This is a genomic window from Syntrophomonas curvata (genome assembly GCF_052976825.1).
This window is the reverse complement of record NZ_CM129641.1, coordinates 2,652,886-2,709,676: the sequence shown is the minus strand read 5'-3', so window position 1 is coordinate 2,709,676 and position 56,791 is coordinate 2,652,886. Positions and strand designations below refer to the sequence as shown.

Here is a 56,791-nt window from a genome sequence, read left to right as displayed (position 1 = left end):
GCTTTTATTTTTAAGAACTGACCGTGGATTTTACCTGCTGAATATCCTTGGCATCGGCCTGGGTCGCAGGTTTGTAAAATCCTTTGGACTCTGCCAATTGATATAACTGATATTGGAACTGTTCGTCGGAGTTTCTGATCTGCTGCAAAGTCTGACGCAATTGTTGATTCGAGGTTTCACTTATACTGCTGGTATAGGTGGTGAGACTACTCTTTACCTGGGAAAGAATGTCGTTTACCATTTCCTTATCGTTCATATGCTGCATTTTTTCATCTCCTTATCCCAAAAAAGTTAATAGTTTTTGACGGGTCTGAGAAGCTGATTGAGCGGACTGCTGAAACATTTGTTTCACCTGTGGGTCCTGAGCTTGAGAAGCATAAAAATTTAATTTCTTTTCCGAAGTTTCATGCGAGCCGATTAAGTGTCTTAGACTTTGCAGTTCCATCTGATTGATGTTCATGCTTGGTTTGCTCCTTTCGTTAATATTTTTGTGTTGAGCACATTAATAGCTTGCCTCGCTTTCACCTATCTATACTTCCAAAAGTATTGAAATAAACTGGCACAATTTACATAAAGGGATAACTTAAAGGGGAAAGAACCATTATATATAGGCTTTAACACTAGATGGGCTATATGGAAAAACATTACAAACAGGATTTGCGAGGAGGTATATCATGAAAAAGAAAGCTCTAACTGTAATTGCCGTTTTGGTCTTTACCCTGGGATTGATGGCTACGCCAGCCAGAACCATAGTGGCGCAACCATTTATTAAGATCATTTCCAGCCCCGCTGATTGCCGGTATGGATTAAGGCCGATTGTATCAGGGAGTGAGTTGAAATCCAACCGTAATTCCACTATAAAGGTTACAGAAAACAGTCTCCCCCGGGTGACCTTCCCCAGTGGCGAAAGCGTTTATATCCCCCGTTATGTTGATAGCTCCAGGTCCTCTGCTGCGGTCAGCGATGCAAGGCCGAAGCCGGTGGCAGCGGTTAAGCCTGCTCCCAGGGAGGAGCCCGGGAATCAAGGCGGAAAGGCCAATAACACAGCAAAGCCGACTTTACCCGATCAGAAGAGTACCATATCCAAGCAGGCTGATAAGCCGCCAGTCACTGCTCAAACCAGCCAAACAGCACAGAAACAGGATAAGCCCAAAGTAGCTGCCCAAGAAGAAAAGAATTTGACCCTGGCGGCATCTGCCGATACCAAATCTGATTTAGCTGCGGTCAAATCCTTTCGGGCAGTCTATGACGACAGCCCGGCCCATGCTCTGGTAGGACGGGCGGTTTGGTACATGAAATATGGCTATATGGTCTACGGACATAAAAAATACTGGGACACCGGTTACATCGATTGCTCCAACTTTGTTTCCCTGGTCTATAAGGACTTTGGTTACAGCATAACCTCGGCTGCCCGTAAGTATAACAGCGTAGGTCAGGCAGTAAGCGGAGTCTACGTAAAGCACCAGCCTGGCAGTAATACCAAACATGTGCTGATGGGCACCGATAAACTTAAGCCGGGAGATATATTTACCTTTTGGAAAGAAGACAGTCAGGGTAATCGCTATATTGGGCATGTGGCCTTATATATGGGCAAGTTCAATGGCAAACCGACTATTATACATACAGTCAAGGGCTACCCGACTGCTATCGGTCTCACCGACAGTTTTACCTACTGGTATGGCGAGCACTTCAATGGGGTACGCCGGGTACTTAACGGTTCGGCTTATGTTCCGGATGCCCCTTATACCGATAAAGGGCCGGTTATACCTGCCAAATATCAGATGAAACCGGGGCGGGTAACAATGCCCGGTTCACTTCCGGAAGGCTTCTAAAGGGGCGGTACATACATAAACGGACAGCGGTGGGCTCAGTATAATAATTAGTCATTATGGCATTTATTAAGTATAATTTAGTTATCAGGACATTAGTGGAGGTGACATCAGTTGTCCATATTTCGGCCGCTGTCAGAACCTGAGGAGCCCAGTCGCTACCAAATGGCTGGTATTAGCATCAGTTGTCCGCACTGCAAAAACCAGACATTTTACGAAAGCAGGGTTCAGTGTAATGCCTGTGAACCAGCTTACGATGAGGCTGAACCGGTAATTAAAACTGCTACCGCAATTTGCTGCAGCCGATGCAGCCTTATACTGTACTTTACCAACAAGCCCAATAAAATAATGTAAAGCAGGATAAACTGTATGAAAATGAGGCCATAGCTATGGCCTCATTTATATTATTTTCCGGTTGTGGTATCCCGGATGAAAAAACCGCAGTACTTGGCCGCCCCCTTTTTATCCACGAAAGAAAGGCAGCCCGTTTCTGCCGCTAACGGGAAAAAGGCCTAAAGGACGAATATATATGAGCCGGCTAAGGAATACTACCAGAAACAAGAGAGGATGGTAGATATGGCTTTACTGGGCGACCCCTTTGTGGCCAATGTGCCCAAGAAATTATCTCCGGCTGAGCTGATCCAGGCCTTGCGGGTAGACATAGCCGGTGAACTGGAGGCAATAATCGGCTACGAAGCTCATATTATGGCTACAGACGATGAAAGGGTCAAAAAGATACTGACCCACATAGCTGACGAAGAAAGGCACCATGTAGGCGAATTACAGCAACTCCTTTTTGTCCTTAACCCTGCTGAACAGCAGCATTTCGATAAAGGCCTGCAGGCTGTGCAACAGCAGCAGTCCCAAAATTTCCAGGCACCGATGCAATAATGTTAAATTATAGAGCCAAGCAAGGATCTGCGAAGGCCCCGAGGAGAGGGGCCTTGATTTTTGTCCCTGAACCGGCCGTCAGGGCTGTCGGAAACAAGGGTTTTAAGACCGCGTCTTGTGTTGCGGCAGGCACTGAATGTGGCTAGCCAAGTTCGTTTGCTGGGGTTTTTGGTCCCTAATGCCCCTTACGCTTCACTCCATAACAGTTTAAGAGTGTTGCAGACTCTTATAGAATAGAAAGAAAAGCTTTTATCAAAGCAAAAAAGAGCATTATCTTTTGCTCAATGATGCCTACGAGATTGGTTGATTATGGCCGAGAAGAATGGTTGGAAAGAAAAAAAGAGAATTTGATCAATAATACCGCCAATGAGATATATGAACTTCATAAACGTACAAATAATAACCAGCTATTATCTAAGGCTGAAAAGATGAAAGCCTTATCAGGCTTTTCGATCACATCACTACCACAACGGATAATACAAGTAGAAACGAATTATAACGTACCATTCTGGAAAGCATAATTATGGTACAAAATGGAGACGATATTAGAATAAAAATTTCAAATAAGCTATTTGCTCGGACGTATTTGCAATCGTAGGTACGTCCATTGTTATGAAAGGAGGTGGTCATGTGGACAGTCAAAAGAAAATACCCAATAGGTTAATCAATGAGAAATCTCCCTATCTGCTGCAACATGCTTATAATCCGGTGAACTGGTATCCGTGGGGAGAGGAAGCATTGGAGAAAGCACGGCTTGAAGATAAGCCTGTTTTCCTATCTATTGGGTATAGCTGAATTGTCTACTATGATGAACCTGCCATTGGTGCCATGTCATGGAGAGGGAGTCGTTTGAGGATAATGAAGTTGCGGATTTGCTTAATCGCGACTTTGTAGCAATCAAGGTGGACCGGGAAGAGCGCCCCGATATCGATCATATCTATATGCAGGCCTGCCAGGTATTGACCGGGCAGGGGGGATGGCCGCTGACCGTATTTATGACCCCGGATAAAAGACCTTTTTTTGCTGCTACCTATATACCCAAAAAAAGCCGGCATCGGATGCTGGGGTTAACTGAACTTTTACCCCGTATGGCAGAGTTGTGGAAAAATGAGCGCCATCGAATTGAGGATTCGGGACAGAGATTGAGCGAACTGTTGAACCGCAATGACGAGGCTTCTGGCCAGGATTTAAAGGAAGGAATTTTTAAGACCGCCCGCCAGCATCTGGAGAGGGCTTTCGACCAGGATTGGGGTGGTTTTAGCACCGCTCCCAAGTTTCCTTCACCCCATAATTTATATTTTTTATTGCGTTATTACTATTATTTTGGGGACGATGGTGCCCTGCAAATGGTCGAAAAAACCCTGGAGGCCATGTATCGGGGGGGGATTTACGACCATATCGGAGGTGGTTTTGCGCGCTATTCTACCGACCGGTGCTGGCTGGTTCCGCATTTTGAAAAAATGCTCTATGATAATGCCTTATTGTCCCTGGCTTACCTGGAAGCCTATCAGATTACCGGCAAAGAGATCTATGCCCGGGTGGCGAGGGAAGTCTTTAATTATGTCCTGCGGGATATGACCTCACCGGAAGGTTCTTTCTACTCCGCTCAGGATGCTGATTCCGAGGGGGCGGAGGGTAAATTCTATGTCTGGACTCCGGCGGAGGTAAAAGCGGTGTTAGGTGAAGATAACGGGACCTATTTCTGTCGCTGTTATGGCATCGATGAAGCGGGGAATTTCGAAGGGAAGAATATACCCAATCTGATAGGCGCTTTGCCCGACCCGGAAGAATGGTCCCGGATTGATAATTTAAGGGAGAAGATGTTTCGAAGCCGCGAGCAGCGCATCCATCCCCACCGGGATGATAAAATTCTAAGTTCCTGGAACGGATTGATGATAGCTTCTCTGGCGGTGGGGGCAAGAATTTTGGATGAACCGCGCTACCTGCAAGCTGCCGCAAGAGCGGCTGATTTTATTCTGGATAAACTACGCCGTGATGACGGCCGACTCCTGGCCCGCTACCGTGACGGCGAAGCGCTGTACCCAGCCTATGCCCTGGATTATGCGGCTATGATACGGGGGCTGTTGGAGCTCTATCAGGCTGGCTTTGACGCTAAATATCTGAAAACGGCCCAGGAGCTAAACAAAGATCTATTCAAGCATTTTTGGGATGATGACGGCGGTGGCCTGTTTCTTTACGGCAGTGATGCTGAACGATTGGTCGCCCGGCCCAAAGAAGCATATGATGGCCCCATCCCTTCAGACAATTCCCTTGCTGCCTTGAATTTCCTGCGTTTGGGCCGGCTCATCGGCGACAACTTGCTGGAGGTGAAAACCGAAGAAGCATTGCGCACTTTTGCCGGGGCAATTAACCAGTATCCGACCGGCTATACTTTTTTTCTTACCGCGGCCCTTTACTGCAAGCAAACGGGCAAAGAGATCGTTATCGTGGGAAAAATCGAGAAGGAAGATACCCGGGATTTGCTGGACATTATCAATCACCGCTTCCTCCCCGACAGTGTGGTCCTGCTTAAAAACCCGGCTGACCAGGAACTGGATGAAATCGCCCCCTTTGTTAGAAATATGACTCTTATAAATGGGAAAGCCGCTGCCTATTTATGTGAGGGCTCTAGCTGCCGGCAGCCTGTAACCGACGGGCAGGAACTGATACGGATGCTTTAAAAGCATAGCTTAAAAGTCGTTTTTATACATCCCGGCCATACTCTGACCGGGATTTTTTTGCATAATTTACTTATTGCTGGCGCAGACTAAATGCAATATAATTGCAATTAAGAATAATTACTATTTGGGAGGAATTATCATGGCCGGGCTAATGGATGAATTATCTGCCCGGGGATATAAAATTACCCCTCAGAGGCGCATTATACTGCAGGTGCTGGCTGACAGCTCCAGACACTTAAGTGCTGAAGAAATCGCGGAACAGGTCAAAAAGATAGAGGCAGGGATATCGGTGGCTACGGTCTATCGCAATATCAACCTGATGGTTGAATTAGGGATAGTGAGCAAATTGGATTTGCATGATGGCCCCGCCCGCTATGAATTGAACCAGGGGCACAATCATCATTTGGTATGCCTGGGTTGCGGTAATGCAGTAAAGCTTGATATTTGCCCCATGCAGGGGGAAATAAAAAAATTAATTGAAGAGAACGGCTTTGAGGTGGACAGCCACCATTTTGAAATAACCGGCTACTGCCGTGAATGTCAGGCCCGGCGCAAGCAGTGAGCCGGGGTAAATGGTTTAAGGCCCTTCCGGTTATTCCCGAAGGCGCAGCTGTTTATAAATAAATTCTGAAAACTCCTCGCCGGAGTTTGAAGAATATAGATTTTAAAGTTAAAAGAGTAGGTGAAGGTTTAATGTGGAGTATGAAGAGAGCGGGAATTTTTATCGGGCTGGTATGTATGCTGGCCCTGCTGCTGGCGGGATGCCGGGCGGATAAAGAAACTTCCCGGCAGAATTCCTCTGGGGGGCAAACGGATAAGCTTATAGTGTTTGTAAGCGTCCTGCCCCAGGCTGATTTCGTTAAACAACTGGGGGGGGATAAGGTGGAGGTCAATGTGATGATGCCTCCCGGGGCCAACGAGCATAACTATGAACCGGACAGTGGTCAGCTCAAGGCATTGAGTAAGGCTGACCTTTATGTCAAAGTAGGTCGTTTGCCCTTTGAAGATGCCTGGATGGAACGCCTGACAGCAGCCAATAAGGACATGCTGGTGGTGGATTCCTCCAACTCGATTGAGTTAGTTGATGACAACCCCCACATCTGGCTGTCGCCCCGTCTGGTCAAACTGCAGGCTAAAGGCATTACTGCGGCCATGGTCAAGCTTGACCCCCAAAACCGGGATTATTATCAGCAAAGAAATGAATCATTCCTGAAGCAGTTGGACAGCTTGGATCAGGAGATGGCTAAACTTCTGCAAAACGTCAGGGGTAAAAGTTTTCTGGTTTACCATCCTGCCTGGGGGTATTTTGCCCGGGATTACGGCCTCAAGGAGATAGGTATCGAGGAGCACGGCAAAGAACCAGGGGCAGGAGAGATGTCGCGGATAATCGACTATGCCAAACAGAACCATATTAAAACCGTTTTTGCCTCCACCCAGCACAGCACCCGCAGTGCGGAAGCAGTGGCGGCGGAACTGGGGGGCAAGGTGGTAGTGCTTGATCCCCTGCCTGCCGACTATGTAGATAATATGCGCCAGGTGGCAACTATTATGGCCCGGGAACTGGCTGACCAATAACGGAGATAACCAATGAAAGATACTAAAGTAATAGAACTGGAACAGGTTTTTGTAGAGATGGATGGGGTTACGGTACTGGAAAATGTTAATCTCACCGTCAACGAGTATGATTTTCTAGGAATCATCGGTCCCAACGGCGGGGGGAAGACCACTATGCTGCGGGTTCTGCTGGGTCTGGTCAAGCCCTATCGGGGCAAGGTGAAAATAATGGGGGCGGCGGCGGATAAAAACCGCCATTTGTTGGGATACGTCCCCCAGTATGCCCTTTTTGACCGCAGCTTTCCCATAAGCGTCGAGGAAGTAGTAATAAGTGCCCGCTTGGCGCGCAAAAAAGGAAGAAGGTTTTCCGACCTGGACAAAAGCATCGCGGCCGAGGCCCTGGCCCGGGTAGAAATGCTGCCCTTGCGCAAGCGGCGGATGGGTGAGCTCTCCGGCGGAGAAAGGCAGCGGGTGCTGGTGGCTCGAGCTCTGGCCTTGAAGCCCCGCATACTGCTTCTGGACGAGCCCACGGCCAGTGTGGACAGCCGTTTTGCGGCCGGTTTTTATGAGCTTTTACAGGAACTTAATCAGGAAATGACTCTGATTCTGGTATCCCATGATATCAGTGCCGTATCTTCCTATGTGAAAACTCTGGCCTGTATGAACCGCACCCTCTATTATGAGCATTCGCATCAGCTAAGCCCGCAAATGATTGAGGATAGCTACCACTGCCCGGTTGATTTAATCGCCCATGGTGTCCCGCACCGGGTGTTGCAGCCGCATGATGGGGTGGGGGGACACTGATGGGAATTCTGCATTTCGAGTTTATGCGCAATGCCCTGCTGGTGGGGCTGCTGGTCAGCATCGCCTGCGGCGTGATTGGAACTTATGTGGTAGTAAAAAGGATAGTCTTTATCAGCGGAGGTATTTCCCATACGGCTTACGGCGGGATTGGCCTGGGCTATTACCTGGGCTTTAATCCCATGGTGGGGGCGACCATCTTTACCGTAGCGTCTGCCCTGGGCATGGGATTGGTGCAGCAGCGCAGCCGCCAGCGGGAAGATACGGTTATCGGGGTTATGTGGGCGGTAGGCATGGCTCTGGGTATTATATTTGTCAAGCTTTCTCCCGGTTACGCCGCTGACCTCATGAGCTATCTGTTCGGCAGCATATTGACCGTACCCGTGCGCGACATCGGCTATATATTCATGCTGGATCTTCTCATTGCAGGCATAGTCTACCGGTATTTTGATGAGTTCAAGGCGGTGGCCTTTGATGAGGAATTTGCCCGGGTAAGCGGACTGAAAACCGATTTTTTAAATCTGCTGCTGCTTTTCCTGGTAGCCTTGACCGTAGTGGTTATGATTCGTGCGGTGGGTATTATACTGGTTATTGCGTTACTGACCATTCCTCCGGCCATAGCCGGGGAATTCAGTCATGGGCTTAAGGGTATGATGATGCTTGCAGTGCTGCTGGGGATCATTTTCACCAGCGCCGGCCTCGGCCTGTCTTACCTCTTTGACCTGCCTTCCGGCGCTACCATAATCCTGGTTGCCGCTGTCGGCTACATCCTGGCCCTGCTTTGCAAAAGATAGAAGATTGCTATCATTGCTAGATCGATGTCAATCTGTGGTTATTTTCTTGATGACCCGTGGTCATAATATAAGAAGCAGTAAAAGTTGTGGGGTGATTGATACGCCTATTAGTGTTTTTCAGATCATTGGGCCGGTAATGGTGGGGCCATCCAGCTCACATACCGCCGGGGCCGCCAGGTTGGGCAACATAGCCCGGCGCATATGCGGTGCAGAGCCGGTCAAGGTGGATTTTTTCCTGCATGGGTCATTTGCCCGAACCTGGCAGGGGCATGGTACGGGTAAGGCGCTCCTGGCCGGTATACTGGGTATGGACCCTGCCGATGAACGCATCAGGGATTCGTTTCACTATGCGGTGCAAGCCGGCATGGAGTATAATTTCCATACTGCTGATTTGGGGCAGATACATCCCAACAGTGTCAAAATTGTCATGCAAACTGCCGATGGCCGGTTATGGGAGATGCTGGGATCTTCGGTAGGAGGAGGAAAGGTGCTGGTCTCCTCTATCAATGGTATGGATATGGAATTCAGCGGGGAGTACCCTACTATTATAACCCGGCACCTGGATCAGCCCGGGGTAGTGGCTCAGGTCAGTGAAATTGTTTCCCGCCGAGGTATTAACATAGCCTTTTTAAAAGTTTTCCGTCCTTCCCGGGGAGGTGATGCTTCCATGGTAATCGAGTGTGACCAGGAAGCCGGAGCGGATCTGCTGGATGAAATAAGAGCGCTCAAAGCCATCAAGGAAGTTGTATTCATCGACGCCCGCTAGTCAAAAGCCGGGCCAAAGGAGGATAACCGTGTACCAGTTTCGCAATGGGGTTGAATTAATAAGCCTATGCATGCAATATGAAATTGATATCTGGGAGCTGATGGTGCGCTGTGAAATGGAGGAAAGCGGATGGCCTAGGCAGCAAATCTGGGACGCGATGCAGGATAATCTGCAGGTGATGCAGGAGGCTATAATAAATGGCCTGAACCCCAACCTCAAATCGATAGGGGGGCTGGTAGGGGGGAATGCGAACAGGCTGCAGCTTCGCCGGGAGCGGGATAATCTTTGCGGTAATACTATGCTGAAGGCAATTGCCTATGCGCTGGCAGTCAGTGAATTTAATGCAGCCATGGGGAAAATTGTGGCTGCCCCTACGGCTGGCGCCAGTGGCATCCTGCCCGGCATTATCGTAGCCCTGATGGAAGATAGGAATTATACCCGGGAGGATGGGGTGAAAGCACTTTTTGCAGGGGGAGCAATAGGAAAGATCATTGCCGCCAATGCTACCCTTTCCGGTGCGGAAGGGGGCTGTCAGGCTGAATGCGGTTCGGCTGCCGCGATGGCTGCTGCTGCTGCCGTTTATCTGGAGGGGGGGAATGCTGAAATCAGTCTGGAAGCGGCAGCAATTGCCTTAAAAGGTCTGCTGGGACTGGTCTGCGACCCGGTCGCCGGGCTGGTGGAAGTGCCCTGCTCCAAACGTAATGGAACTGCTGCCGCCAATGCCCTGGCGAGTGCTGATATGGCTCTGGCGGGGATAAAGAGTTATATACCGTTCGATGAAGTTGTGGATGCCATGTACCGTATTGGAAGGCTTATGCCGGCCGATTTGCGGGAAACGGCTGCGGGCGGATGTGCCATAACTCCCACCGCTCTGCGCTATGCTGAGCAGGCCCTGATGCCAAACAATCCAAAGTAACTGAAGAAAAGAGTTATTCAAATTACCTTTCCGGGGCAAACTAGGTGAAAATGCAAATCCGGGAGGTAGTTAGATTGCGTAAAGCAGCTATTCTAGGTATAGTTTTTATTCTGGTTTTATTCACCAGTGTTTCTGCTTACGGTCTTAACCCAACCAAAAACGTAAAAGATAAAGCGCCGTCAGCACCTCGCATAGACCAACTCAATTTTCCTGTGCTCTATTTGTGTCAACCTAACCTGGAAGGTGAAGCTGTCTGGATAGTACAGGCACGTCTGCGGGAATTGGGCTTTGAGATAGAACCTGATGGCAAGTATAGTTTGCATACCAGTTATTATGTAAGGATGTTCCAACTGGCCCACGGTATGAAAGATGATGGCATTGTAACACCGCAGGTATGGAAAGCGTTAATGGAGCTCGATACTGCCCGGCCCTGCTTGAGCTCGGAAAAGGAAAATGAGGAAAGACTGTTGATAGTTATCGATGTCAATACCCGTGATCTGGCGGTTTACCAGAATAACAAGGAGGTTCGGCGTTATCCGGTGGCAGTAGGCAAATCCGAGACCCCGACTCCGCTGGGTGAATGGGCCGTAGTGCAGAAGGGTGTTGGCTGGGGGAATGGTTTTGGCACCCGCTGGCTGGGTCTCAATGTACCCTGGGGGATATTTGGCATCCATGGTACTGATAAACCTTATTCCATAGGTACTTACGCCTCTCATGGCTGTATCCGCATGTTCAACCGGGATGTGGAGAAATTGTATCCCCTGATCCCGTTAGGAACAACCGTGAGAATCGTCGATAAAGGCAGGATGTTTCCTGAAAATATTAAGCCGGTGGCCTTAAAAAAGGGCTCTTCGGGACAAAGGGTAGTATATGTCCAAAGCCGTCTGAAGGAACTGGGCATCGATTTGGATAAGGCCGACGGGCGCTACGGAAACATGACCGAATTAGCCGTAAAATATTTTCAGGTGTGGCATAATCTCAACCCGAGCGGGGAAATGGATGAGGATACCTACCGGGCTATGGGCATGATAAAATAATCGGCCGGGACAGTTCCTTTCCCTGGTTATAGAAAATTTAAAACTAACGCCCTGTTTCCAGCCCGGTTTCTATGCAATTTATATGTTCAATCATCTTACCGCGAGCCAGTTCGGGTTCTCTATCCCGTATAGCCGTCAGAATAGCTTCGTGTTCCTCTATAACCTGGGCAGCTCTGGTAGGCTCAGCGTAGTATTGCTCCCGGTCATCCCGGAAGTTATGGTGCATGAGGTCAGCAACGGTGTTCATCAGGCGTAAAAGAACGCTGTTACGGGCAGCTTCGGCTATGGAAAAGTGAAAACGCAAATCATATTTAACCGCTTCCCGGATCGAAGCTGCGCTTTTCATCTGATCCAGGTTTTGTGCTATTTTATCTGTATCTTCCGGGGTGGAACGCATAGCTGCCAATGCGGCCGCTTCGCTTTCCAACACCCGCCTTACTTCCATAAGCTGCCGGGCCGGATTTTTCTCCACGGCCAGCACCAGAGCCAGAGGCTGGAAAACCTCGGCCAGATTAGTCTGTCTGACAAAAGTCCCTTCCCCCGGACGTATATCCAGTATGCCGATCGCTTCCAGGGCGGTCAGGGCTTCCCGCACCGAGGCCCGGCTAACCTGCAGGGAGTCGGCCATTTCTCTCTCTGAGGGCAGTTTGTCGCCTGGTATAAGCTCCCCCCCGGTAATCATAGCAGTTAACTGCTCAACTATTTCCTCGTATATTTTACGGGTCTTGATTGCTTGAAATCCCAACAACGACACCTGCCTTCCAGTTGCAATCCTATTTAAATTCTACCTGAAAAGGCCTGAATCAGTAAGAGGTAAGGCGAATAATTTATCAGGATTTCCAGAGTTGTGGGGCCGGTTTTCCCGGCAATGGGCAAAATCGTTCCGGGCAGGGGCCTATTTAATCTCAAACCCCAGATCCTCGATTTCTTGAATGATTTGTTCCAGTTTTACCTGGCTGTCGTCAAAATCAACATTTACATAGCCTTCGTTATAGTAAGCTGTTACCTCCTTGACGCCATCCAATTGCTTAACCGAAGTTTCGATGTTATGTTTGCAGTGCTGACAGCTCATACCTTGCACCGGCAGCTTTTTAAACATCCTCACTACTATCATTCCTCCTAGCTTTTTATTTAGTTTAACATTTGCATGTTTTTCTATGCTCAATATGTTAAAGTCCTATCTAATAATGTGCCGGCAATTGAATTATAGAAATTATTTGCTACCATAAAGGAAATTGTAACCGTATAATGAATATATATCTTGAGGATAAATTAAGTAGGATAGTTAAGTGGAAAAGGAGGGAATGCAATGGCCGACGAAATTCAACTGGTGGTATTCATGCTAAAGCAGGGTGACGTGGTTTGCGAATATGGCGTACCTATCACCCAGGTCCAAGAAATTATAACTATGACCAGACCCACTCAACTACCGCAGGCGCCCGATTTCGTAGAAGGGATTATTAATCTACGGGGAAAAATTATTCCTATTATTGATTTGAAAAAGAGATTCCAGATGGGAGCTTCAGATATTACCAGCGAAACCCGTAGTGTAGTGGTAGAGGTCGAGGGACATACGGTAGGGATTATAGTTGATGAAGTCAGCGAGGTATTACGGCTGGCAAACAGCGATATTGAACCGCCACCGGCGGTAGTAGGCGGTATTACGGCAGAATATCTGACCGGTGTTGGCAAGATAGAAGGTCGCCTTTTGATTTTGCTGGATATGAATAAAATCTTAAGCGAGAGTGAAAAGGCCGATTTGGTCGGTGTAGCCAGCTCGGATTAACATTGCTCGAAACGCCCTGAAATCTAACCGGTTTCAGGGCTTAATTTTTATTGCCGCCTGAACGCGGGTATAATAATTATTAATAATTGTTTGGGGAGGAATCCGGTGCTTATTGGTGTTGATATAATTGAAATCGAAAGGGTTAAAAAGGCCGTGGAGAGAACCCCTCGCTTTCTGAAGCGGGTTTTTACCAGTCGGGAAGCGGCATATTGCTTGCAGAAGTCTGATCCGTACCCATCCCTGGCCGCCCGCTTTGCCGCTAAAGAAGCGTTACGCAAGCTGCATCCGGCCCTGGCCAGGGGAGTGCGTTTTTGTGACCTGGAAGTGCTCCGGGATGAAGATGGCAGACCAGTGGTAGTCCTTCATGGCGAAGCTCAGCGTCGTTGTCAGTCGGAGGGGATCGGGGGCATAGCGATCAGCCTCTCCCATTCGCGGGAGCAGGCCATTGCGACTGTTGTTGCTGAAAAGGGGTGAGGGTGTGAAGTTGCTAAAAGCGGATGAAATGAAAGCAATCGACCAAGAGGCGAGTAGTGAATATGGCATACCGAGCATAATCCTGATGGAGAATGCGGGGCTTAGAACCCTGGAAGTCATTGAAGAAATATTGGGCGAGAGTAAAAACAAAAGCATAATAATACTGGCCGGAAGGGGCAATAATGGAGGAGACGGGCTGGTAATAGCCCGGCATCTGTTAAACTCCGGGGCGGCAGTAAAAGTATTCCTGACCGGGAAAGCTGATGAACTCACTAATGATTCCCGCTTAAATTATGAAATACTGGTGCGAATGGGAGCGCCTATTCTCCCCCTTATGAGTGACGAGGATCTGGATAGCTTGATGCTTTCCCTGGTGAATGGCGACCTGATTGTGGATGCCCTTTACGGCATAGGCTTTAAAGGCAGCCTGGGTCGGTTTGAATCCCGCGTGGTCAAGATGGTAAACTGGTGCCGGGCCCCGGTGGTAGCGGTGGATATACCTTCCGGGGTAGAAGCCGATACCGGCAGAGTATATGGATTGGCAATAAAGGCCAGCCATACCGTAACCTTTGCCCTGCCCAAAATCGGGCTGGTCCTGGAACCGGGCAAAGAATATGTGGGGACCCTTAGTGTGGCCGACATATCGATACCCACGGTTTTACTTGAAAACAGCAGCATCAAGACCAATTTAATAAATGAGCAGATGGTCAGAATGCTGCTTAAACCCCGGGCTGCCGATACCCACAAAGGCACCTATGGTCATGTCCTGATTATAGGTGGTTCACCCGGTATGGTGGGGGCGGTAACGATGGCTTCGCTGGCAGCTCTGCGTACCGGAGCCGGTCTGGTTACAGCCGCAGTACCTGAATCGCTGGCTGCAGCGGTGGATTCCAGCCTTATGGAGGTAATGACCGCCCCTCTGGCGGAGAACGGGCAATCGGCTATCGCCCCGGAGGCTCTTCCGGTTATCGAAAACCTTCTGGGGACAGTATCCGTCTGCGCTATTGGGCCAGGCATGTCCCGTTATCCCGAAGCCGGAGCTATCGTGCGTTTTGTTCTGGAAAAGGCGGGGGTACCGGTAGTGATTGATGCTGATGGTTTAAATGCCCTGCAGGATGATATTGCTATATTAAAAGACCGCCAGGTTCCTATTGTTCTCACCCCGCATCCGGGTGAGATGGCCCGCCTGACTGGTAAAAGCATAGAGGAAATCCAAACCAACCGGGTAGAATTTGCCCGCAGCTTTGCCCGGGAATGGGGAGTGAGTCTGGTATTAAAGGGAAACAAAACAGTTATCGCCCATCCCTCTGGAGAGGTTTATATTAATATAAGCGGCAATCCGGGGATGGCCACTGCCGGCAGCGGTGATGTACTGTGCGGAGTAATAGCGGGGCTTGTGGCCCAGGGTTTGAAACCGCAGGAAGCAGCCTTTGCCGGGGTTTACCTGCATGGGCAGGCCGGCGATCTGGCTGCCCGGATAAAAGGGGAACGGGGCCTCATAGCCGGAGATCTGATTTCATGTTTACCCGGAGCAATAAAGCAGTATGAATTATAGAATGATAAGGAGGTCAGCCTTATGTTAGCCAGAGAGATCATGACCAGGGATGTTATTACGGTCAGGCCGGATGATAAGGTGGATGAAGCGGCTCATATCCTGCTGGAGAATAAGATTAGCGGAATACCTGTAGTTGATGCCGATGATCGCGTGGTGGGAATTATTACGGAAAAAGATCTGATGGTCAAGGCCAGTGAGTTAAAAGTGCCTTTTTATGTAACCCTGTTTGATAGTATTATTTTTTTGGAAAACCCCATACGTTTTAATAACGAGATAAAAAAATATACCGCCTCCCGGGTAAAAGATGCCATGAGCTCCAAAGTGTTTACGGTGGAAGAAGACACCCCCGTCAGTGAAATTGTGGCGATTATGCAAAAGCGGGCTGTTAATCGTTTACCGGTGGTAAGACACGGTAAACTGGTGGGAATAATTACCCGTAACGATATTTTAAAGAGTCTGGTTAAAAGTAATGGATAATCACAGGCCAACATGGGCAGAAATAGATTTAGCAGCACTCAGGCATAACCTGACCTCAGTCAAGAAATCTGCTGGAGATGCCAGGGTCATGGCAATGGTAAAGGCCAACGCCTATGGTCATGGTATGCTGGAAGTAAGCAAGATTTGCCGGGAAGAAGAGGTTGACTTTTTTGGGGTGGCCAGCCTGGATGAAGCGTTGTCGTTGGCACTGGATATAGATGATATCCCCATCCTGGTTATGGGTAACATCCCCGCAAGGGATGCGGCGGCGGCAGTGGCTGAAGATATAAGAACCACCATTTTTACGCTGGAAGCGGCCCGGAGCCTGTCCCAGGCGGCGCAAAGGCTTAACCGTAAGGCCCGTCTGCACATAAAGCTGGATACGGGCATGGGGCGAATCGGTTTTCTCCCGGACGAGGAGAGCCTTGATCAGGTGCAGGAAATAGCTGCTCTGCCCGGGGTGCAGATTGAAGGCATCTTTACCCATTTTGCCGAAGCGGATGTGGAAAACAGTGATTTTACCCGGCAACAATTAGGAGTTTTTACCGAATTTATCCGCGAACTGGAGGACAGAGGGATACATATCCCGCTTAAGCATTGTTCCAATAGCGCCGCCCTGATGAACTTCCCCGAAGCCCATTTTAACATGATCAGGGCCGGGATAGTGCTGTATGGCTTATATCCCTCGCCGCAAAGCCGGCGGGATAAACTGGATATTATAACGGTGATGACTCTAAAAAGCAGGGTTAGTTGTGTTAAAACCCTGCCAGCCGGGTATGGTATAAGTTATGGCAGAACTTATTGCTGCCAGCAGGATACCCGGGTGGCGACCGTACCCATTGGTTATGCTGACGGCTACAGCCGTTTACTCTCCAACCGGGTGTGGGCAGTAATCAAGGGCAAACGGGTGCCGCTGGTAGGAAATGTCTGTATGGATATGTGCATGTTCGATGTCAGTGGGGTAGGAGAAGTAGAAGAAGGAGATCAGATAATTCTTTTCGGCCGGCCTGAAGACGGGGTAACCGCTGATGATTTGGCTTTAGCGATGGGAACCATAAACTATGAGGTGGTATCAGCGCTGGGGTCGCGGGTACCCAGAGTTTTCAAGAACGACAGGCTCTAATACAAATTATTGCAATTATTGGATTTGCGAGCCCTCTTGCTGACTAATATAATAAGTGTATCAGTGGGATTTTTTATTAGCGTGGAGGTGCTCGAATTTGCCATCCTCGAAAAGAATTATAATAACGATTCCTGAAAGTCTCCTCGGCGAAGTTGATGATATAAAATATATTGAGTGTAAAAACCGGAGTGAGATATTTAGAGAGGCAATCAGATTTTATCTTGGGGAGCGGAAAAAGAAATTACTTATTGAGCAGATGAAAAAAGGCTATCTGGAAATGGCTGAAATCAATTTAAATATGGCCTGTGAGAATTCGGGCCTGGAGGAAGAAGCCCTGTCTAACTGTATAGAAAATCTGTTGGAGTGATAACGTGCATGATCAAACGAGGTGAAATTTATTTTGCCCAGCTAAATCCGGTAGTGGGCTCGGAACAGGGAGGTATCCGCCCGGTACTGGTGGTTCAGAACGACATCGGCAACCAGTACAGCCCGACCACGATTATACTGGCCATAACCTCCCAGATTAACAAGGCCAAGTTGCCTACCCATGTGGAAATCGACGCTATTACTTACGGACTGGAAAGGGATTCCGTAATACTGGCAGAACAGATCAGAACCATTGACAAGACTCGTTTGAAACAGCGTATAGCAGTTTTGAAAGATGAGACCATGTTAAAGGTTGACAAGGCGCTGCTTATCAGTTTGGGGCTGGAGGAAATATAGTTACATAAAACATTAAAGTGTTGGCGGAGCCAGGGATTGGGACAACCCAATCCCTTATTTTTTTGCCTGTCTGTTTAGCTTTTGCGAGGGTGTCAAGGATACGAGGGGATATTTGCCACCCCGCTTGCCGGAAATTATAACTTTCCGCAGGCATACATTTTATAAAGGTTAGCTTAAGGAGGGGATATTTTGCGACCGCTGATAGGAATCTGCAGCAACTACAATATGGAGAGCGGGGAGTACTGCCTGCGTGATTATTACGTGGATAGTCTTTACCGGGCCGGAGCAAGCGCTGTTTTGCTGCCGCCGGTCGAAGACCTGAACCTGTTGGAACAATACCTGCAGGTCTGTAAAGGTTATGTTTTCCCGGGCGGAGGGGATGTGGACCCTTTCCACTGGGGGGAATTACCAGGCTGGGGGCTGGGTGAAATCAACCCCCGCCGCGATTATTTTGAATTGAAGCTGGCAGAACTGATAATGGACCGAAAATTACCGGCTTTGGGGATTTGCCGTGGATGCCAGGTTTTAAACGTAGCCGCCCGGGGAAGTCTCGTGCAGGATATCAGTTCCCCCCTGAGGCATCAGCAAAAGGCCCCCCGGGACTACCCTTTTCATGATATAGTAATTAAACCGGGAACCCTCTTGGACAAGATTTTGGACGAGGCTGAAATCAGGGTCAACAGCTTTCATCATCAGGCGGTTGAGCGGCCAGGCCGGGGCATGCGCATAAGTGCCTTTGCTCCGGATGGTATAATAGAAGCAATTGAGAGTGTTGAAGCCCCGTTTATCCTTGGAGTACAATGGCATCCCGAATGTATGCGGGATAAGGCTTCTGAGCAGCTTTTCAAGGCTCTGGTGCGGGCGGCCAAAACAGCGGGTAATTAACAGGCAGATAATACCGGGCTTTAGGTAGAACCGCAGCCTGGTGGAATTCATAGAATAATGTTGTGGGGGAGAGAGAAGCATGATAGCAATCAAAGGCGGCAGGATACTCACTATGGGGGAAGCCGGAAGCCTGGATGACGGGGTCATACTGGTAGAAGGCGGGATTATTCAAGCAGTGGGGAAAGACGTGGTAATTCCTGCAAGCTGCCAGACTATAGACGCCGGCGGCAAGTATATATGTCCGGGATTTATCGACGGGCATACCCATATTGGCCTGGAGGAAGAAATTTACCGGGTAGAAGGCGATGATGTCAACGAGACCAGTGACCCCCTGACTCCACAACTGAGGGCGCTTGACGGGATAAACTTTTCTGATCTGGCTTTTGCCGACGCTCTGCGGGGTGGTGTTACCCGTTCCATGTGCATGCCCGGCAGTGCCAATATAATTGGGGGGCAGGCGGTATTTCTGAAGCACCTGGCCCCCTCCTTGCCGGAGATGATTTATCGGCATCCCTGGGGTTTAAAAGCCGCCCTGGGGGAAAACCCCAAAAGGGTCTACGGGGCGCAGAAGAAGACGCCCCGTACCCGTATGGCCAGTGCCAGTCTGATGCGGGAGGCTCTTTACCATGCTCGCCAGGTTATGGCCAAGGAAGAAGCGGAGATAAAAGACTTTCCCAAACAGGAGGTGCTGATAAAGGTTCTAAAAAAGGAACTGCCGTTATTGCTTCATGTACACCGCGCCGATGATATGCTTACCGCCTTACGCATTAAGGACGAATTTGATATAAATTTAATCATCCAGCATGGTACCGAGGCTTTTCTCATTGCTGACGAGCTGGTGAAAAGAGACGTGCCTGTCTTTCTGGGACCTTTGCTGGTAAACCGGGCCAAGGTGGAAATGAAGGAAGTATCATTTAAAAATGCCGGCCTGCTGGCTGGGCAAGGAGTAAAGTTTGCTCTGATAACCGACCATCCCGTAGTGCCCATAGAACACCTGCGGGTTTGTGCTGCCCTGGCAGTGCGAGAGGGATTGGATGAAGAGCTGGCTTTGCGGGCAATTACCCTGTGGCCGGCAGAAATACTGGGCGTTGACAGCGAGTTGGGAAGTATAGCGGCGGGGAAGCGGGCTGACCTGGCTATCTTCGACGCTCATCCCTTTGATTTCAGATCCCGGCTCAGTCTGGTTATGGTGGATGGCAAGATTTGGGGGGCTTAACTTGAACAAGGGCGATTTTTTTACCGTATATCTTAACGGCGTAATGATGACTATATGTGTTCTCGGTTTTTATAATGAGGAATACAGCGGGGAGGAAATGGCCGTAATCGCGGTGGTGAACCAGGAGAATATGGTTCATGTCCCTCTGGAGGATCTGGAGATACTCTTCCCCCGCAGCCGGTTTGTAAACTAGCAGATGGTGCAATGGATGGTATCGCCTCCCCGTCAGCCTCTTGCCTGCCTGGGTTTTCCCAAGATGAAATTTTTACAAGGCTTTTCAGTGAAAGTAATGCAAGAATTAACCCTATTATTATATAGATTGCCTTTCCCCATAAATTACTTCAAGGAATAGCGCCTGCCAGCCGGAAATACTTGAAGAAAAACTAAAAGAGGTGATGTTATTGCGACTGAGACATATCTTAATAATGCTGGCGGTTTTGCTTCTTACCCTCGGGCTTGCGGGCAGCGCCGTGGCTGATACCGGCCCCGGGATAAGAATTGACGGTAAGCTGCATCAGGTGGAGCCACCTCCCCAGATTACAGGAAGCAGAACCATGGTACCCATCCGCTTTGTTATTGAAGACGAAGCCCTGAACGGTCAGGTCTACTGGGATGCCGACCTCAAGAAAGTGGCAATGGATGTCCGGGGCCAATACATAGAATTTTTTATCGGCGATAATAAAGCCGAGGTGGACGGGCAGATAAAGTATTTTGATACTGCCCCCTACATATACGAGGATCGTACCTATATTCCCCTCCGGTTTCTGGCGGAAAATCTGGGCGCTGTGGTAGGCTGGAAGGCGGCCGAGCAGGAAGTAATAATAGACTTTCAGCATCGCCCCGAGGTATTTGCTTATTATTACTATACCCGGGGGACCGAACTGCAGGATAATCTGCACTTGTTTACCGATATTGCTTTCCGCTGGTTTCAAACTAACCCTAAAGGCGAGTTGTCTTACGAATACCAGGATGACTATGAAAAGATTTTGCAAATGGTGCGCCAAAAGGGTATCAGAACTCATGCCAGCGTAGTTCTGATGGGCAAAGACCCACTGCACCGTTTGCTTTCCAGCCAGCAAAGCCGGGCTTTACTGATAGGCAATCTCCTGGATGAAGTGCAAAAGAACAATTACGATGGGATCAATATCGACTTTGAGCTTATGGATTACCGGGACGCGGGCCTGTTTACCTCGTTCCTGCAAGAACTGAAGACGGCCATGGGAGAGGACAAGATGCTGTCGGTAGCTGTTTACGCCCGTACGGGCAAGGAGTCCTGGCCCACTCCCTATCAGTATAAAAAGATTGGCCGGATAGTGGACCGGGTAGTGGTGATGGCCTATGACTATAGTTACACTACCTCCAAACCGGGACCGGTAGCTCCCCTGTGGTGGGTAAAAGATGCGACCGATTATATGATTGACAGCATGCCCCGGGAAAAAATCCTGCTGGGGTTGCCCACTTACGGCTACAACTGGTCTCCCGGCAGTAATGCAGTCACGGTTACGGCTAAAAAACTGGCGGAGATTGAGAGCCGCTACGAAGTTCAGAAGTGTTTTGACCAGGACAGTATGAGTCCTTATTATCTCTATTATGATGAAAATGGAGGCCGCCATGAGATCTGGATGGAGAATGAACAGAGCCTGAATGAAAAATGGACGGTGGCTCTGGAAAATCGCTTGGCAGGTATATCCTTCTGGCGTATCGGCAACGGCTTCGATGACCTCTACCGGGTTCTTAACAAAAACCTTAGTCAGTAGGCTGAAATCATTTTTAAGCGGGTTGACTTGACCAATCCGCTTTATTTTTATGCCAAAAACGTTGTTAATCTGTGTTAATCTGTGGTTAATAAAACCCATTCAGGCTTATCCAGCAGGCAAAATAAATGGAAGTTTATCCGGAGAACGGTTAGAATTGAGCGGGAGGGGAGAAAATGTCTATTGAACAACCCGATTTATTTGGTCAGCCGGAACTGCCGGAACAGTATAAGGAGAAGAGCGGGGAAGAAGAAAGACCGCTTTATCTTCCCTTCATTCCTGGAGTAAAAGCGGAGGATGCTTATTTGGAGCTAAAAACCCTGGAAGAACTGGAACAACAGGCCAGGAACTGTCAACGATGCCGATTAAGAGAGGGTTGCCAGCAGGTGGTATTTGGCGAGGGAAAGGGCAATACTCGCTTGATGCTGGTGGGCGAGGGACCGGGCATGGAAGAAGACCGTCAAGGCAGGCCTTTTGTGGGAAGAGCCGGGCAACTGCTGGACAAGATCCTACAGGCGGCAGAACTGCCCCGACCGGAGGTTTTTATAGCCAATGTGGTCAAATGCCGTCCGCCCGGGAACCGTTTGCCCAACCCGGATGAAGTCAAGGAATGCCGCAATTATTTGGAGGCCCAGATCCGCTTTATTAAACCGGAGATTTTAGTATGTCTCGGCTCGCTGGCCAGCCAGGCAGTAATAGACCCCAGAGCCCGAATTACTGCAATAAGAGGTAAATGGTTTGGCCGGCAGGGTATTAAAATAATGGCAACCTTTCACCCTGCGGCACTGCTGCGCAATGAGTCTTATAAGAGGCCGACCTGGGAAGACTTTAAGCAGATCCGGGACGAGTACTATAAGCGAGATTAATGGAGATGTATAGAGGTGAAGACTGTTTGCTGATAACGGTACATAGCGAGGAAGAAATGATATCCCTGGGAGGATTGCTGGCTCGGGTGCTGGAGAAGAACGATATAGTGTACCTGACAGGTGAGCTGGGGGCCGGCAAAACCACCCTGGTAAGGGGTGTTGCGCGCGGTCTGGGTTATGCCGGCAGAGTAACCAGCCCCACCTTTACCCTTATGAATGTCTACCCGGCAGATATAAACCTATTTCATTTTGATTTTTATCGCCTGGAGGGGGGCGATTTAGGTGACCTGGGATTGGAGGATTATCTGGAAAAGGAAGGCTTGAGCCTGATTGAGTGGCCCCAGGCTGGCGCTGCCAAGCTGCCTTCCGAAGCCCTGCTGGTAAACATTGAACTGGTGGAGGGAGACTATGAACGCGAGCGGCTGGTCAGGTTAAGCGGTAAAGGGGACCGCTATCAGGCTAAAGTGGAGGAAGTTAAGCGATTATGCTGATACTGGCGATAGACAGTGCCACGCCGGTGGCCGGGGTGGCTTTGATGAATGACGGTAGACTCATTAAAGAGGAGTTTTCCAATTATAAAAAGACTCATTCGGAAACCCTGATGCTGATGGTAGACCGGGTTTTAAGCGAGTGTGAATGTACGGTCAACCAGGTTGATGTTTTCGCCGTAACTACAGGCCCCGGGTCTTTTACCGGCTTAAGAATTGGCTTGGCGGCAGTCAAGGGATTGAGTATGGCTGTGGGCAGACCGGTAGTAGGGGTGTCTACCCTGGATACACTGGCCCACAATATCTGTGCCGGCGAAGCTCTGGTCTGTCCCCTGCTGGATGCACGCAAGCAGGAAGTTTATTGCGGCTTTTATGATGTTGCCGGTAAACTGCCCTTGCCATTGCTGGAACCCATGGCCTGTTCACCGGAAGAATTCCTGGAATATGCACTCAAGGCGGCCGCGAAACATGCCAAAAATCGTATTGTTCTCCTGGGGGATGGCTATTATCCTTATACTGAATTCTTTGTGGAAAAGCTGGGGAAACGATTAGTAGTACCTCCCCCGCATTTAATGCTTCCCCGGGCATCGGCACTGGCCGGCCTGGGGGCAGATAAATTTGCCAAGGGGCTTGTGGAAGATATCATACAATTGCGGCCTTCATATATACGCTTATCTGAAGCTGAGTCTCGTTTGGGAAGAGGAGAGTTATAATGCTTAATCGCAGCTTTATCTTAAGGAAAATGACCTTACAGGATATAGATGAAGTCATGCAGATCGAAAAACAATCTTTTACCCTGCCTTGGTCGCGGGAGTCCTATCTGGGAGAATTAAAAAACAACTTTGCCACCTATCTGGTATGCGATTGCGAAGGGGAAGTCGCGGGATACGGCGGAATTTGGGTAGTCTTTGAAGAGGCCCATATAACCAATGTTGCGGTGGCTTTAGACTTCCGCCAGGCCGGTATCGGAACTGCCGTAATGGAAGAATTGGAAAAAACCGCCCGGGAAAAAAAGGCCCGGCGCATACTCCTGGAAGTTCGCCCTTCCAACCGGGCCGCCCTGAAGATGTATCAAAACCTGGACTATCTTCCTACCGGAGTGCGGAAACATTACTACTCTGATAACAATGAAGACGCCATTATAATGACAAAATTCCTTTTTGATAACGGGAAAGGTGAGATAGATTGCAAGACGTATTAATTCTGGGTATAGAGACTTCCTGCGATGAGACTGCTGCTGCCGTGGTTAAAAACGGGCGGGATATACTGTCCGATGTGGTTAATTCCCAAATCGATATTCATTCCCAATTCGGCGGAGTAGTACCGGAAATAGCATCCCGCAAGCACATAGAGAATATAGGCCTGGTGGTAGACACCGCTTTTAAAAACGCGGGTCTGTCCTATGCTGATATTGACGCTGTAGCCGTTACCAACCGGCCCGGTTTGATTGGAGCTTTGCTGGTGGGCTTGTCGTTTGCCAAGGCCTTTGCCTATGCGCTTAATCGCCCTCTGCTGGCGGTCAACCACCTGGAGGGTCATATCTATGCCAACTTCCTGGAGCATTCCGCGATTGAACTTCCTGCCCTATGCCTGGTGGTCTCAGGAGGCCATACCAGCCTGCTCTATATGCCCTCCATAGGCGAATATGAGCTCGTTGGCGAAACCCGCGACGATGCTGCCGGAGAAGCCTTTGACAAGGTGGCTCGTTTTTTAGGCCTGGGTTACCCGGGAGGCCCGGCCATTCAGAGGGCAGCCGAAAAAGGCGAGGCCGGCAAGGTAAGCCTGCCCCGGGTCTTCCTCGATAGAAACGATTTTGAGTTCAGCTTCAGCGGTTTGAAAACCGCCGCCATGAACGAATGGAATAAGCTTAAGCGCAGGGGACTGGCTAATGTAAATGATTTAGCGGCAGAGTTTCAGGCGGCGCTGGTGGAAGTACTGGTGGAAAAAACCATACATGCTGCGGGCAGATTTAATGCCCGGTCAATACTCTTGGCGGGAGGAGTGGCAGCCAATCAAGAGCTGCGAAATCTGATGAAAAATAGAGGACGGGAGGAGGGATTGCCCGTATATTATCCTTCTTTGCATTTATGCACCGACAATGCGGCTATGATAGCCGGTAATGCCCATATTAACTATATTAGAAAGATTTATGCCCCCCTTAATGTCAATGCCTATCCTGGTCTATTGTCCCTGTGAAAAGTGCTTGTGGATAATGTGTATAAGTCTGTTGATAAGTGATTTACCGCATCTGGCAAATGTGAGACTTAGCTGTGAGGTCCTAGCGTAAAATGTCGTTGCCTTAATATAGAACAAAGCTTCCTGTGGATAACTGGGAAGTAAGGAGTGATAAGAGTGCAGCCGGTTTTATTTACTATTGGAAAAATAAGTATATTCTCCTGGGGCTTGATGCTGGCTATAGCTGTAGTTGTAGCCATTATCGGTATCAGCCGACTATTTGACCGGGAAGGTTATGAACGGGATATGGTGCTTGATCTGGTCATGCTCTGTGTCATATTTGGCATTATAGGAGCTCGCATAGCTTATGTTTTTACCTACGATTGGGCTGCCTTCCTGTCCGAACCCCTGATGCTTTTCAGACTGCAGGACGGGGGCATCAGAGGGATGGCCTGGTACGGCGGGCTGGTTGGAGGGCTGATCCCCTTTATCATCTATCTGCGTAAAAAAAATTTATCCTTCTGGAAGGTAGCCGATATGTTTGCTCCTTACCTGGCTTTGGGTTATGCCCTGGTACGAATCGGGTGTTTCTTAAACGGGTGCTGCTACGGAAATATAACGGAATCAGCCTGCGGTGTGGTTTTCCCGGCTGTGGATGCCTATCATCGGCATCCTACCCAGCTTTATAGTTCAGCCCTGAATATCCTTCTGTTTATAATACTCATAAGTTTTTACCCGCGGCGTAAATTTCCCGGCCAGATATTTTTACTCTATGTTATCGGGTATTCGGTTTATCGTTTCATCGTTGAATTTTTCCGCTCCAACGAAATTTTCATTGGACTGTTGTCGATTGGTCAGGTTTATACCCTGGCTTTATTGGTTCTGGCTCTGCTGGCCTATTACTGGATAAAATCACGTCATCAGGAGGGGGTTTGAGCGTGGCGGACAGAGCGAATCGGGAGATTAACGGGGGGAAAATGCCAATAGAATCGATACAGGCCAGAAGGGATTCCCTGCGCAAGAAGATGGCGGCCAGAAGGAAAGATATGTCCAGCCTGGAGGTGGATGAGCTGAGCGCGCAGATTTTTAAACGGCTGGAGCAGCTGCAGCCGCTGGCCGGGGCACAGGTGATAATGGGGTATAGCAGTATTAAAAATGAGGTTAACCTTATTCCCTGGTTGGTGCAGCTCAAGGAACAGGGAAGGACTATACTGCTTCCGCGGGTAGAGGGCAACTGCCTGGAGGCAATAGAGCTTAAGGATTGGGATGACATGGGACGCGGGTCTTTTGGTATTCGTGAACCCCGAGGGGAAGCCTTTGCGGTTGAAAAAATCGATGTGGTTCTAGTCCCTGGTCTGGTTTTTGATGCCAATGGATACCGGCTGGGATATGGCAAGGGCTACTATGACCGTTTCCTGCCCCGTCTGAGCAAGCAGTGTTTCAACTGTGGGGTCTGTTATGAATATCAAGTAGCGGATAATGTTTTCCCTAATCCCGCAGATGTACCGGTACACTGGATAGTTACTGACCGTTCTGAAATAGCAGTGGACATGAGTTTTTTCTAAATAGACAAATAAGGGGGGCGTTTCTCCGGTTCACCTTTTAAAAGTAAACCGGAGAAACGCCCCCTTTTGTTTTTGGTCTGTTAGTTAAGGATTTACTTGCCCACTTCCAGCGGGGTTATCCTGAGCAGCTTCCTTAAGGGCGGCAAATACCCCACCCAGTCCGGCAAGGTCAGACGGGATGATGAGCTTGGTCGCTTGCCCATCGCCTATTACTTTCAGGGCCTCAAGGGATTTAAGAGCCAGAACCTTTTCATCCGGGTAAGATTCTCTCAGCATAACCAGGCTATCAGCCAGGGCTTTTTGCACCAGCAATACTGCCTGCGATTCACCTTCAGCTTCCAGTATTTTAGCTTGTCGGGCTCCCTCGGCCTCGCGTATGTTAGCCTCTTTAACCGCTTCGGCATTCAATATAGCAGATTGTTTGCGCCCTTCGGCTTCCAGAATGGCAGCCGTTTTCTGTCCCTCTGCCCGAAGAATAGCCTCTCTTTTCTCTCTTTCCGCCCGCATCTGTTTTTCCATGGCGTTCTGAATATCCTGGGGTGGTAAAATATTTTTTAATTCCACCCGGTTTACTTTAATGCCCCATTTATCAGTAGCTTCATCCAGTATAACCCTCAGGCGGGTATTGACTATATCTCGGGAAGTCAGTGTCTCATCGAGTTCCAAATCACCTACGATGTTTCTCAGGGTAGTAGCGGTAAGGTTTTCAATAGCCAGAATGGGATTGGCAATTTCGTAAGTGTATCCGAAGGCATCAGTAACCTGGTAGTAAATTACAGTGTCAATCATCATGGTAACATTGTCCTTGGTTATTACCGGCTGAGGAGGAAAATCCACTACCTGCTCACGCAGATCCACCACCGTTCGGAAGGAGTCGATAAAGGGAATGATAACGTTAATCCCTTGTTCCGCCATCTTGTGAAACTTACCTAATCTCTCAACAACGCCCACCGTAGCCTGCCTGATAATCTTAATGGATGAAAAAGCGATTATTATAACGAAGAGAACGATAACGAGGTCGACAAAAATCCTTATTATCTGCATATATAAATTTCCCCTTTCAATTATTTTTGAGTTTTAATTCTCAATCGATAGATTTGACCACCTGCAGTTTTACCCCATCGATACCGGTAACCATAATTCTGCTGCCTTCTTCAATTTTTTCACCGGATATAGCGGTCCAGATTTCACCGTTTACTTTAACCTGCCCAAAGTGGAGAGGCTCAATACTGCTGGTAGCGATACCGTGCTGGCCAATCAGCGCATTGACATTGCTCAGGGTATCATTGGTTTTAAAGAGCTTCATGGCCAGGGGACGGGTAAAAATGATAAATAATAGGGTCAAAAAAGCAAAGACGAGCAACTGGGCTTCAAGCGAGGGCAGCCATCCTACACTTACAGCCCCAGCCACAATCAGGGCTGCCAGGGCCAGCCAGAGAAACCATAGCCCCACGGTAACGATCTCAATGGCTCCGCACACAACGGCTGCCAGTATCCATTGTACAGCTGTCATTTTTAAACAACCTCCTGCCGGATGGCTTTGAATTTATAATTATTATTTATTAATTAAGATGATACCATAGTTATGCCTCTTTTCTACAGTATAACCGCTATGAGGATTTGCAATAGACGAAGATTTTGTAAATAATTGTAGTAGCAATAAAAATGATGAATGTTGTATAATTAAGCAACATGGAGACTCCGATTTAGTTGGCCTAAGACCTATGGGTTATGGCGGCTGAACGAGAGGGTATACCGGGAAACCTGTATGCCTCCTGTTTGGAAAGGAGTATACCAGTTATGCTTGAGGTTGTATACTCCCTTTTTGAGGGAGTTATTTTTTTAGGGGAGGTTTTAAATAATGGCGGAAGAGAAGGAAATAATGGTAAAGCTGCAGGAGATGTTTCCCAATGGTAAAATGAGCTGCTCCGAGGCTCGTGAATTAGCGGAAAAATTGGATGTTGCATTAGGAGATATGGGGAAATTGTGTGACCAGGCGGGAATTAAGATTTTTGCCTGCGAATTGGGTTGCTTCTAATTTAAAGATGCTGGATGCGATAGTCCCGGGGAGAGTGAGGATATGCTGGACAATTATCAAAGAGATATCAACTATTTGCGGGTATCGGTAACCGACCGCTGCAATTTGCGCTGTCGTTACTGTATGCCCGAAGAAGGTGTGGGCGACCTGGGACATTATAGGATTTTAAGTTTGGAAGACCTGGCCCGTTTAATCAAGATATCGACCGCAGTAGGGATTCGCAAGGTAAGATTTACCGGCGGAGAGCCGCTGGTACGCAGGAACATTGGACAACTTATGCGCTATGCCTCTCAGGCAGCAGGAATCGATGATATTGCAATTACCACCAACGGTATTCTCTACGCTGCCATGGCCGAAGAATTAAAAGCAGCCGGTTTAAAGCGGGTGAACATTAGCCTGGATACCCTGTCGGAGACTAAGTACCGTTTCATAACCCGCCGGGGCGATTTAAAAGATGTCCGGGCAGCCATATTTAAAGCCCTGGAGATGGAAATGCATCCGGTAAAAATAAATACCGTAATAATAAGGGGCTTTAATGATAATGAAATTATGGATTTTGCCAGCCTGGCTTATGAATACCCATTGCACCTCAGGTTTATAGAATTAATGCCCATAGGAGACCTGCATTACTGGAAGAAGGAACGGATGATCAGCATTGATGAAGTTAAAAGCCAGATTGAAAAACAATATGAATTAAAGGCGGACAAGACTATAAGAGGCAATGGGCCGGCCAAGTCTTACCGCATAACAGGCGGGCAGGGCTCGCTCGGTTTTATTGCTCCTATGAGCAATCATTTCTGTGGCGAGTGCAACCGCATCCGCATGACTGCCGATGGTAAGCTCAGGGGTTGTCTGTATGATAAAAGGGAGATAGATCTTAAAACCGCAATGCAATCCGGAGCCAGTGACGAGGAACTGCAAAGGCTGTTCCGGGAGGCGATTGCCATGAAGCCGGCGCGCCACTTTATGAACGCTGGCTGGGGAAATGAAAATCAGCGCAAGATGTTTCAGATAGGAGGCTAAAATGGAATTTACCCATGTCAATGAACAGGGAAGGGCACGAATGGTTGATGTCGGCGGCAAAGAAGACAGTGAAAGGGTTGCCGTGGCCCGTGCCGTTATCTCCATGCAACCTGAAACCCTGGCCTTGATAAAGAGCGGGGGAGTTAAGAAAGGTGATGTCCTGGGCGTAGCCCAGGTTGCAGGTATCATGGGAGCCAAACAGACCTCCAGTTTAGTGCCGATGTGCCATCCTCTGATGCTGGATTCAGTTGATATACAGTTTGAGATGGATGATGGCAATTCCTCCATTATAATAACTTCTATGGTCAAGACTACCGGCAAGACCGGGGTGGAGATGGAGGCCATAACCGCTGCCGGAATTGCCGCTATTACCATATATGATATGGCCAAGGCGATGGATCGCTGGATGGAGATAAAGGAGATTAAACTCCTGGAAAAATGGGGCGGAAAGAGCGGGCATGTAAAACGGGAGTAATCAGATAATATAGGGAACGGCCCCCTGTGCCGTTCCGTCATGATAAGGTAAAGGAGAAATATTGGGATGAAAGGAACGTTATACTCGATCTGCATAGCTCCGGAAAGGGGAGAGCTCAAAAAGGAAGTAAGCCAGGCTCGGGTCATCAAGGATCATGGTATAGAAAAAGATGGGCATGCAGGTCCCTGGGGCCGCCAGGTAACTTGCCTCAATCTGGCCAGCGTCAAGAAGGTCAATGAGGAGAAGAACATGAATATCGGCCCGGGAGAGTTTGCTGAAAACCTTCTTATAGATGGCATTGACCTGGCTGCGGTAGTGATAGGCGGGCGTTTGCGAATAGGTTCGGATGTGATTCTGGAAATATCCCAGATCGGCAAGGAGGACCACCCCAGTGTGGTAACCCGAACCCTGGGGGTTACCCTCTTACCTTATGAAGGTCTTTTCTGTCGGGTAATTGAGGGCGGGGAAATAAAGAAGGGCGATACCGTAGAGGTGATATAATGTTTCGTACAGGAATACTGGTAATGAGTGATAAAGGTTCCCGGGGGGAACGGGAAGATCTGAGCGGGAAAAAAATAGCCGAGATACTAGGACCCGAGTACAGCGTGGATTATTACGAAATTATACCGGATGAAAAAGAGCTCATAGCAGATAAATTACGTCATGCCTGTGACCGGATGGCCCTGGACCTTATAATTACCTCAGGCGGAACTGGTTTTTCCAGCCGGGATGTGACTCCGGATGCCACCCTGGAAGTGGTTGAAAAGGCGGCGCCCGGCATCCCGGAAGCTATCCGCCATTATGGTTTACAGAAGACGCCCAAGGCGATGCTGTCACGGGGAGTAGCCGGAATAAGAGGCAAGACTCTGATAATAAACATGCCGGGAAGTGTCAAGGGGGTGCGTGAATCCCTGGAAGCCATATTGCCTGCCCTGGGGCACGGACTGGAGATTCTGGCCGGCAGTACCGGCGAATGCGGCCGGGAATAAAAACGGTAAAAAAACTTGATTTTAAGAGGTATAAAAAGAAAATAACCGTAGCATAATATAAATCGATAATATCAGGCGGATTTAAGGAGTAATCTGATTTGAATACTTACGTAGTCTGACCTAATATTATAGTTATATTAGCACTCACGCTTATCGAGTGCTAACAACACCATCAATTTGAAGGGGGTATACCTTTGAAGATCCAACCATTAGCAGACAAGCTGGTTATTAAAGTTATGGAAGTTAAGGAGGAAAAGACCAAAAGCGGGCTGTATGTTCCCGACACAGCCAAAGAAAAACCCCAGGAAGGTGAAGTCCTGGCAGTAGGCCCCGGTGCAATGAATGATAAGGGCGAAAGACTGCCTATGACTTTAGTCACCGGCGATCGGGTGATTTTCTCCAAGTATGCTGGAACAGAAATCAAGCTTGACGGAGAAGAATATTTAATTATGTCAGAACGTGACATACTGGCAAAATTAAACTAACGGAAGAAGGAGGACATACAGATGATTGCCAAGGAAATTAAATTTGGCGAAGAAGCCAGGAGGGCATTGGAAAGAGGCGTTGACACCCTGGCCAATGCTGTTAAAGTGACTTTGGGACCTAAAGGCCGTAATGTGGTTTTAGATAGGAAGTTCGGTTCACCCACGATAACCAATGACGGTGTTACCATTGCCAGAGATATTGATCTGGAAGATCCCTGGGAAAATCTGGGCTGCCAATTGGTCAAAGAAGTAGCCATCAAGACTAACGATGTTGCTGGTGACGGAACTACTACGGCAACTGTTCTGGCCCAGGCGATGATTAAAGAAGGCCTGAAAAACGTGGCTGCCGGCGCCAACCCCATGATTATGAGAAGGGGAATTGAAATGGCGGTTAAAGCTGCTGTAGATGAAATAAAAAATATCAGCAAAGAAGTTGACTCCAAAGAATCTATTGCCCAGATAGCCGCAATTTCTGCCGACGATGCCGAAATTGGCGCCCTGATCGCTGAAGCTATGGAGAAGGTAGGCCGGGATGGGGTTATCACGGTTGAAGAATCCCAGTCTATGGGAACTTCCCTGGAAGTGGTCGAAGGTATGAGTTTTGACCGCGGCTATATATCTCCATATATGGTAACCAATACGGAAAAAATGGAAGCAGTTCTGGATGACCCCTATATACTTATCAGCGACAAGAAAATTTCCTCTATTAACGAAGTACTTCCTATACTGGAAAAAGTGGTTCAGACCGGAAAGCCCATGCTGCTGATTGCAGAGGAAGTTGAGGGCGAGGCTCTGGCTACCCTGGTAGTTAACAAGCTGAGAGGCACTTTCACCTGCGTAGCAGTTAAAGCTCCTGCTTTTGGTGAGAGAAGGAAGGCTATGCTGGATGATATCGCTATTTTGACCAAAGGTCAGGTGGCTTCAGAAGATCTTGGGATCAAGATGGAAAATGTAACGCTTGATATGCTGGGCCGGGCCCATCAGGTAGTAGTTAAAAAGGAAGAGTGCATAATCGTAGACGGCGCCGGCAGCGAAGAGGATATTAAAGCCCGCATCGCCAACATAAAGACCCAGCTTGAGGAAACCGATTCCGAGTATGACAAAGAGAAACTTCAGGAGAGGATGGCAAAATTGTCTGGTGGTGTGGCAATCATTCAGGTGGGAGCTGCTACCGAAACTGAATTGAAAGAAAGGAAACACCGCATCGAAGATGCTCTGGCAGCTACCAAAGCGGGTGTCGAAGAGGGTATGGTTTCCGGAGGCGGTACCGCGTTAATCAATGCCATAGCTGCAGTAGATAAAGTTGCAGCTTCCGGTGATGAGCTTACCGGAGTAAATCTGGTCAAGAAGGCCCTGGAGGAACCGTTGCGCCAGATTGCCAACAATGCCGGGGTAGAAGGCTCAGTGGTAGTCGAAAAAGTAAAAGAAGCTGCTCAGGGAATCGGATATAACGCTTTAACCGGGGTTTATGAAAACATGGTAGAAGCAGGAATCATTGACCCCACCAAGGTGACTCGTTCGGCTGTCCAAAATGCAGCCAGCATAGCATCCATGGTTCTTACGACCGAAGCGGTGGTTTCGGAAATTCCCAATAAGGATGACATGAAAGCCATGGCCGGAATGGGCGGAGCTCCCGGAATGGGTATGATGTAATAACTTTACTTAAAAAAGCTGGCGCAAGCCAGCTTTTTTTTATTAGCATATACTGTCGTTTTAGGATAAAATAACAGGCCAATCCTCGAAATAAATGTTATAATTTGTACAGTTGACTAATAACACTGCAGCTTTGGAGGAAAGCGTATGCGAAAAATTAAAAATGGAGTGATAGCGCTCCTGGTCTATTGTATGCTGGCGGCCGCTGCTTATGGTGTGGTCACCTTTTGGAAGTGGCATCCTGGATTTATCTATACGATAATCTTTATGCTATCGGTTGTTGTCTGGTATGAAGCCTTGACCCGGGCTTTTAAAAGGGATATGGGGAGAGGCATGGGGGTAGTTTTATCCTATATTATTCCCAGTATCGTAATATCCTATCTTAATTATAGCGCCGGCCTGGCTGGAGCTGGGAAGGCGACCATTAATACTACTGTTTACGAATTATTCCACATGCCAATGATTTTTGGTCTAAACGTCACATCCGGGCTTCTGGTCGATCATCCGCTGTTAATGATATTTTTCCCTTCGCTTATGATGCTGATTCTGGCTATCTATCCCTTCGCTCGTAATATCTCCAAAGCCATTGAGGCTCAGCATACTCAATACATATTTAGATAAGACGGCAGCCAAGATATTCCCGCCGATATATCACAGGGAAGCTTCTTTTAAAAAATTCCACATCATCAGAACCATCCCTGTGATATACTCCGCCTTCACCAGCCTTACTGCGTCCTCTCCCCGATATGTCTTGCCTCATCGGGTGGCAAAAATATTTCTGATGACAAAACGCCCGGTAAAAGGGTGGGCACAATTGTGTAACAAGTCAGAATATTCTGAAAAAGATTGACATCCGGTTATCCAACTGCTTTAATTTAACCAAGCTTTTTCAGTGTCGAACCTTTACTCAAAAAGTAACAGCCAGGCAGGTGTAAATAGTTGAACATGCAGATAAAAGCTCTGGGTCATGCTCTGCCTACCCGGGTTATGAGCAACAGTGATCTGGAGAAAATGGTTGATACCAGTGATGAGTGGATTGTAGAAAGAACGGGCATAAAGGAAAGAAGAATTGCCGCAAGTGAAACATGTACTTCCGACCTTTGTTACGATGCAGCTGTTATGGCTCTGCAAAAGGCCGGAATAGAAGCCGGGCAACTGGATCTGATAATTGTTGCGACCGTAACTCCGGATATGCCGTTTCCGTCTACGGCCTGTATTCTCCAGGACCGGCTGGAGGCCCGGAATGCTGCTGCCTTCGATCTGGGAGCTGGTTGTACCGGGTTTCTTTATGCACTGGCAGCAGCGGAAAAATTCATGTCTACAGCCGGATATAATTACGTCCTGGTAGTAGCTTCGGACCTCTTGTCCAAGATAACCGACTATAGTGACCGCAATACCTGTGTGCTCTTTGGCGATGGAGCCGGCGCCGCTGTTCTGGCCCGGGGTGAGTCCCCGGCAGGAATTATCGCCACTCACCTGGCGGCGGACGGCAGGGGGAGCGGGTCGCTCTACATGCCGGCAGGCGGTTCCGCTTTACCGGCTTCGGAACAGACTGTCCGTGACCGCTTGCATTATATCAAGATGAATGGTAAAGAGGTATTCCGGTTTGCCAGTAAAGTCATGGTTGAGGTAAGTGAAAAATTGCTGGCCAAGGCGGGCCTCACTTATCAGGATATCGATGTTTTTGTTCCCCATCAGGCCAATATCCGCATTATAAAAACAGCTATGAAACGGATGAACATACCGGAAGCCAAGACCCTGATTAATATAGATAAATTTGGCAACATGTCGGCTGCGTCTATACCGGTGGCTCTCTCCATGGCGGATATGGAGGGCAAAATCGAGCCGGGAGACCTGGTTTTAATGGTGGCCTTTGGCGCGGGACTTACCTGTGGCGGAGCTATTGTTCGCTGGGGGAGGGATTGAGACGCAATTTAAAACTAGACTATGTGACCTTTTAGATATTGAATACCCGATAATACAGGGTGCTATGGCCCGGATAGCAGGAGGAAGACTGGCTGCAGCCGTATCCGAGGCGGGAGGATTAGGGGTAATAGGCACCGGTGATGGAGACCGGGTCTGGCTGGAAAAGGAGATAGACTTTGTCCGCCGGCATACCGCAAAGTCCTTTGCGGTTAATCTTATGCTGGTCTCTCCCCATGTTGAGGAGATTGTTGACTTGGTAATCAAGGCCAGGGTACCGGTGGTAACGACCGGTGGGGGCAATCCGGGACGTTATCTGGAAAGATTAAAAAGTGCCGGCATCAAGGTGCTCCCGGTAGTAGCCTCCCAGGCACTGGCCCGCCGCCTCAGCCGGCTGGGGGCGGATGCCATTATTGCCGAAGGCGGCGAATCGGGCGGCCATGTCGGTGAAATGACCACCATGTGTCTGGTCCCGATGGTGGCGGATGCAGTTGATGTGCCGGTAGTTGCTGCCGGTGGCATCGCTGACGGCAGAGGGGTGATAGCAGCCCTGGCCCTGGGAGCAGATGGAGTGCAGCTGGGTACCCGCTTCGTGTGTGCTCAGGAATGCGATGTGCATCCGCTTTATCAGGAAAAGATAATAAAAGCCCGGGACCGGGATACAGTTGTCTGCGGAATGTCCACCACGCACCCGGTAAGGGCTATTCATAATCGTTTTACCCGGGAGTATCTTCAGTTGGAGGCTGCAGGTGATAACCGGGAATTGCTGGAGAAGATGGGTAAGGGGCGTTACCCCCGGGCAGCTGTACAGGGGGAAGTAAACGAGGGAACCGTGCTGGCCGGTCAGATATGCGGACTGGTGAAGAAGGTGCAGCCTGCGGCTGATATCGTAAATGAGATAATCAAGGATGCCCTTGCAGTCAGACAGAGAGTGGAGGGTATACCATGCCGACTTTAGCTTTTATTTTCCCGGGACAGGGAGCCCAGTACAGCGGAATGGGCAAAGAAATGGCAGAGCAATACCCGGAAGCAGCCGCAGTTTTTGACCGGGCCGACCGGATCAGCGGTTACAAAATCAGCGACCTCTGCTTTTCCGGGCCTGCTAATATATTGAATCAGACTGAATTTGCGCAACCGGCATTATTGATTGCCAGTCTGGCGGTTCTGGCCGCAGTTAAAAAACAGGGAATCTATCCCGACCTCCTGGCTGGTTTAAGCCTGGGCGAGTATACTGCTCTGGTGGCATCCGGAGCTATTGACCTGGAAAACGCTCTGCCCCTGGTGCAAAACCGGGGACGCCTGATGCAGGCGGCGGTCCCGCCGGGGGAAGGGGCCATGGCTGCGGTTCTGGGACTGGATTATGAGATCCTGGCCCGGGTTTGCCGGGAGGCGGAGGGGATAGTGGATGTTGCCAATCTTAACTGCCCGGGCCAGATGGTTATTTCCGGAGCAAGAGAAGCAGTTTTAAGTGCAGGCGGCATATTGCGGGATAAGGGCGGAAAGGTAAGAATACTGGAGGTATCGGTTCCTTCCCACAGCCGTCTGATGAAACCGGCTGCCGACAAGCTGCAGGAGCATCTGCGGCGGCTGCAGTGGGATAACCCAACTCCGGGAGTGATAAGCAATGTAACCGGACGGGAACATAGTCCGGAAAGGATTGGCGATTTACTGGCGCAGCAGTTATATTCTCCGGTCCAGTGGGAAGCCAGTATCAGGTATATGGCCGAAAAAGCGGACTACTTTATCGAAATTGGCCCGGGCAAGACCCTATCCGGTTTGATTAAGCGTATTGCACCGGGTCGTTTGCTGGGGAATGTAGAGGACAGTAAATCATTGGGGAAAGTACTCAAGGAGGTTGAGTCCATTTGCAGGAAAGGGTAGCGCTAGTAACCGGAAGTTCCCGGGGAATAGGCCGTACCATTGCATTGAGTTTCGCCCGCCGGGGTTATCAGGTAGTGATTAATTATCACCGCAACCGGGAGCAGGCGGAAGAGGTAATGGCAGAGGTCAATGCGGCCGGAAGCAGAGGTATTCTGGTTCGGGCCGATGTATCTCAGGCGGGTGAGGCCCGGGAATTGATAGAAGCGGGGGTAAAGGAATTTGGACGGCTTGATGTACTGGTCAACAATGCCGGTATCAATCACGACCAGTTAATGCTCAGGATACAGGATGAAGAATGGGAAAGGGTGATAAATACAAACCTCTCTTCAACCTTTTACTGCAGCCGGGCTGCGGTAAAGCATATGTTTAAAAAGCGCTTTGGCCGGATTATTAACATTTCTTCGGTAGTAGGAATCAGCGGTAATGCCGGTCAGGCCCATTATGCGGCAGCCAAATCCGGGCTGCTGGGTTTGACCTATTCCATCGCCCGGGAATATGGGAGCCGGGGGATTACGGCCAATGCTGTTGCCCCGGGATATATTGAGAGCGATATGACCGCAAGCCTTAATGCGGAGCAGCGCCGGCACATATTGTCCGGTATTGCGGCGGGCAGATTGGGAAAACCTGAAGATGTGGCAGCGGTGGTACTATTCCTGGCTTCCGCAGAGGCTTCCTATGTCAATGGCCAGGTAATCCGGGTAGACGGAGGTATGGGGCCGTTTTAGGCTGGAGTGATAGTATTTTGAAGTTATAAGGAGGATTTACGGTAATGGCAGTGTTTGATGAATTGGTGAAGATAATTGCGGAGATTAAGGATATCCCTGAGGGTGATATTAAGATGGAGTCCAGTTTTGAAGAGGATCTGGAAGCGGATTCCCTCGATATAGTGGAAATGCTGATGCTGCTGGAAGAAAAATTCGACATCCAGATACCGGAAGAAGCCGCAGAAACATTAAAAACGGTGGGGGATGCAGTCAACTACGTGGAAGATTTGCTGGGTAAACAAGTCAGGGGTGATTAAATGTCACAGCGGCGTGTAGTTATTAGTGGCATGGGGGTTGTCTCTGCCATCGGACTGGACAGGGATACGTTTTGGACTAATCTGCTGCAGGGAAAAAGCGGGATAGGGCCTATCGAGCGTTTTGACAGCGCTGCCTTTCCCAGCCGGATTGCTGCTGAAATCAAGGATTTTAACGCAGCGGATTATGTAGCCCAAAAAGATGCCCGGCGTATGGACCGCTTTGTCCAGTATGCCTGTGCGGCTGCACGAACGGCAGTTGAAGACTCTGATTTGCCAACCGTTTTGGATGAGGTGAAGGAACGGACCGGAGTAATTATTGGCTCCGGTATAGGGGGAATCGAGACCTTTGAGCAGCAGCATAATAATATGCTGAAAAGGGGAATAGGCGGCATAAGCCCCTTCTTTATTCCCATGATAATTCCTAGTATGGCGTCAGGGCAGGTAGCAATTATGCTGGGAGTTACCGGACCGAATTCCTGTACGGTTACTGCCTGTGCTTCTGCAACCCATGCTATTGGAGACGCTTATCGCGCTATTCAGAATAGTAAGGCTGATATAATGCTGACCGGCGGCAGCGAAGCTTCCGTCACCCCTATGGCTATCGGCGGCTTCTGTGCCATGAAGGCTCTGTCTACCCGTAATGAAGAGCCCCAGAAGGCCTGCCGCCCCTTTGATTTAAAACGGGACGGCTTCGTGATGGGGGAAGGCGCCGGGGTGCTGGTGCTGGAGGAAATGGAACACGCATTGCAGCGGGGCGTCAAACCTTATGCGGAATTGATCGGCTTCGGCTGCAGCGCTGATGCCGTGCATATGGTGCAGCCCGATATTGAGGGAAGGGGTGCTGCCGCAGCTTTCCGCCATGCGATAGCCGATGCCGGGATAAAGCCGGCGGAAGTGGACTATATCAATGCCCATGGGACCGGCACCACCCTCAATGATCAGATGGAAACCAAAGCTATAAAGGATGTTTTTGCCGGGCACAGTTATGAACTGGCGGTGAATTCCATAAAAGCGGCAACCGGGCACACGCTGGGGGCAGCAGGGGCGATAGAACTTATTGCCACCGTACAGAGTCTGGCAGAGCAGGTGATACCGCCGACCCTGAACCTGGAAGAGCCGGACCCGCTTTGCGACCTGGATTATGTGCCATTAAAGGCCAGGAGAGCTAAATTGCAGATAGCGGCTTCGGATTCTCTAGGCTTCGGCGGGCATAATGCGGTTCTGATCGTACGGAAAATGAGGTGAGTTCTGGATTGAATATTGAACAGATAATGGAAATCCTGCCCCACCGCTATCCCTTCCTGATGGTTGATAAGATTTTGGAGATTAAACCGGGGGCAAGTGCGCTGGGGTTAAAAAACGTATCCATAAACGAGCCTTACTTTGCCGGCCACTTTCCCAGACATCCGGTGATGCCTGGGGTTTTGATGATAGAAGCTATGGCTCAGGTAGGGGCCTGTGCCCTGCTGGCTGCGGATAAATATCGTGGTTACCTGGCTTACCTGGCCGGGGTGGATCATATCCGGTTCCGGCGTATGGCCTCTCCGGGAGATACCTTGCTGATTAAATCGGAATTGCTGAATATAAAGGGTAACATCGGCAAAGGCCGGGGAGAAATTACAGTAAATAATGCTACCCTTTGCAAGGGCGAATTCTGGTTTTCCCTCAATCGATTGGAGGGGTAGCAATAAGCTTTATGTTTGGTAAAAAGAAATATTTTCCCATAAAAGTACCGAATGAACCCCGGAGCAGCGTTTTGCCCGCCCCGGGGCAGGGTTGTCCCAATTGTGGCGTTTGGATACCGGCAGATAATTTATCCGCCCATAAAGGGGTTTGCCCCAAATGCAATCACAATCTCACCCTTTCGGCCTATCAGCGTATAGAACTGTTAAGTGATGCAGGTAGTTTTGAAGAGATGGATGCTGACCTTGCTGCCGACAATATACTGGATTTTCCTGATTATGAGGACAAACTGGAGCGGGCCAGGCAGGAGTCAGATTTAGCGGAAGCGATTGTCACCGGCATAGCCCGTATGGGGGGGAACCGGGTAGTTCTTGCCGTTATGGATTCCCGCTTTATGATGGGAAGCATGGGGGTAGCAGTGGGAGAAAAAATATGCCGGGCGGTGGAAAAGGCCCTGGATTTGGAATTACCCCTGATAATATGCAGTACCTCGGGCGGCGCGCGGATGCAGGAAGGCATCTTCTCCCTGCTGCAGATGGCCAAGACGGCCGCTGTTCTGGAGCGTCTGCACCAAAAAGGGCTCTTATATATCTCGGTTCTTACCAACCCTACCACCGGCGGAGTGCTGGCCAGTTTTGCTTCCCTGGCGGATATTATTATGGCCGAACCTGGCGCCCTGCTTGGTTTTACCGGTCCCCGGGTGATTAAACAGACCATAGGCGAACGCTTGCCGGATAACTTTCAACGCTCCGGCTTTTTACTGGAGCACGGTATGCTGGACTTAGTGGTGGAACGCTCCAAATTGAGGGACACATTGATTTTACTGTTGAGACTTCACCAGGGAGGGAACCATGCCGAAACGACAGTTTGATTACGAGCAAAAGTTTGAAAGTCTGAAACAAAAGGTACGCGAACTGCGGGATGCATCCTCCGGTATGGATATTAACCTGGTTACGGAGATTGAAGAGATTGAAAAGAGGATGGACGGCTTAAGGTCTGACAAGTATCAGCAACTTACGCCCTGGGAGAAAATCCTGCTGATACGTCAACCGGAACGGCCCACCAGCCGTGATTATATTGAACGGTTATGTGATGACTGGATTGAGTTGCATGGGGACAGGTTTTATGGTGAAGACCGGGCTATCATTTCCGGTATCGGTAGTTTTAAGGGTCTGCCGGTGACTGTTATCGGCCACCAGAAAGGCAGGGACACAGGGGAGAATATCCGCAATAATTTCGGTATGCCCCATCCTGAAGGATACCGGAAGGTTGAACGGATGCTGTTGCAGGCCCAGAAGTTCGAACGGCCGGTGATAACGTTTATCGATACCGCAGGTGCTTATCCCGGGGTGGGAGCCGAAGAAAGGGGTCAGGCCTGGGCCATTTCCCGGGTGCTGATGACCCTGTCTGCCCTTAAGGTTCCGGTGGTTGCCGTTATTACCGGCGAAGGAGGCAGCGGCGGAGCCCTGGCCCTGGCCGTTTCCGACCGTCTGATTATGTTCTCCCACGCGGTTTTCTCGGTTGCCTCCTCGGAGGCCTGTGCTTCCATTCTCTGGCGGGACCTGGAAAAGGTGGAGGAAATGGCAACCGCATTGAGAATTACGGCTGCTGATTTGCTCAGATTCGGCATTATCGATGAAATAATCGAAGAACCGCCGGGGGGAGCGCAGCAGGATATGGAGGCAATGGTAAGTCTGATGGGGGCTAGTATTAAAAGCCACCTGGATGAGTTGCTGGTGTTGGAACCGGGCAAGCTGCTGGAGCTGCGCTGCCGGAAGCTGCGCAATAACGGCCTGACCCCCGAGTGTTAAGCCATATTCGGACACATCGGATTGCCGAAGCTTTTGCACAACCGGTAATTTAAAATTTTGATTGACCCCGACCTTAGGTCGGGGTTTATACTTTCCTTAAGGTGGGGATGAAGGATGGAAAGACATCTTAAGATAGGCGAATTCGCCCAATTGACCGGAGTGACTGTAAAAACGGTACTTCACTATCACAGGATGGGTTTGCTGGCTGAAGTGCAACGCTCGTCGGGCGGCTATCGCTTGTATGGCGCGGCAGAGTTAAACCGCATGCGTTCAATCAAACATCTCAAATCTATGGGTTTGAGCCTGCAGCAAATCAAAGAAACGTTGGGTGAACCTGATGACTGTAAGTCTTTGCGTACGGTACTGCTCGCTTTACAAAAGGAATTGCTCACTCAGATAAGCATTATGACCGAGCGGCTGGAGAGGATTCAGAAACTGCTGGATAAAGAGCCTGCTCAAACTCCGTCTTTTCAGATGATTACAGATATACTGGGCGAAGAAGCCCTTAAACAGTACTTGGTCATATGCCCGGAAATGTATGAGCAGGAACGTAAAATCCACGGGATTGTGGATGATTTGCAGTGGGGCGTCGATTTGCAGGATACTTTCCGCGAGGTGGCTGAGTACTTTCGCGACCATCCCGATAAATACCAGCAATCTCTGCATTACGGACCCCGCATCACCGCTATCGCCGACCTTGCACCTGATTCCCCGGCTATTGCGGAATTAGCCGGGGAATATGCCTGCTTTATAAAGGGCCTTCCTTTTTATGAAAAGCTAATGAGCCAATCCGGCCTGGGAAAAAGACTGGAATCATTATTAACCGATATGCTGGCAGAAGTGTTTTCACCATCTCAGATGAAGATGATGGAACTGCTGAGCAAGTATTTGAAGAGCTGAAAACAGCTTTCCTTTTCTTGTTGGGGCAGGAGTGATTGGACAATAAAATCCAACTGCTTGCAAAAGGGGTGATTAAATATGCTGCCTGGCGGAAACACCGTCTTTAGCAATACCAAAAGCAATCAGCCGATGAGAAACCTGAACTATGCGTTTATAGTGGTTATGATGCTGGAAACAGTAATCGCGATATTGGTTGTCCGTCTTCTAACAGCCAGCCTTCCTATCTTTTTAACAGTGTCTTTGCTAATCGTATTGCTTGACTTGTGTTTGCTCTATTATAGCGTAGCGCTGTTAAAATCAGCTCATGTGCTTGGGGAAAACGAACTGGCTGTCTGTCTGGGCCGGCGTTTTACAGCGACTGTTCCCTGGGAAATGGTTGAGAGGATTGATCCGGTATCTATACAGGTGTCAACCAAGGACAGTCTTGGACTTGTACTATTCAGGAAAGGCGAAGACCTCTATTGTATGGGAACCAGCAGAGCAACCCATGTTATGGCTTTTAAAAGTCCGTTGCTGGTTAAAGCAAAGAGTCAAGATAATTCCAGTAAAAGAGGTATGGTAACATCGATTTATATAAACGTCGATGACAGCCAGGCATTTGATAAAGCCCTCAAAAACTGCATGCCCAATAATGATGCCGAAGAAATGAAAGCCCAGGAATATGAATTAGAGGAAAAGGCTCCGGCATTTGTCCGGGATAATGGCTGGTCCTCCGAAAACCTCTCCCATATCCGCACCGGTGATCCGCTGTTGCAGTTGCAAAACCTCTCCTACCGCTACGGAGCTTATAAAGCCGTAGACAACCTGAGCTTGACCGTACAGAAGGGAGAAATCTTTGCGCTCTTGGGAGCCAACGGAGCGGGCAAATCCACCACCCTGAAGATGCTGACCGGGCTGCTGAAGCCTAAAAGTGGGCACATCCTTCTGAAGGGTCAAGATATCTGGGCCCAAGGCAGCGAGCCGCTGCGAGGGCTGGGGCCTGGTGTTGTTTGAGCTTATGGGGTTAGGGAGTATTGTCTATGCGATAATGCAGCGCTATTTGTACACTGAGGAAACTTCACCGGTATTCATGCTGGCTTTTATCATTTTACTTGGTTATAGTTATTCATCTGCCGAAAGATATTTATCTTGTGCAGAAAATCGATTTGATTTGCTGACAGGAATCCAAGCCCGCCATATACTATGGGCTGTTTATCTGCAGGTCTGGGGGAAAAACCTAAGTGCGGCGACCCTGTTCCCTTTAATTCTGGCAGCCTCGACCGGGATCATTTTACCGGGGTTATTAAGCCTGGTGGTCTTTCCCGTTGCCGCTGCTCTGGTTGCCTGCTTATTTAATATCTTGGTGAATAAGTATTGGAAAAGAGCCGGCGCTGTCTTTTACCTGCTTTTTTTATTACTATGGGGCGGAGCGACCGCGCTTCTCCTGGGCTTTTTGTTAATGGAGCATAATTTCTCTTTTGCTCCCTTTGATAATCGGGATATTCTTTTTAGCATCCTTGCGCTTTGTTTGGCCGCCATCATTATTATGCTCTTTTCCTCAACCTTATCGCGTTTATGGGAGGAAGCTTATTTGCAGAATGATGCCATGAATAAAAACAGCCTGCCGTTCGCAAGATTCAGGCGATTCTGCCGTTTGCTCCCCAATTCTTTCATAGTTAAAGAATGGTTCCTGCTATGGCGCAACTCTATCACCAAAGTACGTTTGCTTATCTGGCTGGCATTTATCCTTATCTGCAGTTTTACCACCCTCAATAGGTATTTATACGATCAAACTCTGTTTCTGATTATAGCATTGGCGGTATGGCTTTTCTGTTATGGGGAGCTGCCGGCGACGGCTTGGCAAAATGAAGGCGAGCAAAAATCCTTCTATTGGCTGGGCGGATTAAAACCATCCCGGTTAATTGCTGCCAAACTTGCCGCCTTCCTCCCATTAAGCGTATTAGGAATGTTAACGGCACTATTTTTAGGATCAGCAGTTCAGTTGAGTATTCATGTGATGGTTCAGAGAACAGGATTAGTTTTTTTGCTTGGTTTGTCAGCTATAACCATAGCTCTGGCTATAGCTAGTCTGGGACATAATGCCGGCAAACCGATCATAGATAATGCCATTCTGGAGCAGGTTCCATTGACGATAAGCGCCATTATGGCTGTTAGTACTGAATTCATATTCTGTGCTGTTGTTTTTTTACCGCCGTCCCTGATTATTACTTTATCGATAAGCATTGCTATAATATGCCTGATTGGCCAGAGAATCCGGCTGGGCAGAATTTACTATACCGAAGCCGGGCGTAACGATCGGTGATAGGGTAATAGCGAAGCCAAGCCGTCAGTTCGGCCATATGCAAAGCGAACATAATAACGAAATCCGCAGTCCGCCTGGTTACGGATTTCGCTATTATGTTCTGCGATAAAACCGGCAATCGAGACATTCAGCCAGTCTTGCTCAGGCTTCGGCCGAAGTTGAAGAACACCTATTACGGCTGTGCTTAAAGGTCATAATAGAGTTCAAACTCCAGGGGATGGGGGATATCATTTACCCGCCGCGCTTCCTGACGCTTATTTTCAATCCAGATGTTTATCAGCCGTTGGGAAAATACTCCGCCGGCTAACAGGAAACCATGGTCTTCTTCCAGGGCATCCAGAGCTTCATCCAGGGAGCGGGGGAGTCCTTTAATCTTCGCTTGCTCTTCGGGAGGCAGCTTATAGAGATTTACATCGTAGGGGCCAAAGCCTTCAGCGGTAGGGTCGATTTTATTTCTGATTCCGTCCAGCCCTGCCATCAGCATAGCGGAGTAAGCCAGATAAGGATTACAGGTGGCGTCGGAGGAGCGGAATTCAAAGCGCTTCTGGGATGGTGACTTGGCATAGGCCGGTACCCGGATTACGGCACTGCGGTTGGCAGTGGCGAAACAGATGCTTACCGGGGCTTCATAGCCCGGCACCAGACGCTTGTAGGAATTGGTGCTGGGGTTGGTGAAAGCCAGCAGGGCCGGGGCATGCTTCAGCAAGCCGCCGATGAAGTATAAAGCCTCTTTGCTCAATTGGGAATAACCGTCAGGGTCAAAGAAGATGGGTTCATTATCTTTAAACAGGTGCATATGAACATGAAGTCCGCTGCCCGCTTCACCAAAAAGCGGCTTGGGCATGAAAGTCACCGTTTTCCCTTCGGCAAAAGCCAGATTCTTGACCAGGTATTTGGTCAGCATGGTGCGGTCGGCCATTTCCCGCAGCCCGCCGAATTCCACTTCTATTTCTATTTGTCCCGGACCGCCCACTTCGTGGTGGTGATACTTGACCGGAATATTGTTTTCCTCCATTAAAAGGCACATACGGGCGCGCAGGTCGTAAAGCACATCCTGGGGCGGAGTTATATGGTAACCGCCCTTGAGAGGCACCTTATAGCCTAAATTCTGATACTGGGTTTCCCCACTGTTCCACATGGCCTGTTCGGCATCAATGCTGAAACCGAGTTTATGCGGGCTGCATTCATAACTTACGTGGTCAAAAACATAAAACTCGAATTCAGGCCCAATCCGCATCTCATCCGCAATTCCCGTTGATTTCATGTACTCTTCAGCATTGCGGGCAATGGTTCGGGGATCCTGATCGAAACGGTAATTCTCCGGTTGTGCGATAACGTACACGTCGCCGATCATGCTGAGGGTCGCCACCTCGGTAAACGGGTCAAAGACAGCAGATTCAAGGTCGGGGATAAAAACCATGTCGCTGTTTTCTACCGGAGCGAAACCATAGTTGGAGCCGTCAAAGCCGATACCGTATTTCAGAGTGTCAGGGGTGAATCGTGAGGTAGGAATGCTGAGGTGACGCCATCTGCCCAGAAGATCAATCATCTTAAAATCTATCATTTCGATGCTACGTTCCCTGCAGAAGCTCACTACTTCTTCATAGCTTTTAAACACTTATATAAGCCTCCTTTGTCTTATATAACTTTTATCGGATAATTACCGTGCAAAATTATAACAAATTGGATAGAGCGAGTAAAGCGATATAAGCTCAGTATACAGTATTTAAAATTCTATAAATGGAATAAAATGCTACCACCGCCCAAGTAATATATCCTGTAAAAGCCTAATAAATATGTATTACTCGAATGCCATAAAGACAGCTTAAAAATATTTCCAAGGGGTGAGGCATTATTAACAGGACGCGCTGGATCATAGTATTAATTCTGACGGCAGGTATTATCGCCGGTCTCTTGTCAGCTGAAAAAATCCGCGATTACTATATAAAATCCAAACTTGAACCTCAGGTGGAGTTGAACCGAGCCTGTAAAAATATGGCCGCGGTAACCAGTTATAAATACAGCCTGTTGTCCACTTTCACCGTGGATGAACGGAAGGAGGTGATAAGTGAGGTCACCGGAGAAAAGCAAGACGGGAATACGCATATAAAGGGGGAGATGGTTAACACACCTGTAGATATTTATTATATAGACCGTACCATCTACAATTATGATTCCTTTGCCAAGAAGTGGTTAGTCATCCCCAGCAGTGCCGGCAATTCTGAGGAACTACTGATTTCAGAACTGAATCCTCTGTCCAACTTTCGGTTTAAACAAATAAAAACAGTTGAAAAACTGGGCTTTGAAGAAATAGATGGTACGGAGTGCTTGTTGGTAAGGTGCAGACCGTCGATTGAGAGTCAACTTCTGGAAACCATGTGGAAGGATTTTGAATACCGCATATGGATTGATTTCCGGACAGGGCTCATCAGTAAAGCTGAACTCAAGGCCATCAATAAGAAGATGACCAGTACTGAATTAAATGTAACAGTCAAGTTTTCGAACCTGAACCAGAAGATAAAAATAGCAGCACCAGAGACAACTGCCAAGAACTAAAACGCTTATCACCGGGAGGGGCTGAAGGCCCCTCTTTTTAGTTTTGTGCCCGGGAGACTAGCATGACCATAGTTATAGGTACTCTTGTGCCCACCCCGATACAATTTGTATCAGGCATCTCCATTTGCCCGGGGGAGGCTGGGAAAAATCCCAGCCAGGCTTATATGGCATGGATTTTGCTATTTAAATGCTTAAGTATTAAGTAAATATAAGGGGGAATAAAATGAAAGCTTTATTTCTACGGGAACACCAGGTGCTTTCACTGGAAGATACTCCTGAACCGAGGCTGATAAACACCACTGATGTAATCGTTCGGGTTACCGCTTCTTCTATTTGCGGCAGCGATATTCACTTTTGGAAAGGCCATTTCCCCAGCATTCCCAACTTTATCCTGGGTCATGAATTCGTCGGAGTAATAAGTGAGACCGGTAAGGACGTCGAAGCCTTCCGGGTGGGGGAACGGGTGGCGGTACCGGCCGGTCCTTTCTGTGGTATTTGCCCTAATTGCGCGGCCGGTAAAGTGTATAACTGCCTGGCGGTACAGGGAATGTTTGGGGCCGGGAAAGCCAAAGGCAATCTCCCCGGCGCACAATCGCACTATGTCCGGGTGCCCCATGCTGACGCTTGCCTGGCTAAAATCCCGGATACGGTTTCCGACCGGGAGGCTTTGCTGGTGGGAGATGTGCTGTCAACCGGATATTTTGCGGTTGAGAACGGCAGCCCTCCGCCGGGCGCCAGGGTAGCCGTATTCGGCGCCGGTCCGGTGGGATTGTGTGCGGTAGCCTGCGCGCAGCTGTTCAGTCCGGTTCAATTGTTCTTGATTGATATCGAGGATTATCGTTTGCAGCATGGCAGGAAACTGGGGGCTACCCATTTATTAAACCCTAACCGGGTCAATGTCATAAAAGAAATCAAAGGCCTTACCGATGGCAATGGGGTAGAATTAACCATTGATGCGGCAGGGATACCGCAGACTCTAAACCAGTGTATCACCTGCACCACACCGGGCGGCACTATATCGGTGGTGGGAATCGGCACACCTGCATCGGAGTTCCCGATGATGAAGTTTATGTTCAAGAACCTCACTATGCGGGGCGGGCTTGTACCTCTAACCCAGATGAAGCGTTTGCTTACCCTGATTGAAGCAAAACGGCTTGATGTGAGCTCTTTGATTACCCATACCGTCAAATTGGATAATATTATCGAAGGCTATCACCTGTTCGCCAATAAGGAAGATAATTGCGTCAAAGTTATGGTAGTACCTTAATGGTGAAATACGTAAGAGGAGGGCGATCAACCCCCCTCTTACGTATTTTATGGTCTTTTACCTTTATCCTTCCGTTATTCCCGCCAGGTACTTGGCCAGATCCTTCTTGGCATTCATATCGTAAGAGCTCATAATAGCGATATCCTCCATTATAGGCGAACCGCCCCCATGTACTCCTGCTACCTGCAAGGCTGCAGTCACTTCCGAGGTGAGCAGGTCAGCCAGAAGATGAGCCGCCCGGTAGTGGTTCTCAGCGGAAACACCCGCCCGGCGGCTGACGTATTTTCTGACGAAGTCTCCCACTACCGGGCTGTTATATTCGCCGGACAAGGGCAGGGTGGCAGGAATGCCGCCGGAAATGTCACACAGTATACTATACTCGTGGTAGATATTGTGTCCGGCATGCCTGCGCCCTACATTGGCGAAAACGATATTGGGGATTTGCGTCCCTGACGGCGCCTGAAACGATTTGACCGCTGCAGCGATTCCAGCGGCAAAGACCAGTTCGGCCACACTGACCAGCTCCGCCTGTTTTTCCCGGATGTGTTCTTTTTTCTCTACTCCCAGATAATCAGCGATCAGAGCTACCGCGCCCATCAATACATCGCCCAGACCGGGTTTGCATCCGCAATAGCTATGCCGATGGAATAATGCGAATAAAAGGGCGGCTTCACCGGCGAATTCGGTTTCTCCGTTAATAAAGATACGCTCATTGGGAATAAAGACATTATCGAACACGGTTAAGCTTTCTATATCGCCATACCTGGTCACTGGTGCGGCCAAATTCTCTTCCCGGGGCAGGAAGAAAGCCTGGCGGCCAATCAAATAAATGCCTTCGCTGTCGGCAGGAACGGCAAAGGCAATGGCGTAATCCTTTTCATTTTTAGCCAGTGCCCGGGTAGGCACTACAATTATTTCATCGGCATAGGGAGCCATGGTGTTGTGCAGCTTGGCGCCCCGCACCACTACCCCGTCGGGGCGTCTTTCCACCACATGCACGTATTGATCCGGGTCAGGCTGATCAGCCGGCCTTTTGCTGCGGTCGCCTTTGGGATCAGTCTGGGCACAGGCAGCCACCAGATCGTTTTCCTGGAAATAGCGCAGGAATTTTAACCAGCGTCGATGATAGTCCGTATCATATTTTAGGTCGGCGTTTTTGGTAGCCACCGACAAGGCATTCATCACATCGCATCCCATACAGCGCTGTACGCAGCTTCCGCTGAGGCTGCACAGCTTTCTGGTCACCTCCTGTTTGGCAAACAAGTCTTCCTGACTTTGATGGATATGGGTAAAACGGTTAATCTTCCGGCCGGTAAGGTGGGAGGTTGCGGTCAGCAAATCGGTGAACCGCTCATCCGCAACCAAATCAAAAGTCAGTTGAATGGCTCCGCTGGCATGGAGAACTTTGGGGTGGTCCCGACCGATAAGTTCTCCATCCAGATACAGGTTTTTTCTCATTCGGGCCAGTTTATCCAGATACTCGCTTGATGTACGCATTTCTGCTCCCTCCCTGTATTTTCCCATAAAATGACACATATTGTGCCGGATACAACCATCTACACCATGGCAGTTATGCCGCCCTCTACAAACAGGCATTGCCCGGTCACATAATCAGAGGCCGCCGAGCTTAAAAAAACAATAGGACCCTTTAAATCATCCTCTCTCCCCAGCCGGTTCAGCGGAACCTTGGGAAGAACCAGATGCCGGTTCTTCTCCAGCAGTCCCCGGCTCATATGGGTCGGAAAAAATCCGGGAGCGATGGCGTTGACATAAATACCATGACGCGCCCATTTAACCGCCAGATCCCTGGTTAAGGTCATAACTGCCCCTTTACTGGCGTTATAGGCTACCGTATTCTGGGTTTCGGGCGTGGTACCGCCCAAGCCGGCCACTGAGGCGATATTGATGACTTTACCCCGCCCCTGTTTTTTCATAACCTTCGCCGCCAACGCTGACAGCTGAAACAGTCCGGTCAGGTTGATATTAAGCACTTCCTGCCATTTATCCAGGGGATAATTCATGGCATCCGCGGCCCAGGTATAACCGGCATTGTTCACCAGGATGTCCAGACTGGTAAACTCCTGTACGGTCACATCCACCAGCCGCTTACAATCCTCCTCCCGACTTACGTCACAGGCTACTGCCAGGGTTCTTACCTGCAAGGCTTCCAATTGTGCGCATAGCTGATGGCAGCGTTCTACTTTACGGGCAGCCACTACTACATCAGCACCAGCTTCGGCCAGGGCAGCAGCCATCTGGGCGCCCAGACCTACCGAACCCCCGGTCACTACCGCTGTCTTTCCCGATAAATCGAACATATCCGTCACATTCATGCTCCTCCCCACTTTCTCCACCGGTTTTATATTGCATGAGATCCTATTTCAAGGACGATCTCTCAAACTATTGATTGTGCAATTTTCATACCAGTTGTCAGGGGGAATAAATATGAGGTAAAGGGTAAATAGAGCAAGGAAGAGGCACACTTTGTGCCAGAGTTGTTTACAATAATTTACAATGATACAATTAGATAGGGAGTGATTGGCTAGATGGAGGATAGAGATCTTCGGGAAAAGTGGAAGCATCTCCACCGTCATCCGGGAGCCCGGGAGGAGCTTCGCCGGGAAATACGGGATTCCTGGGAACGGAGCTATGATTACGGGGTAAATCCAGGCCTGCGTGAAAACCCTTATATCTGCACCAAAGCCGAGCTGGCGCGTTATCAGGCCAACTCGGCCTATTTGCTGGAAACCAGTCAAGCGGTGATGAGCGCTTTGTTCGAGTTTGTGGCCGGAACCGGTTTCGTAGTTATTTTGGGGGACTCCAACCATTGTATTCTCAAAGTAATCGGCGACCGGGAGTCTTTGGCCTGGGCCCATAGCGCCCGCCTGGTGGAGGGTTCGCTATGGGCCGAACATCTGGTGGGAACCAATGGCGGCTCTCTGGCTATGGCCCTGGCCAGTCCCATATCGGTGTTCGGTTACGAACATTTTTGTCTATTCTCCCACGTGGCGGCCTGCTCTTCCGCCCCCTTAGTAGATCAGGGACGGATTATCGGTTTGTTGGCGATGGCCGCTCCCTTTAAGAAGGTCAGCAACCATACCCTGGGGATGGTGGTGGCGGCCACCAATCATATAAAAACGAAAATGGAACTGGAAAGAGCCCGGCGCTCGCATGAAGTGGTCACTGAATCCATGTCCGAAGGTGTGCTGGTAGTAAATATGAGCGACCAGATCACCTACATAAACAGCAACTGTGCCCGCATGCTGAAAAAACCCAAAGAGAGCTTCATTGGCAAGAGCCTGCACGACGTATTCGGCCATACTCCTGAGAACCGCCGCTTTATAAATGCAGTAAGTCAAGGACGCACCATAACTGACGAGGACTTCACCTTAACCCTGGGGCGGGATCGGTTCCTGGGCAATATCACCTGCAATTGTCTCAACCATCCGGATCCGGCTTATGCGGGAAGCGTGGTCATTTTGCGCGAACGTCAGCGCATTAACCGCATCGTGCGCAACAGCATCGGCGGTGGGGCTAAAATTACCTTTACGGATATTATAGGCAATAACCAGCGGTTTTTACAGGCTTTGAATATGGCCAAAACCGCGGCATCAACCTCCTCCAGCATTCTCCTGCTGGGAGAAAGCGGAACGGGTAAAGACCTGCTGGCTCAGGCTATACATAATGAAAGTCCCCGCCGGAACGGCCCCTTTCTGGCCATCAACTGCGCCGCCTTGCCGCGGGAGCTTATTGCCAGCGAACTCTTCGGGTATGAAGACGGAGCCTTTACCGGCGCCCGTAAAGGCGGGAACATGGGAAAATTTGAGCTGGCGGACCAGGGCACGATTTTCCTGGATGAAATCGGAGATATGCCGCTGGATCTGCAATCCACCTTGCTGCGGGTGCTGGAGGAAAAAACGGTCATGCGCCTGGGAGGCAACCGCATAATACCGGTAAACGTCAGGATAATTGCCGCCACCAATAAAGACCTGGAAAACGAAGTGGAACGCAATCTATTCCGCCGGGATCTGTTTTACCGCCTGGGGGTGATTCGCATCTCTATTCCTCCGCTGCGGGAACGCCTGGACGACATCGAATTGCTGGCCCGGCATTTCCTGCAGCAAACCTGTAAACGCCTGGCCAGGAGTGACATGGAACTGTCTTGGGATGCAGCCGAAGCGTTCCGCTGCTACCGATGGCCCGGCAATGTGCGGGAGATGCAAAACGTCCTGGAAGGAGCCATTCAGCTGACTTCTGGTTCGGTCATTGCCCCGGATTTCTTCCCGGAATACTTCAGGTCCCCAAAACGTTGCAGCGAAACCAAAATCCTGCTCCCCTCGTCGGGACTGCCCGCCTCCAATGAAGAGAAACAGATGATTATAGACTGTCTGCATCAACACCGTTTTAATAAAACTGCCGCCGCCAAAGCCCTGGGGGTATCGCGCCGCACCCTGTACCGGCGCCTGGAGAAATATGGCTTGCTCTGATGTGGGCAAGAACCGGCCTGAATCCGGTTTGCAACCCCATATCCGAGTGAGCCGGCATCTGCTTCCGTCCTTCCCGGCCCGGGCTACCGGTGCGGCATCAAAATCGATAGGTTTGGTGAAAAACTGTCCATACTCCACGATATCCTCCCGGGCAGACCATACAGGCAGCCTGCTCGGCAGCAATCAATTTACGCTTGTCTCATCCAGGTAGCTTTCCATAAAAAACCCCCTGATTTATACTGGGCAATAAGCAGTACAGTTGCCTTGTGCCTGATTACCTACGGCGCCAATATCCACGGGATACGCAGACTTTATCACCGCACTGCTGCCAGGGAGCATTTGATTTTAGGACAGTTAATTAAGCCAGCGGTCAGGAGGTTTACGAAGTGTGCCAGAATGTGCCGCAGGCGTCCGGCTAAAAACAGCGATATATGAAATTGCACTGGACTCTATTTTGTTGCTATAATCCAGTTATATGTTAATAGGGGGAATAGGGTAAGTGAATTGGGATGAAGTAGATATTCTGTATTCGCAGGAGCAAATAAGCGCTAGGGTTAAGGAACTGGGGCTTCGGATCAGCCGGGATTACAGGGGAGAAGAATTGCTGGTAATAGGGGTGCTGAAAGGTGCGTTTGTATTTATGGCCGATCTGGTCAGGGAGATCGACCTGCTGTTGGAGCTTGATTTTATAAGTGTTTCCAGCTACGGCGCCTCCACCATATCCTCGGGGGAAGTGCGTATTATCAAGGACTTGGACTATTCGTTGGAGGGCAAGAACGTACTCCTGGTTGAAGATATTATTGATACCGGATTAACGCTCAATTATATAAAGGAAATATTTAAAAAACGTAATCCGCGCAGTGTAAAAATCTGCTGCCTGCTGGATAAGCCATCCCGGCGTAAGAGCCCGATAAGAGCGGAATATGCAGGTTTCAGTATTGAAGACCATTTTGTGGTAGGCTATGGTCTGGATTATGCGGGCAAATACCGAAATTATCCGGCCGTTTGTATCCTGAAGCCGGCAGTATATGAGAAATAGAGGTGTGTTTATGGACAAGGAAACGGTAGTAGTCCTTGATTTTGGGGGACAGTATAATCAATTGATCGCCCGCCGGGTGAGAGAACTGTCAGTTTACAGTGAAATGCTGCCTTATGACAGCAGCCTGGACGAAATCAGGAAGAAAAACCCGCAGGCCATAATCCTGACCGGAGGACCCTCCAGCGTGCGTGAAGAAGGAGCTCCGGTATGTGATCCGGGTATTTTTGAGCTGGGAGTGCCGGTGCTGGGTATCTGTTACGGTATGCAGCTCATGGCTGCGGCTATGGGGGGCAAAGTGGGCGGCAGTCTCTTAAGAGAGTATGGACGAAGTCACCTCCACGTAATAGAAGAAGATCTGCTTTTTAGGGCAATACCTGGAGAAATGCAGGTCTGGATGAGCCACGGCGATGCTATCAGCAGCGTTCCCCCGGGCTTTAAGGTCAGTGCCAGTACGGACAATTGCTCCATCGCCGCTATGAGTGATTCCGCCCGGGGCCTTTACGGGGTACAGTTTCACCCTGAAGTCAAGCATAGTACTTATGGCAGGGATATATTGCGCAATTTCTTATTCCAGGTGGCAGGGCTTAAAGGAGACTGGAACCTCAATGATTTAATAGCGGAAACGGTTGCTGATATCAAGGCCAGGGTAGGCAGCAAAAAAGTGCTTTGCGCTCTCAGCGGCGGGGTGGATTCGTCCGTGGCGGCAACCCTGGTACATAAAGCCGTGGGAGATCAGCTGGTATGCGTATATGTGGATAACGGCCTGATGCGCAAAGATGAATCGGAGCAGGTCATAGCCACCTTTAAGGAAAAAATGAAAATGAACCTGGTTTTTGCACCTGCGGCCGATCGTTTTCTGGCTCGTTTGCAGGGGGTTACCGACCCGGAACGGAAGCGTAAAATAATCGGTGAAGAATTTATCCGGGTATTCGAAGAGGAAAAAGCCAAACTGGGTGAAATCGATTATCTGGTGCAGGGCACCATCTATCCGGATATTATAGAGAGCGGCACCCGCACCGCCCAGACTATAAAGAGCCACCATAATGTGGGCGGTCTGCCGGAGGACATGGATTTTGAACTGCTGGAACCTCTGCGCCTGCTGTTCAAGGATGAGGTGCGCATAATCGGCGAGAAGCTGGGCATCTCCCCGGAAATCCTCTGGCGGCAGCCCTTCCCCGGCCCGGGCTTGGGGGTGCGGGTATTGGAAGAGGTAACCAAAGAGAAACTGGATATACTGCGGGAAGCTGATGCCATCGTCCGGGATGAGATTCATAAAGCCGGGCTGGATAAGGAGATATGGCAGGCATTTGCGGTGCTGCCTCCGGTAAGGAGCGTGGGAGTGATGGGTGACGCCCGTACCTATGCCTATCCCATAATTATCCGGGCCGTAGTCAGTGATGACGCCATGACCGCAGAAGTGGCGCAGCTGCCCTGGGAACTGCTGGACATCATGGCCCGCCGTATCGTGAACGAAGTGGACGGGGTCAACCGGGTAGCCTACGACATCACCAGCAAACCGCCGGGAACGATTGAGTGGGAGTAGGAAACGAACGTCCCGAGAACCTCAGTAAATCAAGAGCACTGAAAAAGCCACTATTTTATAAAGCGGTGGCTTTTTTAGTGCATATATATTCCTTTAAAAATCAATCTTAACATCAAAATAGTATTAAAAATCATTAAAAATAAAACAAACGGCAACATTATGCCGCTTTTAGTTCGTTTAATTTCACGATTCTTTTTACATTCACCACAAAGGCCGTGAAGTAGGTTTGTAATCGCATAGCGACAAGACCGGTATCAGCTCTATCAAGACCGTGTGCCACTTTCATTCACCACCGTTCTTTTCTTCAATACGGTGCCTTTCAGCCGTTCCCGGAAGGCTTCACAGGATTCAAATTCAAGTCTTAGGCGGTTTTTCTCGTTCGGCTGGTGATGCTGTAAGCACCCTGAATAAGGGTGCTTATTCTTATATAGTTATACGCAAGGTATTATCAATAAAAAAAGCCAATCGGTATTGTTATATCTGTAACAATTTTTGGTGATAGAACCCAAGGATGGTTACATTTATAATGAACTAAATAAGTCTAATTTTTGAGGATAAGCAATGATAAAAAAGAAAAGGGTCATATTGGTGAATGAGCATAAGATCCTGGGAGACCTTTTGCGGGCTTCTCTCGTAACCGATTCTGAATTGGCTGTAGCTGGGGAGTATGGCAGTGGGAAGGAAGCTCTCAATGGTGCAGTTTCTCTCCAACCGGATTTAATCATAACCGGTATCGATTTGCCGGATATAGACGGGGTTGTATTCACCAAAAAAATTATGGAAGTTCTGCCTGACACAAAAATTATTGCTGTAACCCATTATCCCGAAAAAGACTGTCTTTTGGCTTTTCTGGCTGCAGGCGGGAGAGGGTATTTGAATAAATACATATCCGATCAAGATTTGCTTTCTACAGTGAAAATCGTTTTAAACGGAGATATTGCGCTCAGTCAGGAAGGCTTTCAAATGGCAGCCAAGGAATACCGACGGATTGCCATGGTAAACGTAAATTCTGAGCAAGACGGGAATGTTGGACAGAGGCTGCTACCAGAAATACGTACAGGGCTGCTTTCAGACAGAGAAAAACAAGTCTTACAGCTATACGCCCATGGTTATAGCAGTAAAGAAATGTGCAAAATCCTCTTTCTTTCTACGAATACTGTGGAAACATATAAAAAACGCATTAAGGAAAAACTGCGCCTTTCCAGCAAGGCGGACATATTGCAATATGCTATCAGGCACGGCCTTTTAGAAGACTGGGAAAAGTGAAAATAATCACCAATTTCGGTGGCATACAAAACGAAAACTGCTTATTACAATAAACCTGTATTGTGGCGCGCACAATTCGAAGGAGATGTTTTT

General features: G+C 49.1%; 65 protein-coding genes and 1 riboswitch. Of the genes, 56 read left to right on the top strand and 9 right to left on the bottom strand.

All coding sequences use genetic code 11. The annotated features are described in order from the left end of the window. Positions 1–10: 10 nt before the first annotated feature. Together ACU70B_RS12415 and ACU70B_RS12410 are read right to left on the bottom strand one after the other, a co-directional pair. Positions 11–256: a spore coat protein gene (locus tag ACU70B_RS12415; protein ID WP_447185776.1), complete on the bottom strand. Its 246-nt coding sequence runs from the start codon at positions 254–256 to the stop codon at positions 11–13. A 21-nt stretch (positions 257–277) separates the two neighbouring features. Next, a complete protein-coding gene (locus ACU70B_RS12410) occupies positions 278–460 on the bottom strand; it encodes a hypothetical protein (protein ID WP_447183834.1) in 183 nt (60 codons plus the stop codon). A gap of 214 nt (positions 461–674) precedes the next feature. Between ACU70B_RS12410 and ACU70B_RS12405 the strand changes: the two genes are divergently transcribed. The 12 genes from ACU70B_RS12405 (at position 675) to ACU70B_RS12350 (ending at position 11,269) form a co-directional block, all read left to right on the top strand. Further along, positions 675–1,832, top strand: coding sequence for an NlpC/P60 family protein (locus tag ACU70B_RS12405; protein WP_447183833.1), 1,158 nt, complete (start codon positions 675–677; stop codon positions 1,830–1,832). 111 nt (positions 1,833–1,943) lie between these two features. Continuing rightward, complete coding sequence (locus tag ACU70B_RS12400) at positions 1,944–2,183, top strand: hypothetical protein (RefSeq protein ID WP_447183832.1); 240 nt, start codon at positions 1,944–1,946, stop codon at positions 2,181–2,183. Positions 2,184–2,405: 222 nt separating this feature from the next. Beyond that, on the top strand, positions 2,406–2,720 hold the full coding sequence (locus ACU70B_RS12395; protein ID WP_447183831.1) for a demethoxyubiquinone hydroxylase family protein: 315 nt from the start codon (positions 2,406–2,408) through the stop codon (positions 2,718–2,720). Between the two features lie 630 nt (positions 2,721–3,350). Continuing rightward, complete coding sequence (locus ACU70B_RS12390; protein ID WP_447183830.1) at positions 3,351–3,515, top strand: DUF255 domain-containing protein; 165 nt, start codon at positions 3,351–3,353, stop codon at positions 3,513–3,515. Positions 3,516–3,553: 38 nt separating this feature from the next. After that, complete coding sequence (locus ACU70B_RS12385) at positions 3,554–5,401, top strand: thioredoxin domain-containing protein (protein ID WP_447183829.1); 1,848 nt, start codon at positions 3,554–3,556, stop codon at positions 5,399–5,401. Between the two features lie 139 nt (positions 5,402–5,540). Then, on the top strand, positions 5,541–5,963 hold the full coding sequence (locus ACU70B_RS12380; protein WP_447183828.1) for a Fur family transcriptional regulator: 423 nt from the start codon (positions 5,541–5,543) through the stop codon (positions 5,961–5,963). A gap of 131 nt (positions 5,964–6,094) precedes the next feature. Further along, complete coding sequence (locus ACU70B_RS12375; RefSeq protein ID WP_447183827.1) at positions 6,095–6,976, top strand: metal ABC transporter solute-binding protein, Zn/Mn family; 882 nt, start codon at positions 6,095–6,097, stop codon at positions 6,974–6,976. 12 nt (positions 6,977–6,988) lie between these two features. Further along, positions 6,989–7,759, top strand: a complete 771-nt coding sequence (locus tag ACU70B_RS12370) for a metal ABC transporter ATP-binding protein (protein WP_447183826.1) — start codon at positions 6,989–6,991, stop codon at positions 7,757–7,759. Continuing rightward, positions 7,759–8,550, top strand: a complete 792-nt coding sequence (locus ACU70B_RS12365; protein WP_447183825.1) for a metal ABC transporter permease — start codon at positions 7,759–7,761, stop codon at positions 8,548–8,550. Before ACU70B_RS12370 ends, ACU70B_RS12365 begins: the two co-directional genes overlap by 1 nt. Positions 8,551–8,641: 91 nt before the next feature. Next, positions 8,642–9,316, top strand: coding sequence for an L-serine ammonia-lyase, iron-sulfur-dependent subunit beta (sdaAB, locus tag ACU70B_RS12360; protein ID WP_447183824.1), 675 nt, complete (start codon positions 8,642–8,644; stop codon positions 9,314–9,316). A gap of 28 nt (positions 9,317–9,344) precedes the next feature. Beyond that, a complete protein-coding gene (gene sdaAA, locus ACU70B_RS12355) occupies positions 9,345–10,232 on the top strand; it encodes an L-serine ammonia-lyase, iron-sulfur-dependent, subunit alpha (RefSeq protein WP_447183823.1) in 888 nt (295 codons plus the stop codon). Positions 10,233–10,306: 74 nt separating this feature from the next. Further along, positions 10,307–11,269, top strand: coding sequence for a L,D-transpeptidase family protein (locus ACU70B_RS12350; protein WP_447183822.1), 963 nt, complete (start codon positions 10,307–10,309; stop codon positions 11,267–11,269). A 43-nt stretch (positions 11,270–11,312) separates the two neighbouring features. Here ACU70B_RS12350 and ACU70B_RS12345 read toward each other — a convergent pair whose 3' ends face one another. Both ACU70B_RS12345 and ACU70B_RS12340 read right to left on the bottom strand, forming a co-directional pair. After that, on the bottom strand, positions 11,313–12,014 hold the full coding sequence (locus ACU70B_RS12345; protein WP_447183821.1) for a FadR/GntR family transcriptional regulator: 702 nt from the start codon (positions 12,012–12,014) through the stop codon (positions 11,313–11,315). Between the two features lie 150 nt (positions 12,015–12,164). After that, a complete protein-coding gene (locus tag ACU70B_RS12340; protein WP_447185775.1) occupies positions 12,165–12,368 on the bottom strand; it encodes a copper ion binding protein in 204 nt (67 codons plus the stop codon). 210 nt (positions 12,369–12,578) lie between these two features. Between ACU70B_RS12340 and ACU70B_RS12335 the strand changes: the two genes are divergently transcribed. From ACU70B_RS12335 to ACU70B_RS12250, 18 genes are all read left to right on the top strand, one after another. Then, positions 12,579–13,055, top strand: a complete 477-nt coding sequence (locus tag ACU70B_RS12335; protein ID WP_447183820.1) for a chemotaxis protein CheW — start codon at positions 12,579–12,581, stop codon at positions 13,053–13,055. A 105-nt stretch (positions 13,056–13,160) separates the two neighbouring features. Then, positions 13,161–13,529 carry a holo-ACP synthase gene (gene acpS, locus ACU70B_RS12330; RefSeq protein WP_447183819.1) on the top strand — a complete coding sequence of 123 codons (369 nt, stop codon included), beginning with the start codon at positions 13,161–13,163 and terminating at the stop codon, positions 13,527–13,529. A 4-nt stretch (positions 13,530–13,533) separates the two neighbouring features. Then, positions 13,534–15,084: an NAD(P)H-hydrate dehydratase gene (locus ACU70B_RS12325; protein WP_447183818.1), complete on the top strand. Its 1,551-nt coding sequence runs from the start codon at positions 13,534–13,536 to the stop codon at positions 15,082–15,084. Between the two features lie 21 nt (positions 15,085–15,105). Then, complete coding sequence (locus ACU70B_RS12320) at positions 15,106–15,561, top strand: CBS domain-containing protein (protein ID WP_447183817.1); 456 nt, start codon at positions 15,106–15,108, stop codon at positions 15,559–15,561. Next, positions 15,554–16,684, top strand: a complete 1,131-nt coding sequence (gene alr, locus ACU70B_RS12315; RefSeq protein WP_447183816.1) for an alanine racemase — start codon at positions 15,554–15,556, stop codon at positions 16,682–16,684. Before ACU70B_RS12320 ends, alr begins: the two co-directional genes overlap by 8 nt. Positions 16,685–16,781: 97 nt before the next feature. Then, positions 16,782–17,051, top strand: coding sequence for a CopG family ribbon-helix-helix protein (locus ACU70B_RS12310; protein ID WP_447183815.1), 270 nt, complete (start codon positions 16,782–16,784; stop codon positions 17,049–17,051). 8 nt (positions 17,052–17,059) lie between these two features. Continuing rightward, positions 17,060–17,407, top strand: a complete 348-nt coding sequence (locus tag ACU70B_RS12305) for a type II toxin-antitoxin system PemK/MazF family toxin (protein WP_447183814.1) — start codon at positions 17,060–17,062, stop codon at positions 17,405–17,407. Between the two features lie 189 nt (positions 17,408–17,596). After that, positions 17,597–18,292 carry a gamma-glutamyl-gamma-aminobutyrate hydrolase family protein gene (locus tag ACU70B_RS12300; RefSeq protein ID WP_447183813.1) on the top strand — a complete coding sequence of 232 codons (696 nt, stop codon included), beginning with the start codon at positions 17,597–17,599 and terminating at the stop codon, positions 18,290–18,292. A gap of 79 nt (positions 18,293–18,371) precedes the next feature. Further along, positions 18,372–19,508: an amidohydrolase gene (locus tag ACU70B_RS12295; protein WP_447183812.1), complete on the top strand. Its 1,137-nt coding sequence runs from the start codon at positions 18,372–18,374 to the stop codon at positions 19,506–19,508. A 1-nt stretch (position 19,509) separates the two neighbouring features. Continuing rightward, on the top strand, positions 19,510–19,701 hold the full coding sequence (locus ACU70B_RS12290; RefSeq protein ID WP_447183811.1) for a hypothetical protein: 192 nt from the start codon (positions 19,510–19,512) through the stop codon (positions 19,699–19,701). A 208-nt stretch (positions 19,702–19,909) separates the two neighbouring features. Beyond that, positions 19,910–21,265, top strand: a complete 1,356-nt coding sequence (locus ACU70B_RS12285; RefSeq protein WP_447183810.1) for a glycosyl hydrolase family 18 protein — start codon at positions 19,910–19,912, stop codon at positions 21,263–21,265. Positions 21,266–21,438: 173 nt separating this feature from the next. Beyond that, positions 21,439–22,128 (top strand): uracil-DNA glycosylase, encoded by a 690-nt coding sequence (locus tag ACU70B_RS12280; RefSeq protein WP_447183809.1) that lies wholly within the window; start codon positions 21,439–21,441, stop codon positions 22,126–22,128. A 26-nt stretch (positions 22,129–22,154) separates the two neighbouring features. Continuing rightward, positions 22,155–22,619: a tRNA (adenosine(37)-N6)-threonylcarbamoyltransferase complex ATPase subunit type 1 TsaE gene (tsaE, locus tag ACU70B_RS12275; protein ID WP_447183808.1), complete on the top strand. Its 465-nt coding sequence runs from the start codon at positions 22,155–22,157 to the stop codon at positions 22,617–22,619. Beyond that, the gene (gene tsaB / locus ACU70B_RS12270; RefSeq protein ID WP_447183807.1) at positions 22,613–23,329 is read left to right on the top strand and encodes a tRNA (adenosine(37)-N6)-threonylcarbamoyltransferase complex dimerization subunit type 1 TsaB; all 717 of its coding nucleotides are present in this window, start codon (positions 22,613–22,615) and stop codon (positions 23,327–23,329) included. The genes tsaE and tsaB overlap by 7 nt, the downstream gene beginning before the upstream one ends. Beyond that, positions 23,329–23,817 carry a ribosomal protein S18-alanine N-acetyltransferase gene (rimI, locus tag ACU70B_RS12265; RefSeq protein ID WP_447183806.1) on the top strand — a complete coding sequence of 163 codons (489 nt, stop codon included), beginning with the start codon at positions 23,329–23,331 and terminating at the stop codon, positions 23,815–23,817. Before tsaB ends, rimI begins: the two co-directional genes overlap by 1 nt. Continuing rightward, the gene (gene tsaD / locus ACU70B_RS12260) at positions 23,802–24,812 is read left to right on the top strand and encodes a tRNA (adenosine(37)-N6)-threonylcarbamoyltransferase complex transferase subunit TsaD (RefSeq protein ID WP_447183805.1); all 1,011 of its coding nucleotides are present in this window, start codon (positions 23,802–23,804) and stop codon (positions 24,810–24,812) included. The genes rimI and tsaD overlap by 16 nt, the downstream gene beginning before the upstream one ends. Positions 24,813–24,968: 156 nt before the next feature. Then, the gene (lgt, locus tag ACU70B_RS12255) at positions 24,969–25,727 is read left to right on the top strand and encodes a prolipoprotein diacylglyceryl transferase (protein WP_447183804.1); all 759 of its coding nucleotides are present in this window, start codon (positions 24,969–24,971) and stop codon (positions 25,725–25,727) included. Between the two features lie 2 nt (positions 25,728–25,729). Continuing rightward, entirely contained in the window at positions 25,730–26,356 is a 627-nt protein-coding gene (locus ACU70B_RS12250) for a 5-formyltetrahydrofolate cyclo-ligase (RefSeq protein WP_447183803.1), read from the top strand. A gap of 84 nt (positions 26,357–26,440) precedes the next feature. On the opposite strand, the gene ACU70B_RS12245 is transcribed toward ACU70B_RS12250, so the two are convergent. Together ACU70B_RS12245 and ACU70B_RS12240 are read right to left on the bottom strand one after the other, a co-directional pair. After that, positions 26,441–27,400: an SPFH domain-containing protein gene (locus ACU70B_RS12245; protein ID WP_447183802.1), complete on the bottom strand. Its 960-nt coding sequence runs from the start codon at positions 27,398–27,400 to the stop codon at positions 26,441–26,443. Between the two features lie 40 nt (positions 27,401–27,440). Beyond that, the gene (locus tag ACU70B_RS12240; protein WP_447183801.1) at positions 27,441–27,869 is read right to left on the bottom strand and encodes an NfeD family protein; all 429 of its coding nucleotides are present in this window, start codon (positions 27,867–27,869) and stop codon (positions 27,441–27,443) included. A 174-nt stretch (positions 27,870–28,043) separates the two neighbouring features. Then, positions 28,044–28,162: riboswitch (molybdenum cofactor riboswitch) on the top strand. 55 nt (positions 28,163–28,217) lie between these two features. Here ACU70B_RS12240 and ACU70B_RS12235 point away from each other — a divergent pair. The 20 genes from ACU70B_RS12235 to ACU70B_RS12140 all read left to right on the top strand — a co-directional run bounded on the left by ACU70B_RS12235 (position 28,218) and on the right by ACU70B_RS12140 (position 44,540). Continuing rightward, positions 28,218–28,394 carry a hypothetical protein gene (locus ACU70B_RS12235; RefSeq protein ID WP_447183800.1) on the top strand — a complete coding sequence of 59 codons (177 nt, stop codon included), beginning with the start codon at positions 28,218–28,220 and terminating at the stop codon, positions 28,392–28,394. A 42-nt stretch (positions 28,395–28,436) separates the two neighbouring features. Then, complete coding sequence (gene moaA / locus ACU70B_RS12230) at positions 28,437–29,417, top strand: GTP 3',8-cyclase MoaA (RefSeq protein WP_447183799.1); 981 nt, start codon at positions 28,437–28,439, stop codon at positions 29,415–29,417. A gap of 1 nt (position 29,418) precedes the next feature. After that, complete coding sequence (moaC, locus tag ACU70B_RS12225; RefSeq protein ID WP_447183798.1) at positions 29,419–29,892, top strand: cyclic pyranopterin monophosphate synthase MoaC; 474 nt, start codon at positions 29,419–29,421, stop codon at positions 29,890–29,892. 66 nt (positions 29,893–29,958) lie between these two features. Further along, a complete protein-coding gene (locus ACU70B_RS12220; RefSeq protein ID WP_447183797.1) occupies positions 29,959–30,393 on the top strand; it encodes an MOSC domain-containing protein in 435 nt (144 codons plus the stop codon). Then, positions 30,393–30,881 carry a MogA/MoaB family molybdenum cofactor biosynthesis protein gene (locus ACU70B_RS12215; RefSeq protein ID WP_447183796.1) on the top strand — a complete coding sequence of 163 codons (489 nt, stop codon included), beginning with the start codon at positions 30,393–30,395 and terminating at the stop codon, positions 30,879–30,881. Before ACU70B_RS12220 ends, ACU70B_RS12215 begins: the two co-directional genes overlap by 1 nt. A 194-nt stretch (positions 30,882–31,075) precedes the next feature. Continuing rightward, positions 31,076–31,366, top strand: coding sequence for a co-chaperone GroES (gene groES / locus ACU70B_RS12210; protein ID WP_447183795.1), 291 nt, complete (start codon positions 31,076–31,078; stop codon positions 31,364–31,366). 24 nt (positions 31,367–31,390) lie between these two features. Next, positions 31,391–33,019 (top strand): chaperonin GroEL, encoded by a 1,629-nt coding sequence (groL, locus tag ACU70B_RS12205; protein ID WP_447185774.1) that lies wholly within the window; start codon positions 31,391–31,393, stop codon positions 33,017–33,019. A gap of 147 nt (positions 33,020–33,166) precedes the next feature. Next, positions 33,167–33,640, top strand: coding sequence for a hypothetical protein (locus tag ACU70B_RS12200; protein ID WP_447183794.1), 474 nt, complete (start codon positions 33,167–33,169; stop codon positions 33,638–33,640). Positions 33,641–33,964: 324 nt separating this feature from the next. Further along, on the top strand, positions 33,965–34,945 hold the full coding sequence (locus ACU70B_RS12195) for a beta-ketoacyl-ACP synthase III (RefSeq protein WP_447185773.1): 981 nt from the start codon (positions 33,965–33,967) through the stop codon (positions 34,943–34,945). Further along, entirely contained in the window at positions 34,941–35,900 is a 960-nt protein-coding gene (locus ACU70B_RS12190; protein ID WP_447185772.1) for a nitronate monooxygenase, read from the top strand. The genes ACU70B_RS12195 and ACU70B_RS12190 overlap by 5 nt, the downstream gene beginning before the upstream one ends. After that, a complete protein-coding gene (fabD, locus tag ACU70B_RS12185) occupies positions 35,888–36,823 on the top strand; it encodes an ACP S-malonyltransferase (RefSeq protein ID WP_447183793.1) in 936 nt (311 codons plus the stop codon). The genes ACU70B_RS12190 and fabD overlap by 13 nt, the downstream gene beginning before the upstream one ends. Further along, a complete protein-coding gene (gene fabG, locus ACU70B_RS12180; protein ID WP_447183792.1) occupies positions 36,808–37,548 on the top strand; it encodes a 3-oxoacyl-[acyl-carrier-protein] reductase in 741 nt (246 codons plus the stop codon). Before fabD ends, fabG begins: the two co-directional genes overlap by 16 nt. A gap of 44 nt (positions 37,549–37,592) precedes the next feature. After that, entirely contained in the window at positions 37,593–37,844 is a 252-nt protein-coding gene (acpP, locus tag ACU70B_RS12175) for an acyl carrier protein (RefSeq protein ID WP_447183791.1), read from the top strand. Beyond that, positions 37,845–39,089: a beta-ketoacyl-ACP synthase II gene (fabF, locus tag ACU70B_RS12170; protein ID WP_447183790.1), complete on the top strand. Its 1,245-nt coding sequence runs from the start codon at positions 37,845–37,847 to the stop codon at positions 39,087–39,089. It abuts the gene before it with no gap. An 8-nt stretch (positions 39,090–39,097) separates the two neighbouring features. Beyond that, the gene (fabZ, locus tag ACU70B_RS12165) at positions 39,098–39,529 is read left to right on the top strand and encodes a 3-hydroxyacyl-ACP dehydratase FabZ (protein ID WP_447183789.1); all 432 of its coding nucleotides are present in this window, start codon (positions 39,098–39,100) and stop codon (positions 39,527–39,529) included. 11 nt (positions 39,530–39,540) lie between these two features. Continuing rightward, complete coding sequence (accD, locus tag ACU70B_RS12160; RefSeq protein ID WP_447183788.1) at positions 39,541–40,398, top strand: acetyl-CoA carboxylase, carboxyltransferase subunit beta; 858 nt, start codon at positions 39,541–39,543, stop codon at positions 40,396–40,398. Continuing rightward, positions 40,379–41,338: an acetyl-CoA carboxylase carboxyltransferase subunit alpha gene (locus tag ACU70B_RS12155; protein WP_447183787.1), complete on the top strand. Its 960-nt coding sequence runs from the start codon at positions 40,379–40,381 to the stop codon at positions 41,336–41,338. Before accD ends, ACU70B_RS12155 begins: the two co-directional genes overlap by 20 nt. Before the next feature lie 114 nt (positions 41,339–41,452). Then, positions 41,453–42,238: a MerR family transcriptional regulator gene (locus ACU70B_RS12150; protein ID WP_447183786.1), complete on the top strand. Its 786-nt coding sequence runs from the start codon at positions 41,453–41,455 to the stop codon at positions 42,236–42,238. Positions 42,239–42,316: 78 nt separating this feature from the next. Beyond that, complete coding sequence (locus ACU70B_RS12145; RefSeq protein ID WP_447183785.1) at positions 42,317–43,231, top strand: ATP-binding cassette domain-containing protein; 915 nt, start codon at positions 42,317–42,319, stop codon at positions 43,229–43,231. Next, positions 43,221–44,540, top strand: coding sequence for a hypothetical protein (locus ACU70B_RS12140; RefSeq protein WP_447183784.1), 1,320 nt, complete (start codon positions 43,221–43,223; stop codon positions 44,538–44,540). Before ACU70B_RS12145 ends, ACU70B_RS12140 begins: the two co-directional genes overlap by 11 nt. Positions 44,541–44,724: 184 nt before the next feature. Here the strand turns inward: ACU70B_RS12140 and glnA are convergent, their stop codons facing one another. Further along, positions 44,725–46,158 carry a type I glutamate--ammonia ligase gene (glnA, locus tag ACU70B_RS12135; protein WP_447183783.1) on the bottom strand — a complete coding sequence of 478 codons (1,434 nt, stop codon included), beginning with the start codon at positions 46,156–46,158 and terminating at the stop codon, positions 44,725–44,727. A 356-nt stretch (positions 46,159–46,514) separates the two neighbouring features. Between glnA and ACU70B_RS12130 the strand changes: the two genes are divergently transcribed. After that, positions 46,515–47,096, top strand: a complete 582-nt coding sequence (locus tag ACU70B_RS12130) for a hypothetical protein (RefSeq protein WP_447183782.1) — start codon at positions 46,515–46,517, stop codon at positions 47,094–47,096. Positions 47,097–47,319: 223 nt separating this feature from the next. After that, complete coding sequence (locus ACU70B_RS12125; RefSeq protein ID WP_447183781.1) at positions 47,320–48,363, top strand: zinc-binding dehydrogenase; 1,044 nt, start codon at positions 47,320–47,322, stop codon at positions 48,361–48,363. Positions 48,364–48,426: 63 nt separating this feature from the next. Here the strand turns inward: ACU70B_RS12125 and ACU70B_RS12120 are convergent, their stop codons facing one another. Together ACU70B_RS12120 and ACU70B_RS12115 are read right to left on the bottom strand one after the other, a co-directional pair. Then, positions 48,427–49,860 (bottom strand): 4-hydroxyphenylacetate 3-hydroxylase family protein, encoded by a 1,434-nt coding sequence (locus tag ACU70B_RS12120; RefSeq protein ID WP_447183780.1) that lies wholly within the window; start codon positions 49,858–49,860, stop codon positions 48,427–48,429. A 59-nt stretch (positions 49,861–49,919) separates the two neighbouring features. Then, on the bottom strand, positions 49,920–50,696 hold the full coding sequence (locus ACU70B_RS12115; protein ID WP_447183779.1) for a glucose 1-dehydrogenase: 777 nt from the start codon (positions 50,694–50,696) through the stop codon (positions 49,920–49,922). A gap of 213 nt (positions 50,697–50,909) precedes the next feature. Here ACU70B_RS12115 and ACU70B_RS12110 point away from each other — a divergent pair, with 213 nt between their 5' ends. The 4 genes from ACU70B_RS12110 (at position 50,910) to ACU70B_RS12095 (ending at position 56,698) form a co-directional block, all read left to right on the top strand. Beyond that, entirely contained in the window at positions 50,910–52,850 is a 1,941-nt protein-coding gene (locus tag ACU70B_RS12110; protein ID WP_447183778.1) for a sigma-54-dependent Fis family transcriptional regulator, read from the top strand. A gap of 499 nt (positions 52,851–53,349) precedes the next feature. After that, positions 53,350–53,889 (top strand): hypoxanthine phosphoribosyltransferase, encoded by a 540-nt coding sequence (gene hpt / locus ACU70B_RS12105; RefSeq protein ID WP_447183777.1) that lies wholly within the window; start codon positions 53,350–53,352, stop codon positions 53,887–53,889. Positions 53,890–53,899: 10 nt separating this feature from the next. Next, positions 53,900–55,432, top strand: coding sequence for a glutamine-hydrolyzing GMP synthase (gene guaA / locus ACU70B_RS12100; protein ID WP_447185771.1), 1,533 nt, complete (start codon positions 53,900–53,902; stop codon positions 55,430–55,432). Between the two features lie 561 nt (positions 55,433–55,993). Then, complete coding sequence (locus ACU70B_RS12095) at positions 55,994–56,698, top strand: response regulator (RefSeq protein ID WP_447183776.1); 705 nt, start codon at positions 55,994–55,996, stop codon at positions 56,696–56,698. Positions 56,699–56,791 lie beyond the last annotated feature (93 nt).

Bases quoted from the DNA above. Each gene is read 5' to 3' on its own strand.
- ACU70B_RS12415 (WP_447185776.1), bottom strand. From the start codon at position 256: ATGAACGATAAGGAAATGGTAAACGACATTCTTTCCCAGGTAAAGAGT.
- ACU70B_RS12410 (WP_447183834.1), bottom strand. From the start codon at position 460: ATGAACATCAATCAGATGGAACTGCAAAGTCTAAGACACTTAATCGGC.
- ACU70B_RS12405 (WP_447183833.1), top strand. From the start codon at position 675: ATGAAAAAGAAAGCTCTAACTGTAATTGCCGTTTTGGTCTTTACCCTG.
- ACU70B_RS12395 (WP_447183831.1), top strand. From the start codon at position 2,406: ATGGCTTTACTGGGCGACCCCTTTGTGGCCAATGTGCCCAAGAAATTA.
- ACU70B_RS12385 (WP_447183829.1), top strand. From the start codon at position 3,554: ATGGAGAGGGAGTCGTTTGAGGATAATGAAGTTGCGGATTTGCTTAAT.
- ACU70B_RS12380 (WP_447183828.1), top strand. From the start codon at position 5,541: ATGGCCGGGCTAATGGATGAATTATCTGCCCGGGGATATAAAATTACC.
- ACU70B_RS12375 (WP_447183827.1), top strand. From the start codon at position 6,095: ATGTGGAGTATGAAGAGAGCGGGAATTTTTATCGGGCTGGTATGTATG.
- ACU70B_RS12370 (WP_447183826.1), top strand. From the start codon at position 6,989: ATGAAAGATACTAAAGTAATAGAACTGGAACAGGTTTTTGTAGAGATG.
- ACU70B_RS12365 (WP_447183825.1), top strand. From the start codon at position 7,759: ATGGGAATTCTGCATTTCGAGTTTATGCGCAATGCCCTGCTGGTGGGG.
- ACU70B_RS12340 (WP_447185775.1), bottom strand. From the start codon at position 12,368: ATGTTTAAAAAGCTGCCGGTGCAAGGTATGAGCTGTCAGCACTGCAAA.
- ACU70B_RS12335 (WP_447183820.1), top strand. From the start codon at position 12,579: ATGGCCGACGAAATTCAACTGGTGGTATTCATGCTAAAGCAGGGTGAC.
- ACU70B_RS12320 (WP_447183817.1), top strand. From the start codon at position 15,106: ATGTTAGCCAGAGAGATCATGACCAGGGATGTTATTACGGTCAGGCCG.
- alr (WP_447183816.1), top strand. From the start codon at position 15,554: ATGGATAATCACAGGCCAACATGGGCAGAAATAGATTTAGCAGCACTC.
- ACU70B_RS12305 (WP_447183814.1), top strand. From the start codon at position 17,060: ATGATCAAACGAGGTGAAATTTATTTTGCCCAGCTAAATCCGGTAGTG.
- ACU70B_RS12295 (WP_447183812.1), top strand. From the start codon at position 18,372: ATGATAGCAATCAAAGGCGGCAGGATACTCACTATGGGGGAAGCCGGA.
- ACU70B_RS12280 (WP_447183809.1), top strand. From the start codon at position 21,439: ATGTCTATTGAACAACCCGATTTATTTGGTCAGCCGGAACTGCCGGAA.
- tsaB (WP_447183807.1), top strand. From the start codon at position 22,613: ATGCTGATACTGGCGATAGACAGTGCCACGCCGGTGGCCGGGGTGGCT.
- rimI (WP_447183806.1), top strand. From the start codon at position 23,329: ATGCTTAATCGCAGCTTTATCTTAAGGAAAATGACCTTACAGGATATA.
- ACU70B_RS12245 (WP_447183802.1), bottom strand. From the start codon at position 27,400: ATGCAGATAATAAGGATTTTTGTCGACCTCGTTATCGTTCTCTTCGTT.
- ACU70B_RS12240 (WP_447183801.1), bottom strand. From the start codon at position 27,869: ATGACAGCTGTACAATGGATACTGGCAGCCGTTGTGTGCGGAGCCATT.
- ACU70B_RS12235 (WP_447183800.1), top strand. From the start codon at position 28,218: ATGGCGGAAGAGAAGGAAATAATGGTAAAGCTGCAGGAGATGTTTCCC.
- moaA (WP_447183799.1), top strand. From the start codon at position 28,437: ATGCTGGACAATTATCAAAGAGATATCAACTATTTGCGGGTATCGGTA.
- moaC (WP_447183798.1), top strand. From the start codon at position 29,419: ATGGAATTTACCCATGTCAATGAACAGGGAAGGGCACGAATGGTTGAT.
- ACU70B_RS12220 (WP_447183797.1), top strand. From the start codon at position 29,959: ATGAAAGGAACGTTATACTCGATCTGCATAGCTCCGGAAAGGGGAGAG.
- ACU70B_RS12215 (WP_447183796.1), top strand. From the start codon at position 30,393: ATGTTTCGTACAGGAATACTGGTAATGAGTGATAAAGGTTCCCGGGGG.
- ACU70B_RS12200 (WP_447183794.1), top strand. From the start codon at position 33,167: ATGCGAAAAATTAAAAATGGAGTGATAGCGCTCCTGGTCTATTGTATG.
- ACU70B_RS12195 (WP_447185773.1), top strand. From the start codon at position 33,965: ATGCAGATAAAAGCTCTGGGTCATGCTCTGCCTACCCGGGTTATGAGC.
- fabD (WP_447183793.1), top strand. From the start codon at position 35,888: ATGCCGACTTTAGCTTTTATTTTCCCGGGACAGGGAGCCCAGTACAGC.
- acpP (WP_447183791.1), top strand. From the start codon at position 37,593: ATGGCAGTGTTTGATGAATTGGTGAAGATAATTGCGGAGATTAAGGAT.
- fabF (WP_447183790.1), top strand. From the start codon at position 37,845: ATGTCACAGCGGCGTGTAGTTATTAGTGGCATGGGGGTTGTCTCTGCC.
- accD (WP_447183788.1), top strand. From the start codon at position 39,541: ATGTTTGGTAAAAAGAAATATTTTCCCATAAAAGTACCGAATGAACCC.
- ACU70B_RS12155 (WP_447183787.1), top strand. From the start codon at position 40,379: ATGCCGAAACGACAGTTTGATTACGAGCAAAAGTTTGAAAGTCTGAAA.
- ACU70B_RS12150 (WP_447183786.1), top strand. From the start codon at position 41,453: ATGGAAAGACATCTTAAGATAGGCGAATTCGCCCAATTGACCGGAGTG.
- ACU70B_RS12145 (WP_447183785.1), top strand. From the start codon at position 42,317: ATGCTGCCTGGCGGAAACACCGTCTTTAGCAATACCAAAAGCAATCAG.
- ACU70B_RS12125 (WP_447183781.1), top strand. From the start codon at position 47,320: ATGAAAGCTTTATTTCTACGGGAACACCAGGTGCTTTCACTGGAAGAT.
- ACU70B_RS12120 (WP_447183780.1), bottom strand. From the start codon at position 49,860: ATGCGTACATCAAGCGAGTATCTGGATAAACTGGCCCGAATGAGAAAA.
- ACU70B_RS12115 (WP_447183779.1), bottom strand. From the start codon at position 50,696: ATGAATGTGACGGATATGTTCGATTTATCGGGAAAGACAGCGGTAGTG.
- ACU70B_RS12110 (WP_447183778.1), top strand. From the start codon at position 50,910: ATGGAGGATAGAGATCTTCGGGAAAAGTGGAAGCATCTCCACCGTCAT.
- guaA (WP_447185771.1), top strand. From the start codon at position 53,900: ATGGACAAGGAAACGGTAGTAGTCCTTGATTTTGGGGGACAGTATAAT.
- ACU70B_RS12095 (WP_447183776.1), top strand. From the start codon at position 55,994: ATGATAAAAAAGAAAAGGGTCATATTGGTGAATGAGCATAAGATCCTG.